The sequence below is a fragment of the Silicimonas algicola genome, from assembly GCF_003148765.1.
Classification (GTDB): Bacteria; Pseudomonadota; Alphaproteobacteria; order Rhodobacterales; family Rhodobacteraceae; genus Silicimonas; species Silicimonas algicola.
On sequence record NZ_QGGV01000003.1, the window covers coordinates 92,156 to 149,263 of the forward strand.

The window sequence follows — 57,108 nt, forward strand, 5'->3', positions numbered from 1 at the left end:
AAGGGTTATCCGCAGCATGATTCCGCGAGGTTTCGTCTCAACGCGGCTCCGGCGGTGGTATCCGCTCCATCGTTGCTAGAGCGCGCGGCCCACGTATCTGTCCGCTGACCGGCAGGGCATCACGAAGTGATGTCCCGAGGAGGTATCAATAGATGCAACGACCCGCTGGAGCCGTGGTAGGGGATGATGACGGCCAGGGTCTTCTGGCAGCGGCTCTGCGTGCTGAAGTCGGGCGCGATCCAGTCCAGGCCGACTAGGCGCAGCAGGCTCTCGACGAAACCGGTCGTCTGCCCCAGCGCCATGCCAAACAGCCCGGGGGCTTCGCCCGTCAGTGCTGAAAACGGTCCGCGAATCGTTTTCCGCGCGCCCTTCACCTTCATCGTCAGGCAGGTCTCCATCGCGGCATCGCTGTAGATCTGCTGCCGACCGCGCCTACCTGTAGTTTAGGCGTCCCGGTTCATCTCGGGATCGATCCCAGACCGTCAGCGACCCCCGGCGCCTGAGCGCTTCGCTATAGGCCCGCCAGTTCCCGGTCTTGTAGGTGGGGAAGGACGGGCTGCTCATTCCCGCTATCACGCTGGATACACAACATGAATCCCTCACGGGATTTCTGCAACAGAGCCCCGTAAATGGCTAAGCGACACCCCTAGCGCTCTCTTCGATCGGAGTCTTGCGCCTTGAACGGGTGATCTGGCCAGAAAGCAGAAATGCCCTAGCTACCCGAACAGAACTTCGTGACCGGAGTTATACCGCATTGACCATGGGTAAGACTAACGTACTAAAGATCAGCTTAGGATGTGAGGGGTAGACGTCTGGTGAGTAGGGCTGTAGTTACCGGGGGAGCTGGCTTCCTAGGCAGCGCCTTGTGCGACGCGCTCATTGTGCGCGACATGCATGTAACGTGCATAGATAACCTGTCGAGCGGTCGCATGAGCAACGTGGCTCATTTGCTTAATCGGCAGAATTTCACCTTCGTGAAGCACGATGTCGTAGAACCCTTTCCGGAGATCGAGGCCGATCTCGTCTTCAACCTGGCGTGCCCTGCCTCGCCCGTCTTTTATCAATCCGATCCGATCAAGACGGCCAAGACGGCGGCGTTCGGTACGTTGAACGGACTTGAATTCGCTAAGCGTAGTGCTGCCCAGTTTTTTCAGGCCTCCACCTCGGAAATTTACGGCGACCCCGAGGTACACCCGCAGCCCGAAACCTATCAAGGCAATGTGTCCACGACGGGTCCCCGTGCCTGCTACGACGAAGGCAAGCGGTTCGGCGAGAGCCTGTGCTTCGACTTCCACAGGATGAGTGGGCTCGAGATCAAGGTAGTTCGCATCTTCAACACCTACGGACCTCGGATGCAGGTTGCTGACGGGCGTGTTGTGTCGAACTTCATCGTTCAGGCGCTCCGCGGCGATCCGATTACGATCTACGGTGATGGGTCGCAAACGCGCTCGTTCTGCTACGTCTCGGACCTGATCGACGCGTTCCTGGCGGTGAGCGAAACCCCTAAAGGCGAAACTGGACCCTTTAACATTGGGAACCCGGAGGAAATTACCGTTCTCGAACTGGCGACGCACATTCTCGACACCATCGGAGAGCCCGAGAAACTGGTGTTCGTGGATGCGGCCAAGGACGACCCGCAGCGCCGAAAGCCCGACATCTCGAAGGTCACGGCGACCACCGGATGGCAGCCCCAAGTTGGACTTCGCGCCGGATTGGACGCCACGATCGAGTATTTCCGCACCGCGATCATGCTTTCGGAAAGGCCCACTCCTATAGCGAGGCCGAGTTGGACAGTCGCATGACACACGGCGTAAGCGAGGACATCGGCCACACGGTCGTCATTGGCGGCGGTCCAGCGGGTCTTTCGTCAGCCTATGAACTGAAGCGTCTGGCACCGAACGCCCGCGTCACCGTTTTCGAGGCGAGCAATCACCTCGGTGGTATCGCACGCACGGAAAGATATAAGGGGTTTCGTTTCGACATCGGCGGCCATCGGTTCTTCACCAAGGTTCCGGAAGTCGAAGAGATGTGGCATGGCGTCCTTGGGAAGCATTTTCTTAGGCGGCCCCGTAGGTCGCGCATCTTCTACAGAAACAAGTACTTCGACTATCCGCTGAAGCCATTCAACGCACTGTCAAAGATCGGCATCTACGAGACTGCCCGCATCCTCTTGAGTTACATCAAGTGGCAGGTCCGCCCAAAACGCCATGAAGACACCTTCGAGGAATGGGTCATCAACCGTTTCGGCGGCCGGCTCTACATGCATTTCTTCGACAGCTACACCGAGAAGGTTTGGGGAATCTCGCCTAAGCTTATCCAGGCCGACTGGGCCGCACAGCGTATCAAGTCGCTGTCGCTTTCGAAGGCAGTCATCAACGCGTTTTCGGGCCGGAGCGACACCACCTCATTGATCGAGGAATTCCATTACCCGTCGAAGGGTCCCGGCATGATGTGGGAGATGACCGCCGAACTCATCGAAAGGAAGGGCGCGGAAGTTCGCATGAACGCTCCGGTAATCGGGATCGAGCGGAACGACAATCGTATCGAAGCCGTGATAGTCAATACGCCCGGCGGGCCAATTCGCGTGGCTGGCGACCATTTCATCAATTCGATGGACCTTCGGACGCTGATCGGCTGCATCTCTCCGCCGCCGCCGCAAGAGGTCCTCGATGCCGCCAGTGTACTCCGCTTCCGCGACTTCATTCTTGTTGCCCTCATCCTAGACAAACCCGACCCCTTCCCAGACAACTGGATATACATTCATTCACCAGATGTCAGGGTCGGGCGGATCCAGAATTTCCGCGCTTGGTCGCCGGAGATGATTCCGAACGACCAGCAGACCTCGATCGGAATGGAGTACTTCTGCTGGACCGATGACGATCTTTGGAGTTCGGCGGATAGCGAGCTTGTCGCCCTTGCCGCCCGCGAGCTGGAGCAACTCGGGCTGGCCCGGCGCGAGGATGTGGTTGACGGCACCGTAGTGCGGCAGCCTAAGGCGTATCCCGTATACGACACCGAGTACCGGGCCGCGGTCGATACCATCTTCGCGTGGCTCAAGAAGTTGGAGAATTTTCAGAGCATCGGGCGAAACGGCCAGCACCGCTATAACAATCAGGATCATTCGATGCTCACCGGCATGCTGGCGGCACGCAATATCCTTGGCGAGCGGCATGACGTCTGGAATGTCAATGTCGACCGTGCATATCACGAGCAATTTGAAAGGCCGCGAGACGACCGTCCGAAGAACAGCATGGAGCGAACGGAGCTTCGAAAGGAGCCCGCCTGATGGCGGACGTTTTCAATTCCGCTGGGGAAAGTGGCCGCGCTGCTCCGCTCTTCTCTCTCCGCGGTCTTCCCGTAGCGCTTCTGATGTCGCTCGTGATGTGCTGGCCCTTAGCTGCAACCGGCCATTTCATCGCCTTCCCGGACACAAACGCCTACATCGCCGGCGGCGATGCTATCTGGAACATCGTAGGCGATATGCTTTCCAGCAGCGATGGAGGCGACGCCGGGGCAGCTGGGCGCGGTGGCGTTGGCTCGCCCACAAGCCAACTCGGCGACACCTCCGCAGTTTACGGCCGCTCCATCACCTATGCAGCCCTTTTCGCCGCCGTGGTCCGCACCGCGGGACCCTACGCAATGACGTATCTCCAGGCGTTTCTGATCGTACTTTCGATCTTCGCGTGCATCGACCGCGTGGCGATGCAGCGCCCGGTCGTTCTGACAGCCGGGTTCGCCGCGCTCCTCGCCGTCAGCCAGGTCGCATGGATGACCACTTACCTGATGCCGGACATCTTCGGTGCGGTCGTCCTAGTTTTCGCGGCGTTGCTGGTCCGGCGCTTCGACGAATTCAGCGTCGGTCAGAGACTGGCGTTGACAGTGCTGGCCGCTTTTGCAGTTTCGACGCATTACGGAAACATGCCGTTGGCCTTTGCAGTGGTTGCGGCCGCACTTCTGCTCCGTCTGATACGGAGAGCGCCGCCGACGATCCCAACCAGACACGGCCTTGCTCCCCTCGTTGCCGGTCTGATCGTAGTCGCCGTCGCGCCGACCCTGAATCTTGGCGCCAGCATGGCGATTCTCGGCGAAGTAAGCTTCGCGCCGCTCCGTCCCCCCGTCACGCTGGCCCGCTCGCTCGAAGATGGGCCGGCGCGTTGGTATATCGAGAAACAGTGCGCTGAGGGCGGCGAGTTGTGCGACGTCTTCGACGGGCGTGTGCCGGACTCGCATTACGCATTTCTTTGGGGCGAGAACGGTCTCGAAACACGGGACAAGGCTGCGCGGGAGCAGATCCGGGACCGTGAATGGGAGATCGTGGCGGCGGCCGCCATGGAGTATCCGCTCCAACAGTCCATCGCGGCCGCCCGCAACGCCGCCTATCAGTTCATTCGGGTCGCGGAGGCTGGTAAGGCTTTCGTCTGGACCGGTCAAGAGTTCGAGCGCGGCACGCCTTCCCTCATCATGGGTCTTTCGGAGCTCGCGATGTATGCCGCCACCTTCCTTTCAGCGCTTGTGCTGGGAGCTCTTCTGATTGCCGGACGCCTGACCCGGTCGCAGATCGAGATCCTTGCCGTCATCGTCTTCGGCCTTGTTGTCAACGCGTGCGTCTTTGGCGTGCTTTCTGCCCCGGCACCACGCTATCAGGCTCGCGTGGAATGGCTCCTGCCACTCTTATCGTTGCTTTTCGTGGCCGAGGGCGCACTGCGCCGCCGGGCCGCATAGTGACTAGGGTGTCGGTCGTCATCCCGGCGCTCAATGCTGCGAGTACGCTCGACCGCACGCTTGACTCCGTGCGGGCGCAGACGCATCCCGACATCGAAATCATCCTTGTCGATGACGGCTCCACCGACGACACCTTTGGTCACGCAGAGACCCACGCCAAGGCGGACCCGCGCGTCCGGATCATCCGTCAGGCGAACGCGGGTGTCGCGGCCGCGCGAAACCGGGGCATAGCCGAGGCAAGTAGCGATTGGTTCGCCGCGCTCGACGCGGACGATCTCTGGCACCCGGAGACGGTGACGCGCTTTCTCGCCGCCGCCGATGCCGCGCTGCGCCAGCCGGTCATGGTCTACACCTGGTCGCGCCGGATCGACGCCGACGACCGGCTCCTGGCCGATCTCGGTAGGCCGGACTATGCGGGCGATGTCCTGACACGACTTTTGACCGTCAACTTTATTCGGAACGCCAGCGCCACCATGATGGACCGGGCAACGGTGCAGAGGATCGGCGGCTACGACGAGGGCTTCCAGAAGGCGGGAGCGCAGGGAGCTGAGGATATTGACCTCTATCTCCGGCTGGCCAGGATCGGGCCGGTCGTTGTAGCGCCCGGCTATCATGTCGGTTACCGCGAGACCCGGGGTACGATGTCGCGCGACGCGGACCGGATGCGCAATTCGGTCGACATGGCGCTGGAGAAACTGGAACGCGAGGACCCTTCTCTGCCGCCAAAGCTGCTCCAACTTGCGCGCGCAAACTACGACCTCTACGCCGCTGGTCTGTCTCTTTCGGCCGGCTTTCCGGGCGGCTTTGCACGATATACAGGTCGCGCATTACGAAAAGCACTGCTTTCGTCGACAGCGCATCTTGCGGCCTTCGGCCTCTACACGCTATTCGCTCGGCTGAAGTCGAGTCCGGGACCTGTCTTTGAAACGCTGGACCCCATGGCGCGAGGTGCGTTCCCGGTTTTTGAGCGTTACATGCCGGTTCAGGAATGGTTCATGCGGCTGGCGGCCCGGCCGCCAGAACTGGACAAGACATGACTGCGGTGGCGCGTCAGACTGGCGCCTGTACGGCCGAGCGAAGGGAGCCACTCATGCGGGGAACTGTCCTCGTCACCGGAGGCGCCGGCTACATCGGAAGCCACACTTGTAAGGCGCTAGCGCATTCCGGCTTCACCCCTGTCACCTTCGACAACCTCTCCATCGGCAACCGCTGGGCCGTCCGCTGGGGCCCCATAGAGATCGGCGACATTTCGGATATCGCGCGGTTGGGGGAGGTCATGCGACGCCATAACCCGGTGGGCATCGTACACTTCGCAGCGCTTGCACTCGTAGGCGAATCGATGACCGAACCCGCGCTCTACTACCGCCAGAACGTCGCAGGGACCCTTGCCGTACTGGAAGCCGCGCGCGCCGCCGGGTTACCGCCCTTCGTCTTTTCCTCGACCTGCGCAGTCTACGGAACGTCCTCCGAAGGCTGCATCGACGAGAGCCTGCCCACGGCGCCAATCAATCCTTACGGCGCGTCGAAACTCATGGTCGAGCGCGTCCTCGAGGATTATGGCAGGGCGTACGGCCTCCGCTCCGCTACACTCCGCTACTTCAATGCAGCAGGTGCCGATCCCGATGGTGAGATTGGCGAGTTCCGAGCCAATGAGACCCACCTCATTCCCAATGCGGTTGAAGCGCTCTTGGGCCGGAAGCAGGCGTTGCAGGTCTTCGGGCGCGACTATCCGACCGAGGACGGCACCGCCATTCGGGATTACATTCATGTCTCCGACCTCGCGCTTGCCCATGTTCGCGCGCTCGAACGGCTGATCGGAGGGGGCGATCGGTTCGTCTGCAACCTCGGCACCGGCTCAGGGGCCTCGGTCGCCCATATTGTTGCCATGCTGGAGCGCCTTGCGAACCGAAAGCTCCCGCTCGAGGACGCCCCCCGACGTCCGGGCGATCCGCCAGAGCTTGTCGCCAATCCTTCGCTGTCGAAAAAGCTTCTTGGGCCCGACCTCACGACGCGTTCTGATATCGAGACGATCCTCAGAACTGCACTCGTCTGGCATCAGGGCGAGCGCTTGGCCGCTCTTGCACCATCGCTGCAGGCGTGAATGGCGCCAGTGTTGGATCGCGAAGCCCGGCCTCGGGCAGGAGCCGCGACCTAACGCTGGACGTGGTGGTTCCGGCACACGAGGCCGAGACCACCATCGGCGCGTGTCTTGACGCGCTCGTGGCGGCTGGATTTCCTCCTGAGCGTATCGTGGTTGTCGATGACGGATCGGCGGATCGAACCGGCGACATCGCCAAGTCTCGCGGCACGCAGGTCCTGAGAAACGACACGCCGGCACGTCCAGCGAACGCCCGCAATCAAGGTGCAGCGGCCGCGTCCGGAGATGGCATCCTGTTCGTCGATGCCGACGTCTTAGTGCATTGCGACGTGCGGGCGCGCATCCTGCATTGTCTCGGTGATCCTTCCATCGATGGCGTCATCGGAGCCTATGACGATGCGCCAGGCTCGGAAACTGTCGTCGGGCGTTATCGCAACCTACTGCATTGTCATACGCACCGGCAGGCTGCTGGGCAGGTGCCGACGTTCTGGACCGGCCTGGGCGCAATTCGCAAAGCGGCCTTCGACCACGCAGGAGGATTTCTCAAGGAGTGGGAAAATATCGAGGATGTTGAGTTCGGGCTGAAGGTCACGGCGGAGGGCGGGACGATCGTTCTCGATCCGGGGATCATGGGCAAACATCTGAAGGACTGGACGCTGTTCACGATGTTCCGGACAGACATGAACGGGCGTGCGGTGCCGTGGACAAAGCTTCTGATCTCCGGCCGGATGCCCCGGGGGGTCTTGTCGACGACGTGGGACAAACGTGTTTCGGCCGCAGCCGTTGCGCTGGCCGTTCTGTCCCTGCCGCTGGCTCTTGTCTGGCCAGCCGCATTGCTGCTCACCGCAATCTGTGGCGCGGTCTTCACAGCCGCCAATGCCGACCTGATCCGCTTTCTGGCTACTCAAGGCGGTCGCAGCTTCGCCGTACAGGCAGTGATTCTGCACGCTCTCCATCACCTCGCGGCCGTGTTGGGATACCTTAAGGCGCGGCTGCGCATTGGGTGAAGACACGTCTGCATAAATGGACTTGGTCCGAAGTGTTCCGCCTTGGTGTGGCCGTATATCCTCTCACGCGGCGTCAGATTGTTGTTGCCGTCTTAAAGACAGACAGTCTCAACACTCTCGGCAAGCGCGTAACCCGACAATTCACCGACCGCGTCGACCTCGTCCTGCGCGCCCTGGTAAAATTAGAGCCGTTACGCTCAGGTTCAGAAGGTGTTGGGACGATTTTTTTGGATAAATCTCGCTGGCCGAGGTTCCGTTGTCCGCGGACAAACCTACCCCACGGCTTCTGTGACGGGTATGCCGAGCGCCCGTGTAGCCGTTGAGGACGGCGAAGCGGACTGAAGCTCGGCGAGCTGGCGGTAGAAACCCCTCGCCATTCGCCGCTGCCAGCAGTTTCATGCCGTGCATTCACTGACCCGCAGGGTTATCCGCAGCATGATTCCGCGAGGTTTCGTCTCAACGCGGCTCCGGCGGTGGTATCCGCTCCATCGTTGCTAGAGCGCGCGGCCCACGTATCTGTCCGCTGACCGGCAGGGCATCACGAAGTGATGTCCCGAGGAGGTATCAATAGATGCAACGACCCGCTGGAGCCGTGGTAGGGGATGTTGACGGCCATGGTCTTCTGGCAGCGGCTCAGCGTGCTGACGTCGGGCGCGATCCAGTCTAGGCCGACCAGGCGCAGCAGGCTCTCGACGAAGCCAGTCGTCTGCCCCAGCGCCATGCCAAACAGCCCGGGGGCTTCGCCTGTCAGTGCTGAAAACGGTCCGCGAACCGTGTTCCGGGCGCCCTTCACCCTTCATCGTCAGGCAGGTCTCGATCGCGGCTTCGCTGTAGGTCAGCTGCCGACCGCGCCTGCCTGTAGTGTGGGCGTCCCAGTCCATCTGGGGAACGTCCAGACCGTCAGCGACCCCCGGCGCTTGAGCGCCTCGTTATAGCCGCACCAGTTCCTGGTCTTGTAGGTGGGGAAGGATGGGCTGTTCATTCCAGCTATCACGCTGGATACACAACATGAATCCGTCACGGGATTTCTGCATCAGAGCTCGCTTCCGCGACGATTCATCGCTGCGCAACCGTCGGATGGACGATATGGTGATGCCAACATCAGCATACTCAATCGCAGTGCGATCGGCCGCTGGGGTTTAGTAGAACGAGCAAACTTATCGAGCCCTTCGGAACGCCCCGAATTTTGGACGAGACATAACGGTAAGACATGGCGACCAAAATCTTTGATGTTAGCCTTGGTGACGCCGGGCAAGATCGTAGCGGAATTGAAGGCTATGACCGCGCCCTGTTACTCTTGCGCGAAGGGCGACGACCGGTTGGCCAGGTCACCGTTCCAATTCGCAATGGCACGGTGTCGGGGGCTGAGGTCACCCGCGCAATTCCCGCCTTTACATTGGAGCTTGCGGCGGCTTGTTCCGCCGAGGCAAAACTGTGTAGCCCCGTTGCTGCGCCTGAGTTACTGGCGACGGTTGCGATCTGTACTCGCGAGAGGCCGGACGATCTGCGTCGCGCCCTTGCAGCTCTTATGCGGCTTGAGACGCCCGCGTCGATCCTCGTCATCGACAATTGCAGCACTGAGACGTTGACGCGCCAAGTGGTCGAAAGCTTTCCGGGCGTTAAGTACGTGATGGAGCCGAACAAGGGTCTCGACAATGCGCGCAACCGTGCGCTGCGTGAGTCGGAAACCGACATCGTGGCCTTCATCGACGACGATGCGGTGGCGGACCGCTACTGGCTCGATGCCATCCTGACCGCCTTCGCTGACCCCGAAGTTGGCTGCGTTGCTGGCCTGACGATGCCTTACGAGTTGGAAAATGATGCGCAAGAGCAGTTCGAGCGGCTGGCGGGTTTTTCCAAGCGCGGATTCGTCCGGCGCATCTTCCGGATGCCGGGCACCCATCCTCTGGCCACTGGCCAGATAGGTGCCGGTGCAAACATGGGGATCCGTCGCTCGGTTGTCGAAAAGATCGGCTACTTCGATCCTGCTCTCGACGCCGGGACGGCTACACAATCGGGCGGTGATCACGAGTACTTTACCCGCCTTCTGCGTGGCGGCTACACCATCGTCTATGAGCCGGCCGCATTAAACTGGCATCGCCATCGGCGGACTCCGGACGAGATATTGAAAGCCGTTCACGGCTATGGCGTCGGCGTTTACGCCTCATGGACGCGGTCGCTGCTCGTTGACCGAGAGTTCGGCGTGCTGCGGCGTGCTGTCGAGTGGTTTCTGTACGAACAACTTCCCTCGCTCATACGCAGTTTCATCCGCCCGGCGTCGGTTGCACCCCGCGCTGTCATCATGGCTGAACTGCGGGGCTGCATGAAGGGTCCCTTTGCCTACCTGAAAGCGCGTCGGATCGCGCGCGAGTCCGGACATGTCTGACGGCTCCCCCTATCAGCTTTCGGTCGTGATCCCGACACACAACCGGTGCGCGGCTCTGCTACGCACGTTGGACGCACTCTGCGTGCAAACCACTGGCCCCGATGCGTTTGAGGTCATTGTTGTGATCGATGCTGGCACCGACGACACTCTGGCGGCGCTCGATGGACGGCGTTGGCCTTTCAGACTGGTTCACCGTCCAGCGGTCGGCCGCGGGGCGGCGTCAGCGCGCAACACCGGCGCAGCGATTGCCCAATGCGACAGGATCGTGTTCCTCGACGATGATATTGTCGCAGATCCCGGCTTTCTAGCGGCGCATCTCGCTGCTGGCGAGCGTCATGTAGGCTCAGTCGTCGTCGGCCAGTCGGCGCCCTTTCTAGCCGCGGGCGGCTGGTTCGGCGCAACCGTCACCGAGTGGTGGATCGGCCGTTTTCGCGAAATGGCCAAACCCGGCTATCGCTTCGGCTTCACCGATGTGATGAGCGGCAACATGTCGCTCCCGCAGGCGGACTTCATCTCAATTGGAGGATTCGATGCGTCGCTGAAGTGCCGCGAGGATTACGAATTGGGCTTTCGTCTGATTTCCTCCGGCGTGCGGGTGATCTATGCGCCGAACGCCCGCGGTCTGCACCATGATGCCAGCACGCCCAAGCGCAACCTTGTGCGGGCGCAAAACGAAGGGGCGGCCGACTATCAGATCGCCGAGAAGCACCCCGCTCTGTTTCCGTGGCTGCGGTGTGCAAACATGACTGCTAACACCCACGGAGCCAAACTCTTGGGTCTGGTTTGCTTCCGGGTGCCTTCAGTCGCCCATATTCTGCTGTCCCTCGCCGCGGCACTTCTTTCCATTTTTGAAGGTTCGCGCCTTTTCGCTCCGTGGCAAAGGTTGAACATCCTGTCGCGTGCGCTTGCCTATCAGTTGGGCGTCGCCTCGGCAGCTAAGAACTTCGCTGCGCTAGAAGCGTTGCGGAACGCCGCGCCTGCCGTCAAGGTGCTCAGTGAGGCCGAGATAGACCTGCTCGACGGCATGTCCCGCGCCCGCGAAAGACTGGCAATAGGTTCCGTCGCCGGGTTGAACATTCGGATCGGCCCTGAATTGATAGCGCGAATGCACGCAGCACCTGGGCTCGAACCAATTAACACGCGGCATCTCGACGCGCTGCTTTGCGCCAAGGTCTCGCAGTGGGCACTCACCGACGAAGCAGCGGTGCTGCTGTCGCCCGTTCCCGCGGAGGAGCCAGATTGGCTGTCGGAACCGGGCACAACCCTACCGATGCGAGGAAAAGGTGTGGCGGAGCTTGATCTGGCGGACTGGTCGGTCGTCGCGCGGTCCGACGTGATCGGTTTTCCGCTTCGTGTGCTCGTTCGGTTTGCGCAACAACCGCTCGGCTGGGTCAGATTTGACGGCAAGCCCGCGGCGGGCATGTTCTGGTCCGCGCTGCGCCTCGCCGTCCTGACTGACCACGACATATGCGGGAGGCTGGTCCGCATACATCGAATCGCGCGGCCACACAGGCCGGAGCGGCCGCCGATCTCGGTGGTCGTCTGCACTCGCGACCGGACCGAAACCCTCCGCCGCTGCCTCGCTGCGCTGCTTGAGATCGATTATCCGGACTACGAGATACTAATCGTCGACAATGCGCCCAGCTCTCCGGCGACTGAGCGGCTGTTAACCGAGAGCACCGGCCTTCGCTACGTGAGGGAGGATCGCCCTGGTCTCAATTGGGCTCGAAACCGCGGCATCGCAGCCGCGCGGCACGACATCATTGCATTCACCGACGATGACACTCAGGTAGATCGGCATTGGCTGAGCGGCATTGCTTCGGCCTTTGCAGACCGCGAAGTGGATTTCATCACCGGCCTCGTGGTGCCAATGAAACTTGACACCGCCGCGCGACTTTATTTCGAGGATGTCTATGGTGGCATGGGCAAGGGGTTTGACGCCGTGACCCACGATCCGATCGGGATGTGGCCGCATGACCTTCTCTGGGCCAGCGCCCTTGGCGTCGGCGCCAACATGGCGTTCCGTCGTCGGACGTTCGAGACCGCCGGGCACTTCGATCCGGCGCTTGACGTGGGCACCGCGACACGTGGCGGAGGCGACATCGAGATGTTTCACCGGGCACTGTCGAGGGGAAGTCTACATGTCTACGAACCTGGCGCTTTCGTCTGGCACGAGCACCGCGCCGAATTCGATGGCCTCCGTCAACAATTAACCGACAACGGATCGGGCTTTGCATCCTATTTGCTGGCCTGCCTGCGCAACCGAACGGTCTCGTCATCGGCCGTCTTCCGGTTCGCGATCCGAGCTTGGCTGTGGGACCAGCAGATCAAGCGCCTGATCCGCCCCCGACGACACCGCCGCGATTTTGTCTGGGCGGAAATTGTTGGCCTGATCCGCGCGCCGCGCCGTTGGCGCGACGCGCAGGCTAAGGCGCGCGCACTCGAACCGCTAGAGGCCACCGCCGTTTCGGCTGAGGGAATATGAGGAGGTTTTCGGGCCGGTCGCTCCGGCACATGCGCGACACTATTTCGGTGCTTGTGATGCGCGATCAGAAATCGCGCTTCAAGAGCACCGTGATGGGGGTCTTCTGGGCCGTGGCGAGCCCGATGCTATTTCTTCTGACCTTCTACCTTCTATTCAAAGTGATCCTACCGCTCCAGATTCCTAATTATGCCGCGCATCTCTTCATCGGCATCGTGGTCTGGTCTTGGTTTCAGGGCGCCACGTCTGAAAGCGTGACAAGCATCGTGGCGAATTCCGCCTTGATTGCACAGCCCGGCTTCCCGGCCGTCGCCCTGCCGCTTTCCGTCACCACCTCTCATCTGTTGACACTCATACTGACGCTGCCGGTGCTGGTCGTCATTCTGCTTTTCAGCGGCACGAGCATCGGCCTGTCGCTGATAGCGCTGCCGGTGGTGATGGCCGCGATGTTCATTTTCGTGCTTGCCGTGTCGTACCTCGTCGCCGGCCTGAACGTCTCATTCCGCGACATGCAGTATATCGTACCGATCGTCCTGCAACTCGGCTACTTCACGACTCCGATCTTTTACGACGCAACTAATCTCCCCGACCGCACGCGCGCCGTCCTGGGGCTGAACCCCATGCTTCACATCATCGAGGCGTTTCGCGCCATCTTGATGCGCGATAGCTGGCCGGATTGGGGCCCGCTTTCCTTGGTTCTAGGAGGTTCGCTCTGTTTTCTCTGGCTTTCACAGATGTTCTTCCGCCGTGCCAGCCTGCGATTTCTGGAGGAATTGTAGTGCGGCACGCGTTGATTGCTGAAACCATCGGAAAGAGCTTCCGTCACCGCAACTCGGATATTGCCCCGACCTTTCGCGCATGGCTGGAATCCGGCTTGTTCCGAAATCGGTCGGAGAAGCGGTTCTGGGCCCTGCGCGATGTCAGCCTCAGAGTCGCGCCGGGTGAAATGGTCGGCGTCATCGGACGCAACGGATCTGGCAAATCCACGTTGTTGCGCCTCCTTGGCGGTGTCATGCAGCCTGATCGCGGCAGCGTTGCCGCCAGCGATCCAGTGCGCGGGCTGCTTCAGTTGAACACTGGGATGCATCCCGATCTGTCGGGGCGCGAGAATGTCTTGATCAACGGGGTGCTTTGCGGCCTTCTGAAATCAGAAGTGCAGGAGCGGATGAGCGATATCATCGCTTTTGCCGATCTGCACGACCACATCGAGCAACCGGTGCGGACTTACAGCAGCGGAATGAGACTGCGCCTTGGCTTTGCTATCGCCGTTCATGTCGATCCGAAGATCCTGCTCATCGATGAAGTTCTGGCGGTCGGCGACCTAGCCTTTCAAGGAAAATGCCTTGCCCGTATTTCGGCGTTCAAGAAAGCCGGCTGCGCGATCGTCCTCATCAGCCACGACATGCACCAGATCCGTGAGTTCTGTGATCGCGCGATCTGGTTAGACGCAGGACATGTTTGCGCCGAGGGTTTGCCTGACGCGGTTGTCGAGGCGTATGAGACCGCCGCCCACAGCGCGGCGGCGAACGAGGCGGCGAAGGCGGAGCCGCTCGAAGGACCGAACCGCTTCGGTACGAAGGAAGTCGTCATCGGCGACGTCAGGCTGATGGACGCGTCCGGAGCTGCGATCGGTACCATTGCTCAAGGAGATGCAATGACCGTTCGGTTCCGACTGACTCCTGCCGAGCCGACGCAAGTGCAGATCAGCGTCAGTATCGCCGATGCATCCCGGCGCCTCTGCTTTGACGCCAATTCCGAGACTGATCAAATAGAGATCCCTGAAGTTGCGAGCGGCTTGTCGCTTTCGATCAGCTTTGCGCGGCTCGATCTTTCCCCCGGCACCTACTTCGTTTCGGTCGGCGTATGGCACAGAGACTGGTCGAAAGCCTATGACATGCATATGGATGCCTACTCCTTCGAAATCACGGGAGGTCCCAAGCTCCTGGGCGTCCTAGCCCCGCCGAGACGCTGGCGGGCCACCCCGGACTGACACGTCAGTCGACCACACACTCAAGGGATGTTCGGTCAGTCTGCAAGACGCAAGTGGTTTGCGATTCTGCATGAAGCTCAGCAGCTTCTGCACATGAATGGCTCTGTTACATAAATCGGTCGATGACCGAGGTTCCCTTTCCTCGGACGGACTTACTCCAGAGCTTCTGTGACGGGTATTCCGAGCGCAGTGTAGCCGTTGAGGACGGCGATGCGGCCCTGAAGCTCGGCGAGCTGGCGGTCGAAGTCCATCGCCATGAACTGCTGACCCGGCAGTTTCACGCAATTGACCTGAGGCCTGACTTCCTCCAGACACTGCACCCAACCTGTATGCCCTTATTCAGCCCGAGCTGCGCCGGCAGTATCGCTCATGGATGGCGCCGGCTGGACCGATGCGACGCGAGTTCTCTACCCGGAGGACACGCTGTACCCCTTTTGGGATTACTGTCGAAGCAGATGGGAACGGAACGCAGACGTGCGGTTGGATCATGTGTTGCTGTCCGACAGAATGAGGACCCAGCTTTTATCCGGTGGCGTAGATCGGGACATTCGGAGTCAAGTCGGCGCCATTGACCATCGTCTCCGTCCGCGGTTGTCTACTCTAGCATTTCTCCCCGCCGAACCTTTATTCAGACCGGGGCCGTCATGCACTAATGCGTCATTCATTCAGAATCACAAAGATCATATCATACTGCTCTTCAGACTTTGACCGCATAGTGCGAGTTTGCTCAGTTGCTGACGACCTTGTCTCCAGGTTTTGAAATGACGACACTCCATGGACCACTTCGCAAAGCATGCCCGCGCGTAGGTCTCGGGGCGATCAGATTTCTTCTATGATCTCTCGCGTGCGCTGAACAAACGCGCGTATTAGGAGACGCGTCTCCTTGGAGTGCGCAGTATGACGCCCATGCTTCAACGCGTTCTGATTGCCCTTGGGCGCTCCCGAACCCTTGGCTCCGCCATGCATGCGGCAGCGTCGCTTGCCCGCCACCGCCGGCGCCTGACACGGCGTGCCCCGCCGTGTTTTGGCGCCGCAGCGGGGGCTATCTCGCATCGGCTTGGTGTTGCGCGGATGATATGACGTCATGTCCGCCGCAGCTTGGAAGGCTCAAATTCCGGCATCGGCACTGATTTCTGTTCCTCCAGCACAGCGGGAGAGGCCTTGTTGTGCTTTCCGGCTCCAGAATCCACATTGCCAACTATGGCTTGCGCACCGGCTTCGATGTGGACGTGTTCGACGGTGACCTTCTGTTGACCCTTGCCGCGGTGCTTGTTCAAGGCCGCGACCTGCTGGGTATAGAGGGCCATGAGCTTCTGCGCATGCTTCAAGTTCTGCTCACGATCGGCAAATCGCTCTCGCGAATGAGCGGCCCGTCTCAAGCACTCGAGGGCGGCGGCATGCGTTCCTATCATCTGCGCGGCCAACATCCCCTCGATCCCATCCCTCGGCGCGAGGCTTTCATATTGTTCCAGAGCCCGGCGGAACCAGGCCTGCTGCTCGTCGTGACCGACGTTCAGTGGGATAAAAAGAAGGTCCACAATCTCGTGGAGCTTCCGCATTTCCACGTCCGCGATGTTAGCCACCACTTCCTTCGAGGGCATGATTGAATGCGACGCAAATCGTTCGTCCTCAACCGCGTCTGGTGATTTCTTCTTGGTCATGGCCCGCAAGTGGGCATAGCCGATCGATTTTGCAAGCCGACGTTACTGTGCATGGGGTTGAATTCGACTTTCTTGCTGCAGACCCCCTCCCCCTACTAAGCCACATTCATTCGGCCGGGCTCTACGCTCAGAGCAAATGATTGGGGCGCCTAACATCGAGACAGGTTCGGACGCACCAACAGGATGCTCGAGCTTCTGTACATGCTCCTGTCGCCCGTCACCGAGACGGCCGCCGAACAGCGCCGCGCCTTCGCGGGCTGACGCTCAAAGATCGATGTCCACGATCCCGTCCGGCTTCGCTGCGCGCGAGCGGCAGAGGATCATCGACACTTTGCGGTCGGCAGCGGACAGCACGAAATCGCGATGCTCGACCTCGCCCGCGACGACGCCGCAGCGGCAGACGCCGCACAGACCGTCGGAACACTTCAGATCGACCCGCACCCCTGCTTCAAGCAGGGCGTCAGCTGCCGAGCGGTCCGCCGGAACCTCGACCTCACGCTGCGACCGGGCGAGGCGGAGGGTGAACGGATGGTTCTCATACTCCGGTTCCTCGGGAAGGGCGAAGTACTCGACATGCAGCGCCTCCTCCGGCCAGCCCGAAGTGCGGGCCGCCGCCGTGACGGCGGTGATATAGCGGTCTGGGCCGCAGACATAGGCGTGGGCGCCCTCCGCCGGCCCCGAGAAAAGCGCCTCCATATCGGCGCGCGTGCCCTCGTCGCTGACATGGAGCGTCACGTTGTCGGCCCAGGGCATCCCGGCGAGGTCGGGCAGAAAGGCGGCGGCGCCCCGGGACGGCACCGAATAGTGCAGCCGGAAGTCGCGCCCGAGCGCGTGTAGCCGGTGCGCCATTGAGATCATGGGGGTCACGCCGATCCCGCCGCCGAAGAGAAGCGTCACGGGCGCATCCTCCACCAGCGGGAAGTGGTTCACGGGCTTCGACAGGAACACCCGCCGCCCCTCGCCGAAGATGCGGTGCATCAGGCTGGACCCGCCGCGCCCGGCATCCTCGCGCAGGACCGCCACCTGATAGACCGAGCGGTCGGCGGGATCGCCCGACAGCGAGTATTGCCGCAGGAACTCGGGCGCCACGACGACGTCGAGATGGGCGCCGGCGGTCCAGGCGGGCAGGTCGCTGCCGTCGGCGGCGCGCAGCTCGTACTTCGCGATGGCAGGCGTCATCCGCTCGACCTTCGAGACGACCGCCTCGACCACGGGGCTGTCGGCGAAATCGGGCACCCGGTGCGCCACGTCCTCGCCGCGTGCGACGGCGGCGCGATGGTCGTCGGGTGATAGGAGGTCGCCGTAGGCGAGGATGCCCGCCTCGCGATCCATCGGATAGGGATAGGGCCAGGGCGGCGGCGTCAGCGGGGCAGGATAGACGGCAAGCGTCTGGTCCTCGGGCCGGATCTTCAGATCGGGCTGAAGGTCGCGCGCGTTCCCCGGGTGGCGCGTCGGGCGATAGCCGCCGTCCTCTTCCAGTTCCAGATCCCACCACCACTTCTTGACCGGGTTCAGCCCGCCGCGCCCCAGGCGGTCGTCGAGCGCGGCCAGCGCGGGGGCAAGCGACGGCACGTTCGAGGCCATCCAGCGGAAAGGGCGTTCGGCAAACAGGCCCTCCAGGTTCCACGGGCAGGTCTTCATGCAGCGCCCGCACATGGCGCCGCCCTTCGTCGTGATGCGGTAAGTGGCGCACTTCTGGCTGTCGGACTTCCAGATCTCGTAGCCGTTGAACATCTTCTTCGGTCCGGCGGTGATGGCACCCGAGGGGCATTCGCGGGCGCACTTGTTGCAGGCCTCGCAAAAGGACTGGAGGCCGAAGTCTATGGGCCTGTCGAAAGCGAGCGGCATGTCGGTCGTCACCACGCCCGATTTCAGGCGGGGGCCGAGGAAGGGGTTCAGGATGACCTCGCCGATGCGCGAGACCTCTCCCAGCCCGGACAGAAGGAGCAGCGGCGGCTGCACGACCTCGCCGTCGAGCACGGTGTGCGCCTTGGCCGAATATCCCAACTGCCGGATGTGCGCCGCGATCACGCCTCCCAGAAGGGAGAACCGCAGGTAGGCGCGCATCGACTGGGCAACGCTGATCCAGTCGTCTCCGCTGGCGCCTTCCATCGTCTCGAAGCCCTGATCGACGATCATGCTGATGGCGGTCGGGTGGGGTGGGTCGATGGGATGGCCCGCCGCGTCGTGGCTGTACCACGCCCAGTCCGGGCAACGGCTGATGCCGACCGCGTCGATCCCAAGGAAATAGGCGGCGGCCTTGATGGCGTCGGCGTTCTCCTGCGGATCAGCAGGGTGTAGACCCTCGCTTGGCGGGCCGTCCTGCAACAGCACGAAAGCCCCCAGCATGCGACGCTCGGCCGCCGCTGTCGGGGCCTTCTTCGCGTAGTGCCCGCCCTTTGCGCCATCCTGCACGGCCTTGCCCAGATCGCCGAACTGGGCGCGGGCGAACATGTCCGTTCGCTTGGGGACGCGCGGGACACGCGGCTCGTCGATATAGGTCGTGGGTGCGTCGACGCGTTTCAGCGTCTCGAAAGGGTGCGGGCCATCGGCGAAGCGGCGTCGCGCGAAGGGATCGCGGTTCAAGGCACTATTCGCCGTCCCCCAGCCGAGCCACCAGCGCGGTCCAAGCGAGGGCTGGTAACGGGCGAGGGGGCGGTCAGGCGTCATGGCGAAGGTGGTGGTGAGTGCGGCGACACCGAAATGCAGGCCAAGGAAGGGGGCCGACACCTCGCCGTGTTCGGCGACCGCGAGCCCCGCTTCGACCGCAAGGCGGTTCAGGTCGACATCGGACGAGGTCTCCGTGTGCGCCTTTGCGTCGAAGCCCAGAAGCCTGAGGTAGTTCGCCAGCACGACCGCGGTTTCCGACGCGCGCAACGCGGCGGCGGCGGGGCCAGCGCCCTCAAGCCACTCGGTGCTCGCTTCGTCCGGCCAGGGGTCGCGGGGGCGGGCCGAGAGGAAGATGACCGCGTGGGTGTGTCCGTCGATTGTCGATGGCGGAGCTTCCATCGAGTCCTTGAGGTCGGCCATGATCATGTCGATGCCCGACGCGAGCGTCTTCGTCTGCTTCGTCTTCAGGTCGTTGGCGAGACGGTCGATGCCCGGGTTGCGCCACGGCTGCGGCAGGTGCGCAGCGGGCGGCAGGCGGCAGATGCCGACCATGTGGGTGTCGTTGAAATAGCCGAATGCCTTCAGGTGGCGCGCACGTTCGCCTTCGTCGTCCGGACAGGCGGCGCGGGCGCGGTTCACGAGGCCGTCTCGGATCGCGTCCATCATCGCCTGGTGGTCTGCCATCGCAGCGGCCAAACCCTGCGTCGGCACCGCGAGCGGCCGCGCGTCCGGCAGGCCCCGCAGGTCGGGCGTGTCCTGCCGCCGGAGACGCTCCAGCGGGTAGGGACCCAGGTGGACGGGCCGGTTGCGGTCGGAGAAGAAGCGAAGCGCCATCGTCGGCGAAGCTATGTCCGCGCGCGGTCGGCGGCAAGGGACGGCGCCACGCGCATGGCGCGAACTTCGCCTCTGAAAACGCGTCGTTTTCGCGTCATGCGCGTGCTACGCTCCCTCGACAGACCGGAGGTCCCGATGCGTTCGACCCTATTCGCCTTTCTCGCCCTTCTTGCCCTGGCCCTTCCTGCCGCGGCGCAGGACACGACGGTCAGCCACGGAATATCCGCGTTCGGCGAGCTGAAGTATCCGCCCGACTTCGCGCATTTCGACTACGTCAACCCGAGCGCGCCGCGCGGCGGGACGATGAGCTTTCGCGGAACGCTCGCCAGCCAGACCTTCGACAGCCTGAACAAGTTCATCCTCGCTGGCGAGGCGGCGCAGGGGCTGGAGCTGATCTACGACCAGCTCATGGTGCGGGCCTGGGACGAACCCGACGCGCTTTACGGTCTTCTGGCCGAGACGATCGAATATCCGGCAGACAGGTCCTGGGTGATCTTCAAGCTCCGGGCCGACGCGCGCTTCTCGGACGGGATGCCCGTCACGGCGGACGACGTGGCTTGGACCATCGAGACGCTCAAGACGAAGGCCAATCCGCTTTACCGCCTCGCCATCGAGGACGTCGAGGGCGCCGAGGTGCTGTCCCCCCGTGAGGTGAAGGTGACGTTCCGCGCGGGCGCGCAGACCCGTGACCTGATCTCGACCGTGGCCGAGCTCGAGGTCCTGCCGAAGCACTACTATCAGGCGAACGATTTCGAGCGCTCGACGATGGTCCCGCCCGTGGGGTCCGGACCCTATGTGGTGTCGAGCGCCGACCCGGGGCGCCGCATCACCTATTGCCGCAATCCTCAGTATTGGGGGGCGAGCCTTCCGGTGAACCGGGGCACCAACAACTTCGATTGCTACCGCTATGAATATTTTTCGGATTCCACCGCTGCCTTCGAAGCGTTGAAGGCGGGGGTCTATCTCTTCCACGAAGAGAACTTCTCGGCTCTCTGGGCGACCGGCTATGACTTCCCCTCGCTGACGCGGGGCTGGGTCAAGCGCGAGACGCTTCCGGACGGTCGGTCCTCGGGCGCGCAGGGGTTCTGGTTCAACCTGCGCAATCCCAAGTTCCAGGATCGCCGGGTCCGAGAGGCGTTGGGGATGATGTTCAACTTCGAATGGTCGAACGAAACGTTGTTCTACGGACTCTATGAGCGCACCGACAGCTTCTGGGAGAACTCGCACCTCCAGGCCGCAGGCGCGCTGGAGGGCGAAGAGCTTGCCTTCCTCGAGGCGTGGCGCGACAGGCTGCCCGAGACGGTCTTCAGCGAACCCGCCTTCGTGCCGCCCGTGTCGCAGCCGAACAAGACCGACCGCGCGATGGTCCGGCGGGCGAACGCGCTTCTCGAGGAGGCGGGCTGGGTCGTGGGCTCGGACGGTGTCCGGCGGAACGAAGCGGGGGAGGTTCTGAGCGTCGAATTTCTCAACGATAGCCCGGCCTTCGAGCGCATCATCCTGCCCTTCATCGAGAACCTGAAGGCCGTTGGCATCGACGCCACGCTGAACATGGTCGACCCGGCCGAATACGAGGAGCGGCAGGAGCGTTTCGACTATGACATCGTGTCGGGCCGCTATGTGCTGCCGGTGTCGCCTTCGGTCGAATTGAACGTGCTTTTCGGGAGCAACAGTGCGAACGATCCGGGTTCGGCGAACCTGTCGGGCATCGCCGATCCGGTGATCGACGAGATCATCCAGCAGGTGCTGGCCGCAGAGGACCGCGAGACGCTCGATGTGCGCGTCAGGGCGCTGGACCGCGTGCTGCGCGACCGGATGATCTGGATCCCGAACTGGTTCAAGGGCGAACACTGGGTCGCCTATTGGGACGTCTTCGATCATCCGGCGACGAAGCCGCCCTATACCCGTGGCGTTGATTTCTGGTGGTGGAACGAGGAGAAGTTCCGCGCCCTGAAATCGGCCGGCGCGCTGCGTTAGCTTCGGGCGAGGAGGGCGTCGATCTCGGCGCGCGCCGGCATCGAGGCGGCGGCACCCGCGCGCGTGACAGACAGGCCCGCGACGGCGCATCCGAAGCGCACGGCATCCTCACCCGACATGCCTTCCGAGAGCGCCACGGCGAAGCCGCCGTTGAAGGCGTCGCCTGCGCCCGTCGTCTCGACCACGCGCTCGGCCAGGAAGGCGGGGACATGGATCTCGCCGTCTCTCGTCACCAGAAGCGCGCCGTTGCCGCCGAGTGTCAGAAGTGCGGCGCCCACGCCCTTTTCCAGAAGCGCCTCGGCGGCGCGGCGGGCCGAAGGCAGGTCGCTGACGGGAACCCCGGTCAGAAGCTCGGCCTCGCTCTCGTTCGGAGTGACGAAGTCGCAGAGCGGGAAGATCGCGTCGGGGAGGGTGGCGGCGGGGGCCGGGTTCAGGATCGTCACCGCGCCGCCGTCGCGGGCGATTTCGAGCCCGCGCATCGCTGCGTCGACGGGCTGTTCCAGTTGCGTGACGAAAACGCCGGCGCGTCGGATCAGGTCGGTCTTCGTATCGATATCGGAAGGCGTGATGCCGCCCGCAGCACCCGGGCAGACGATGATCGCGTTGTCGCCCGTCTCCTCCTCGACGAAAATACAGGCCGCACCCGTGGCCTCGCGCTCGACCTGGATCACCGCCGGATGGACGCCGGCGTCGGCCCATGTCGCGAAGGCGAGGTCGGCGAAGGTGTCGCGTCCCAGCCGGGCGATGAAGTGGACGTCGCCGCCTGCGCGCGCCGCTGCGACGGACTGGTTCGACCCCTTGCCGCCGGGCCCGAGGGTGAAGCGGTGGCCGAGGATCGTCTCGCCGATCTTCGGCAGCCGGTCGGCACGGTAGGTGGTATCGGCGACGAAGATGCCGAGGATGACGATGGGGCCGGTCACGGCGTCATTCTTCCGGAGTGATGACGCCGAGGCGGAAGATGACGTTGCCGTAGAACCGCCGCTCGCCGGTCTGGATGATCGCGAAGGCCTCCCGGGCGAGGTCATAGAAGGCGAAGCGCTCGACCGAGACCATCGGGCGCGGGCGGCCCTCGGCGGCGTCGATGGCCTTCTGCGTCTCGGCGATGACCGGGGCGATCTTCGCCGGGTCGCCGTCGATCTCCATCCGCATCGCGAAGTCGTCGACGAAGGTGTCCAGCGGCAGGACCGACAGGACCGCCTCGGTCGCCTCGGCCAGCGTCAGGTTCTCGAGCCTGAGAAGCTCACCCAGGACCGTGTCGCGGGCGCAGGCCTCGGACGGGAAATTGGTGTCGGTCAGCACCACCGTGTCGCCATGCCCCATCGAGCGGAGCGCGTAGAGCACGTCAGCGTTCAGTCTGGGGTCGATGCCCTTCAGCATTCCCTGCCTCCCTGTTTCGGCCCGACCTGAGCACGATCGGGAAGGAAAGGGCAAGTCTCAGGCGGTGCCGTCGGTGCGATCGTTCATCACGCGGGCGAAGTCCTCGAAGAACTTCGCCGACAGCTTCTTGGCCGTCGCGACGATCAGGCGGCTGCCGAGCTGTGCGATCTTGCCGCCGATGTCCGCCTTCGCGGTATAGGACAGCACCGTCTCGTTGCCGTCCTCGGTCAGGGTCACGTCGGCGCCGCCTTTGGCGAAGCCCGCCGCGCCGCCCTTGCCTTCGCCTGTGAGGCTGAAGGCGTCGGGGGCGCCGCTCTGGTCGAGGTGGACGAACCCCGCGAAGGTGGCCTTCACCGGTCCGATCTTCAGGACGACCTTCGCCTCGAGGTCATCCGGCGACGTGCGGGTCAGCTCCTCGCAGCCGGGGATGCACAGCTTCAACACTTCGGGGTCGTTGAGCGCGGTATAGACCTCGGCCTTAGGCGCCCTGATGCGGACCTCGTCGTTCAGTTCCATGCGTCGTGCTCCTTGCGGCCTCGTGACTGCTGTGGCGGCGGGCGGCGTCCGGGTCAAGCCTGTCTTGCGTCAGGGAGGGGGCAGGCCCACCATCGCGTGAACTTCTGCCGCCCGAACGCCGCCTGGCCCCGAGCCCTTGCGCACCAGCCGCGCGGCGAGGCGGCACATGGCTTCGTTGGCAGGGGCGGGGACGCCGTGGAGGCGGGCGAGAAGGACGATCTCGCCGTTCAGGTAGTCCGTCTCGATCGAGCCAGCCCCGCGGGCGAGGCTTTGGGTCGAGGACGTGCCGCTTCGGGTGACGCCCTCGACTTCAGCTGGACGCATGAGGTCGCGGCGGGGATCGTCCTGACCCACATCCCGCCAGGCGATGCCTGCGGCCGCGAGGACCTGTTTGGCCTCCTCGCGCAGGATCTCGGCCACAGGCCCCGTCTTGGCGCCCCGGCCCACGGCAGCCTCGACCACGTTGCCGAGGTTCAGGATCAGCTTGCCGTACTTGCTTACCATCACCGCGGGATCGACATAGCCGCGGATTCCGCCCGGTGTCAGCGCCTCGGCGAGCGCCCGGTCGTCGTCGTCCGCCCCGGACGGCGCGCGGCCGATGTCGAAGACGCCGAACTCGGGCGCGCAGCAGGCCACCGCCTCGTCCAGCGCGTCGAACTGCGCGGGCAGCATGACCGTCACGCCGTGGACGTTCGGGAAGAGCCGCAGCGCGGTCCGTTCGTTGGCGATGCCGTTCTGGCAGCAATAGATCGGCTGTTCGTCGACGCCCGCATCGCGGAGCGCGGCGAGGGCGTCAGCGGTGTGCTGGCTCTTGACCAGGAGGAGGATCGCGTCGTCGGGTCGGAACTCGATCTCGGACGGCGCTTCGCGCAGGTCGAGCCGATAGCGCCGGCTGCCGTTCGCCGAGCGGAAGGCGAGACCATTTGCCTGAAGCGCCTCGAGCCGGGCCCCGCGCGCAATGCCCAGCACCTCGTGCCCGGCCTCGGTGAGCGCCGCCGCCACCACGCCGCCGACCGCGCCCACGCCGTAAAGGATGTATCGCATCGCTCGTCCCCCGTTCGCCGCTCCCTTGTCCGACGAGGGCGGCGCCCTTGTCAAACCGGCCTTGCCGGCTGGCGGCGGGACAGTCGTGACGCCAGATTAGCGCAAGCTAGTCCGGAAGAACCGCCGCGTTTCGTGCGACGCCGTTGCGCTCGAGAATGTCTGCGATGGCGCGGCTGCGTGCGAGGTTGGCCAGCATGTCGGTCAGGTGGCGCGCGGCCCGGGGCCGGCCCTTGACGATGGCCATGGCCTGCCGGATTTCCATGAAAGGGGGGGACAGGACGCGTGATCCGGGCCGCAGTGCCGCCTCCGCCGCCATGACGTCGCCGATGCCCGCCCCGGCGGCGACCGTGCCCACGTCGAGTGCGGCGAGCATGGCGCGGATGTCGGGGAAGCGGACCAGGTGGTCCGCCCCCGCCTGACGTTCGAGCGTCAGCGTGTAGGCCGACCCCTCGACGGTGCCGACCGGCGCGCCCGAGGCGACCAGCGCTGCCGCATCCGCCGCATCGCATCCCGGCCCGGCGAGGTAGCGTCCCTCGATCGCGACGTAGGGCAGGGTGAAGTCGAGGGTCTCGGCCCGCTTCGGGTCGACGGCGAGAAAGCACAGGTCCCAGACTCCCTCCGTCGCCGAGCCCGAGACATCGGCGGCGCGCTCGTACTCCACGAATTGCAACGGAAGGTTGAGCGTGCCGGCAACAAGCCTCGCGAGATCGACCGAGATGCCGCAAGGAGCTCCCGTCTCGTCCCGCCCGACCAGGATACGGTTCCCGTGGTTCAGCGCCACACGCAAAACGCCCTCCGGCGCGTACTCCGACAGGAGTTGTCGAGAGGGTGGAAGCGCCATGAGTCTTCTCGCAGCAGGGGTCGCAGGCGATAAGAACAGGGATCGTCCTGAAGGTCACGGTCTGAACGACGGGCGCGTGGGATCGGATCAATGAGGAAGATTGGCTCCGACGGTAGAGATCCAACGTACGACCAATTGACAAACGCCCATCTACCTAGAGCTTTTCCGTCGCTTCAGCTCACTTTATCGGATGGCGGCGCGGTCCTTTTCTTGTTGACGATACTAAAAAATGAACGTCACTGAAAGGTTCAAGGGATGGCAGCGCCTGTCAGCCGTTTTTGTTACCCCAGGCGTTACCCGATCGTCGTGGGTCGGTCGGGACCATCCACTTAAGTGGTCGAGTCGCGTGGAATCGAGACCCGACTGGGGTCACAGGGGGTAGCCAGCATTTGGTAAAAGCCTTCACTTCGAAGACGATTGGCGCTCTTAGATCGGATCCCGACAAGCGGCTCGAGATCCCCGACCCTGCTCTCTCCGGGCTCTACTTGGTGGTACAGCCTAGCGGGGCAAAATCCTGGGCGTTTCGCTATCGCCACGACGGGCGACCTTGCAAGTTGACTCTTGGCAGGTGGCCGGCCCTGGGCCTTGCCGCGGCAAGGGCGGCCGCGACGATGGCCGTCGACGCGACCCAACACGGGCGGGATCCGTGCGCCGAGAAGCGCGAGGCAAGGGCGGAAGCAGCGGAGCGCGCCGATCGCGATCTCTTCGACACTCTCCTCTCCGACTTTAAGCGGCGCCACGTCGCCAAGCTGAAGTCCGCGCGGACCGTCTCGAGAGAGCTCGACCGTTTTGCCCTCAAGGCCTGGCACGGTCGGAACATCCACGCAATCACACGTCGCGATGTGGTCGACTTGTTGGACGAAATCGCAGAGAGCGGGCGCGGCGTCACAGCAAACCGGATCCGGCAGTACCTTGCTCGGTTTTTTTCCTGGCTTCTCGAGCGCGAGGTCATCGCGTCGAGCACCATGACCGGCGTCAGGCCGCCGGCGCCGGAGGTTAGCCGGGATCGGGTGCTTACTGACGAGGAGATAAGGTGGCTCTGGCGCGCCTGCGAAGAAGTGGCGCACCCTTGGGGGCACCCCTGACAGAAGCGCGTGATGCAGCCTCCGGAGACGGGCGCCGGGATCGGTGGTCATCTCTCTCGCGGGTCACACTGCGAAGCCCTAGAATTTCTCGGAACATCAACGAAAGACCGACAATGCTGTCAGAGACCGGTGCGGGTGGTGGAGACTTTCAGCAGCGCGACCATTTAGTATGTCCCTCGCCACGTACCTGCTTGACGACGAAGAAGAACCGATCGCGCCAACGCTTCGTTGTGTTCGGCTGAGTTCTCTGCGGAAGTCACGGCGGGCGTTACCCCATACGTTACCCGGCCGCTCACTCGCAAGCCGATAGATCTAATCGGCTCTCTCAAATCACCGATATTGCGGGGTTTTTGGCTCCGGCGGTAGGGATCGAACCTACGACCAATTGATTAACAGTCAACTGCTCTACCGCTGAGCTACGCCGGAACACAGGGCGGGGATATAGCAACGGTCCGGGGAAGCGTCCAGAGGCTTCGGGCAGAAATATGGGCCGGGCGTCAGCGTCGGAGAAAGCGGGCTACGGGTGAAATGTCGGGTTCGGCTGTGGCGAGATTTCTATGAACCAGATCAATGAGGTGGGCGAAGACGTTGCGGGCGGCCGCCGGCAGCATTGCGACGGGGATGTCGGTGTAGACCGACGCCGTCAGCTCCTCGAGGGACACGGGGCTCGGCCCAAGTGCTGCGAGGATCTGGGCCTCGCGCGTCCGGCGGTGAGAGATGAGCCAGTCGAGGCGGTCGGCGGGATCGCGGATGACGCCGCCGTGGGCGGGCAGAAGTTCGACCGCGCCCAGGTCGCGCAAACGGGCGGAGGTCGCCATGAAGTCGGCGATGTCGCCGTCCGGGGGCGAGACCAGAGACGACGACCAGTCCATGACGTGATCGCCCGAGATCACGCGGTCGCCCCAGGCGAAGGCCAGGTGACCCGCGAAGTGGCCGGGGGTGTGAAGCACGTCGAGCGCCCAGCCTTCGCCCTCGATCCTGTCGCCCTCGGTCAGGGTCTCGTCGGGACGAAAGGCGTGATCGATGCCCTCGCCACCGCCGGTCATCCCTTCGGCGACGAGGCGGGTCATCAGCGGGCTGCGTCCCGCTTCGGGTGGTCCAAAGGCCAGGACGGGCGCGCCGGTCAGTTCCGCCAGCCGACGGGACAGGGGGCTGTGATCGCGATGCGCGTGAGTGACGAGGATGTGCGTCACCGTCTCGCCCGCGGTCGCTTTGAGGAGTGCGGCAAGGTGATCCGCGTCCTCCGGACCAGGATCGATCACGGCAACGCGGCCCTCGCCCAGGATGAAGCTGTTCGTGCCCCAGTGCGTCATCGGCGAAGGATTGGGCGCCAGCACCCGCCGCAGGCCGTCGGCGAGGGTCACTGATACGCCCGGCTCGGGTCTCGTCATTGGGGCCTTCCTCTTGCCGGTCGCCGCTTCTAGGCTCATCGCATGATCGGGCGGGTTCTCAAAGGCTGGATGCCAAGGTCGCTCTACGGGCGCTCGACCCTGATCCTCCTGGTGCCCGTAACAGCCATCCTTCTCGTGGTCACGATCGCCTCGATCCAGCGGATCTACGACGGCGTGTCACGGCAGATGTCGGAAGCTGTGGCGAACGAGGTCCGGCTGATCCTCGGCCAGGTCGAGGCGGCGCCGGACGCAGGCCGCGCGATGGAGGCGGCGCTCGAGGTCGCGACGCCGCTCGGCATCGAGATCAACACGGTCGATGAGCCCGTCGTGACGCAGCACGAATGGATCGACCTCTCGGGACGTACGGTGATCGAAACGCTGACGGCCGAGGTGCCCGGAGTGTCGGCTGTGGATCTTTTGACGCGCGACGCCTTTGCGCGCCTCGCCGTCGACACGCGTTTCGGTCCCGTCGCGCTCGACGTGCCGAGGCGGCGGCTCACCATCCGCAATCCGCACCAGTTTCCGGTCCTGATCGGGGTGACGGCCATCTTGATGTCGGTGATCGCGCTGATCTACCTCCGCAATCAGATGCGGCCGATCCGCAGGCTGGCCTGGGCGGCCGAAGCCTTCGGAAAGGGACGATCCGTGCCCTACCGGCCCGCGGGTGCCACCGAAGTGCGCTCGGCGGGCGCGGCCTTCCTCGACATGCGCGACCGGATCGAGAGGCAGATCGAGCAGCGGACCATGATGCTGTCGGGCGTGAGCCACGACCTGAGGACACCGCTGACGCGGATGAAGCTGGGGCTGTCGCTGATCGAGGACGACGAAGAGGCGCGCGCCATGAGCCGCGACGTCGAGGACATGGAACGGATGCTCGAGGCCTTCCTGTCCTTCGCGCGCGGAGATGCGCTGGAGGATCCGGTGCGCACCGATCCGCGCGAGATGGTGCGAGATCTGGTGGCACGGGCCGCCCGGGCGGATCCGGTTCACCTGGGGCCGATGATCGGCGAGGGAACCGCCATGCTTCGTCCCGACGCGCTGCGCCGCGCCGTCGGCAACCTGATCGGGAATGCGGTTCGATACGGGCACGAGGCAAGGGTGGGCGTCGAGATTTCAGACCGCGACATCCGTTTCATCGTCGAGGACAGCGGTCCGGGTATTCCCGTCGAGCAGCGGGATTTCGTCCGCAAGGCGTTCACGCGCATGGACGCGGCGCGGAACCAGAACCGCGGATCGGGTGTGGGGCTGGGGCTTGCCATCGCCTCGGACGTCGCGCGTCAGCACGGCGGGCGACTGGTCCTCGAAAAAAGCGCCGACCTGGGCGGCCTGCGTGCGGAACTTCATATCCCGCGCTAGGCGCGCGGCCACCTGAGGGGCCGCGCGCAAAGACCGTCAGACCTCTAGGCTTTCGGGTTTCGTGCCAGAGGCGAGAGCGTTCTTGAACCAGGCCGGCTGACGACCCCGGCCGGACCACGTATCACCGGGCTTTTCCGGATTGCGGTATTTCGCGGGCGCTTTCGGCTTGCGTGCTTTCTTGCCGACAAGCTCCTCCACGGACATCCCGTGTTCGCGCGCGATTGCTTCGACCTTTTTCAGCGCCTCTGCGCGCTGGCGGTCCTGGTAGCCTGAAATTGCCTTGTCCACGTCCTTCTTGAGGGAACGCAATTCCTCCAGGGACATCGCGCCCAAATCCATCTTGGTTGCCATTCGGCACTCCTGTGAGTTGTGCGGCGGAACCGACCGCAATTACCGTGAGATTTCCGATGCGTTTAATATAGAGGCAATTAATCTGTGACAATTATTTTTTTATGTGTCGCTGTCACCCTTGCGTGTTTTGGGGCACCGACCGGCTTTCGGCGACGCCTCAATTTGCAGCAGGGGGCGCTTCGGTGCGGGCAGTTTGGGGAGGAGCACGAGAAAGGGTTTGGCGTTTCGCGGCGTGGCGCGAGATTGTGCAGAAGCCGTGCAGATCTCGAACGCGGGTCCTGACACGCTAATCCATCGCGCGCCCCGGCAAAACGATTGACGTTAACAAACGTTAATGATGGTAGGCCCGGAGGGACTCGAACCCCCAACCAAAGCGTTATGAGCGCTCTGCTCTAACCAATTGAGCTACAGGCCCGACCTGCGCGGCGTTCTAGCAGGTTCGCATTTCGGGTCAAGCGCGGCATCAGTTCCAGCGGGGGGCGCGCCATCCGGCGGCGACGGCCTCGGCTTCGGAGCAGAACCATCTTTCGCCTTCCGACAGGTTGATGCGCGTCTTCGCATACCAGGGCGACCACGGCGGGTGATAGATGTGGCCGTTCTTCGAGATGTTGCCCTTGATCGGACATCCTTCAGGGGCGTCGTCCTCATCCGCCAGCGCTGCGGTCCAGCGCAGGGAGCGGTAGTCCCAGGGTGCGGTGTAGTCGCCCGAGAAGACGCCGCGACGGCGTTCCCGCGCGGCGGTCTCGACGTCGACGTAGGCATCAGAATAGCGCACGAAGGCCCAGGCCATGCCCTTGTCGATCATCGACGCCCCGATGTCCGTTCCGTCGGCGTAACATGTCGCTATGGTCCGGTCGAAACCGTCCTGACCAAGCGCGTCGCAAGTGATGTCGTGCTCCTTCACGATCTCGACCAACTCGGCGGTAGCATCGCTTCCGCAAGCCCAGGAGCCGTAGAGCTGACCATGCTCGGGCGCGTCGATGCCGTTCAGGCGATAGATGGTGCCGTCGATTTCCAGCGTGTCACCGTCGACGACGCGGGGTTCCGACAAGGCTGGTCCGCACAACGCGATGAAGACCACAACTGAAACTGCCTTCACGTCTGTCTCCCTCGTCCGCTCTTAACGAAGGTTAACACGTCACCTCGGCCCGGAGCAAAGCCATGCCGTGCCTCGTGGACTTCGGTTCGCGCTTCCGCTAGGTCCGCGGGCGCGACACGGAGGGTGCCCATGACGAACGATGCCGCCAAGACCGGCCTGACCTATTCCGAAGCGGGCGTCGACATCGACGCGGGCAACGCCCTTGTCGAGCGGATCAAGCCCGCGGCGAAACGGACCGCCCGCCCCGGCACCATGTCGGGGCTCGGAGGGTTCGGCGCGCTCTTCGACTTGAAGGCGGCCGGCTACAGCGACCCCGTCCTCGTCGCCGCGACGGACGGCGTGGGCACCAAGCTCAAGATCGCGATCGAGACGGGCGAGGTCTCGGGCGTTGGCATCGACCTCGTCGCCATGTGCGTGAACGACCTCGTGTGCCAGGGGGCCGAGCCGCTTTTCTTCCTCGACTATTTCGCAACCGGAAAGCTGGTCGTCGACCACGCCGCTGCGGTCATCGAAGGGATCGCCACCGGCTGCGAGCGCGCGGGCTGTGCGCTGATCGGGGGCGAAACGGCCGAGATGCCGGGGATGTATTCGGGCGAGGATTTCGACCTCGCGGGCTTCGCCGTCGGCGCGATGGAGCGCGGGCAGAGTTTGCCTGAAGGTGTCGAGGAGGGTGATTTCCTTCTCGGGCTCGCGTCGAACGGCGTCCATTCCAACGGATACTCGCTGGTCCGGAAGATCGTCGAAGTCTCCGGCCTATCCTGGGACGCAGACTGCCCCTGGGGCGAGGGCACGCTCGGGCAGGCGCTTCTCGCGCCGACGCGGCTCTATGTCCGGCCCGCGCTCGAAGCGATCCGTCTGGGCGGCGTCCACGCGCTGGCACATATCACCGGCGGCGGTCTGACCGAGAACCTGCCGCGCGTCCTGCCCGAAGGTCTCGGCGCCTCCATCGACCTTGGAGCTTGGAGCCTGCCGCCCGTGTTCCGCTGGCTGGCCGAGACCGGCGGCATCTCGACGCCGGAGCTTCTCAAGACCTTCAACTGCGGCATCGGCATGGTCGTCGTGGTGGACAAGGACCGCGCGCCCGACCTGATCGCGCTGTTCCAGAAAGCGGGCGAGCGGGTCGAGGTTCTGGGCCAGGTCGTGGCGGGCAGGGGCGTCGACTACACCGGCAGCCTCGGGTGAAGCGCGTCGCCATCCTGATTTCGGGCGGCGGCTCGAACATGGTGGCGCTCGCCGACAGCATGACGGGCGACCATCCGGCCCGTCCCGTCCTCGTCCTGTCGAACGTGGCGGAGGCAGGCGGCATCGCCAAGGCCGAGGCGCGGGGGATCGACGCCGACGTCGTAGACCATCGGCCCTTCGGCCGTGACCGCGCGGCCTTCGAAGCCGCTCTGAACGATCGGCTGGCCGAGGCGCTGCCCGACATCCTCTGCCTTGCCGGGTTCATGCGCATCCTGACGCCGGCCTTTACCGAGGCCTGGGCGGGCAGGATGCTGAACATCCATCCCTCGCTTCTTCCGAAGTATCCCGGGCTCCACACCCATGACCGTGCGCTGGCGGCGGGCGACGCCGAGGCGGGCTGCACCGTCCACGAGGTGACGTCCGATCTGGACCAGGGACCGATCCTGGGGCAGGCGCGCGTGCCCGTCCTGCCGGGCGACGATGCGGACCAGCTTGCCGCCCGCGTGTTGACGGCAGAGCACCAACTCTACCCCCGCGTCCTGAGGCGTTTCGCGGAGGGCAACCGGTCGCCGCTTTACTTGCTCGAGGGGGGAGAAGCGCCTAATACATCCGGACGTTGCGATTGAAAGGCGCTGTATGATCAAGATCACGTCGACCGAGGGCCTGGCCGCCTTCTGCGCCCGGGCCGCCGACGCGCCTTATGTGACCGTCGATACCGAATTTCTCAGGGAACGGACCTACTACTCCAAGCTGTGCCTTTTGCAACTCGCCATCCCGGGCGAGGCCGAGGAGGACGCGGTGCTGGTCGATCCGCTGGCCAAGGGCCTGTCTCTCGATCCGCTCTACGACCTCTTCCGGAACGAGGCGGTGGTGAAGGTGTTTCACGCCGCAAGGCAGGACGTCGAGATCTTCTATGTCGAAGGCGGCGTGATCCCGAAGCCTCTCTTCGACACGCAGGTCGCGGCGATGGTCGCCGGTTTCGGTGAGCAGGTCGGCTACGAGACGCTGGTGCGCAAGATCGCCAAGGCGAACCTCGACAAGTCGTCGCGCTTCACCGACTGGTCCCGTCGCCCGCTGACCGAGGCTCAGGAGAAATACGCCCTCGCCGACGTGACGCACCTGCGCGTGATCTATGAATTCCTGGAAGCCGAGCTGGAGAAGTCGGGCCGCCTTCCCTGGGTGGAGGAGGAGCTTGCGACGCTCACCGAGCCCTCGACCTATGTCATTCATCCCGACGAGGCCTGGCTGCGGATCAAGACGCGGACCAATTCGGGCAAGTTCCTTGCCGTCGTGCGCGAGCTTGCGCGCTTTCGCGAGACCTATGCCCAGTCGCGCAACGTGCCGCGCAGCCGGGTGATGAAGGACGACGCCCTGCTCGAGATCGCTTCCACGAAGCCCAAGACGCACAACGACCTCAGCCGCTCGCGCCTTCTCCTGCGCGATGCCCGGAAAGGGGAAATCGCGGACGGCATTCTCGCCGCTGTCGAGACCGGGCTGAACGTGCCCCCCGAGGATCAGCCGAAGCCCGACCGGTCGCGCGACGCGCTTCAGGTGAATCCGGCTCTCGCCGATCTTCTGCGGGTGCTTCTGAAAGCCAAGTCCGAGGAACTGGGCGTGGCGCAGAAGCTGATCGCCACGTCGTCGGACCTCGACGAGATCGCGGCAGGCCTGCGCGATGCGGCCGCCCTCAAGGGGTGGCGGCGCGAGGCTTTCGGCGAGGATGCGCTGCGGCTCTGCGACGGCAAGCTTGCGCTTCGCGCGCAGGGTCAGTCGGTCGTCGTTTTCGAGGTCTGATCAGCGCTTGCCGAACAGTCGGAAGACGATCGGCGCCATTGCGATCACGATGGTGATGCGAATGATGTGCATGGTCGCGACATAGGCCACGTCGGCATCGAGCGAGAGAGCTAGCAGGCTCATCTCGGGCAGACCGCCGGGCGAGAAGGCGAGGAAGGCGGCGTCGGCCTCGGTGTTCGTCAAAGCCTGGATCGCGAAGGCCGACACCAGCGCCACCGACAGCATCGCCGTCGACGCGCCAAGTGCGAGGGCCAGGTCGTGGACCACCTCGCGCAGGGCGGCGCCGGCGAACCGGCAGCCCACCACCGTTCCGATGACGAGTTGCGCGGCGTTGACGGCTGGCGTCGGCGGCGGCGTCTGGGAGAAGCCCGTGAGGTGGACGAGTGCCGAAAGGATCATGGGGCCGAGGATCTGCGGGGCGGGCAGCCGCAGTCTGGGCGCAAGCGTCGCGCCCACGACGGCGCAGGCGAGGAGGATCCCGAGGTCCCTGAGGCTGACCGCCGAGAATCCGAGGTAAGGCCGAGACGATCCCGTCGTGCGGACGTCGAGCACGAAGGCGTAGAAGAACACGACGCCCGTCACCACGATGAAGATGCGGCTGGCGTGGGCAAGGGCGATGCGGCGCTCGTCGCCCCCGGCTTCGCCCCCTAGGATCATCATGTCGTTCAGCCCGCCAGGCGCCGAGGCGAAATAGGCCGTCACCATGTCGTACTTGCCGACGAAGCGGTAGAACGCGAAAGCCCCTGCAAAGGCGGTGCCGACGAAGAACGGCAGCACGGCGAAGGTCAGGAGCCAGTCGTTCACATGATCGAAGAGGCCGGGATGAAAACCCGACCCCAGCATGACGCCCAGGATCGGGACCATGATCTTGCGCAGGGTGGCCGGCGCCTCGACCGGCACGCGGATCATCGCGGCGATAGTGACGAAGACCATCGCTCCCAGCATGAAGGGCAGGGGCATCCCGATGCGATAGGCGGCGAGGCCTCCGACCAGACCGATCGCAAGTGCGACGAGCTGGCCCCTCAGGGTGACGAGGCGAGGCGTCAGGGCCGGATGGTCCGGACGTTCCGGGCCCCCGCCACGCGAACGGCCGACAGACCGGCAAGCGCGCTGTCGGTCAGGTAGAGCGCCACGGTCACCTCGCGCGACCAGCGCGTCGAGGCGCGGGTGGGTGCGGGCGGCGGCGAGGCGCGCAGGACGAAGTCGAGCGTGCCATCGAATGCCGTTTCCCTCGTGGCTGGGACGAGGGCGGCGTCGTACCAGCCCTGCTCGGTCGTGAGGCCCGTGACGCGCAGGATCGCTCCGCCGGTCGCGCGTTCGAGCGATATGTCGGTGATCTCGGCGACCGGAGGACGGGGATCCTCCCGCCGGGCCGGGACCGACATCGCGGTGCCGCCGTCGCTAGCGCCTCCGCCTCCGCCCCCGAACCAGTTGAACGGGTTCAGCCGGCTTTCGCCAAGGCCGCAGCCCGAAAGCGTCAGGGCGGCAGCGGTGGTCAGGATCAATGTGCGTGGCGTCATCTCGGCCCCCCTTCGCTTGCGACTCCTGTTAGCTTCTTCGGAGGGGCAAGGAAAGCGTCTGGACCTTCGTTCCTGCCGGGCCTATCCGGGTCGTATGGCACAGGACGCTTTCGAAGAGATCGCCGAAACCTTTGAGTTCCTCGACGACTGGGAGGATCGCTATCGCCACGTCATCGACATGGGCAAGGCGATGGCACCGCTCGAGGACGCGCTGAAGGTGCCCGCAACCAAGGTCGACGGCTGCGCCAGCCAGGTCTGGCTCGTGCCGCGGATCGAGGGCGAAGGGCCCGGCGCGGTCTTCACCTTCCGGGGCGAAAGCGATGCGATGATCGTGCGCGGGCTGATAGCCATTCTGGTCGCGCTTTACGACGGGCTGACGGTGGCGGAAGTGCTCGACGTAGATGCCGGAGCGGAATTCAAGCGCCTCGGTCTCGACGCCCATCTCTCGGCGCAGCGGTCGAACGGCTTGCGCGCGATGATCCAGAGGATCCGCCAGACGGCGGCGACGGCACGCGGGGCGTAAGGCGTCCGGCGGCGGGGCAGGACCAGGGCGACGCCGAGCGAAAGCGCCGCAAGAGCCGACAGCTTGACCGCGACGCGCGGCATGTCGAGCGGGGCGTCTCCGGGCGGGGCATGGTAACTCAGGACCCATCCCATCACCAGCTCCGGAAATATCTCGAGCGGCGGCTCCGACCCGATTTCGATCCGATCGCCCGACGCCGGATGAAGCGTGGCCGCGCCAAGAGGTGCAGCGGTGGCCAGGGTGAGGAGAAGGGCGAGAACGAGGGACACTGGGCAAGGGACCGGATCAGGCGCGGCACGTCCTCATGCGCCTGACATGGTTTACGCACGGTTAACCCCAGGCTTGCGGCGCGGTCGTCACTGCCGGTCCAAGGTCTCCAGCGCCGTCGCCAGCTCACCGTAGCCGGTGAACCGGCGCTCGAACGCCAGACCCAGTCGGCGGGCGCAGTCGCGGGCGCGTTCGGTCAGGGCGGGATCGTCCGTCTGCGCTTCGTAGACCAGCGTCCTGTAATTCCCAAAATAGGCCTCGCGCAGTTCGGGATGACGGTCGAGTCCGAGGGGCTTCCACACGAAGGCGTCGAATTGCCGGGCGAGGAAGTCGGTCAGGTAGAAGGCGTCGATCTCGTCTCGGGCAAGGAAGTCCGGCGTGCCCTCATAGAAGGCATAGCAGTGTGGTCCGGCCAGCATCTCGACGCCCAGCTCGGCCGCCGCAGCCTCCAGAAGTCCTCCCGTCCCGCAGTCGGCGTAGGCGAGGAAGATGCGGTCGTACCCATCCGCCTCGGCCACTGCGGTCCGGACGGCGGGCACGATGCGGTCCGGGTGATTGTGCAGGATCGCCGGCAGGCACCTGAGGTCGACATGCGACAGCCCGTTCCGGTCGAGGATCGCGAGGATCTCGCGCGCCAGCGCCCCGCAGCCGATGACGAGGATACGGCCTGCGCCCTTCGGAGCGAGACCCTTTTCCGTCAGCCGGTCGTCATCGAGGTGCGGGGGCGTCGTCATCGGGGAAACATGCGTGCCGGGCCGCGAAACCGCAAGGGGTCAGGACCGCGCCGCCAGAACGGCCTCGCCCCGCCGCGAAAGACGGTAGCCGACCCTCAGGCTTTCGGTCAGGCCCATTTCCTTGAGCTGACGGACCTGCCGCTTGAACACCTTCGTCTCGAGTCCGAGACCGGCGGCGAGATCGGGTGCACGGGTCGCCGGGTGGTCGCCGATTAGCCGGAGATAGGCGAAGGGGTCGAAATCGGCGCGGGACGCCTTGGCGTCGAGCGCGGCGAGGATATCGTCCATCTCGGTTTGCGACGGCACACTATTGCGAAGCTTGACGCGAGGATCCTCGTGCAGCGTGAAAGCGATGCGCCAGAGCGGGTCGTCCCCGTCGAAAACAGGCTCGGCGAACATCGCGTCGGTCGAGGCGTATCCGGCCTTCCGCGCCTCGGCATCGGTCACATCGGAGGGCGACACCTCGCGCACGTCGTCGATGTGCAACTCGCCCACGCCGGTCCTCTGCCGACCGCCGGGTTTCGCGCGCGAAACCGGCCAGCGCCGGAAGGCCAGCGTGACCTCTCCTGCCGCAATCCGCTTCAGCGTCTCGACGCGGAAGCGCATCGCCTCAGGCGGACATCTGGTTGTGCTTGCGCGCCATGAACGTCTTCGCCGTCTCGACCGCCACGGCCGCGTCGCGGCAATAGGCGTCGGCGCCGATGGCCTTGCCGAATTCCTCGTTCAGAGGGGCGCCTCCCACGAGGACGATGTAGTCGTCGCGGATGCCCATCTGAACCATCGTGTCGATGACGACCTTCATGTAGGGCATCGTCGTGGTCAGAAGTGCCGACATGCCGAGGATGTCGGCGTCGAATTCCTTCATCGCGTCCAGGTATTTGTCGACCGGGTTGTTGATGCCGATGTTCAGCACCTCGAAGCCGGCACCTTCCATCATCATGGTGACGAGGTTCTGGCCGATGTCGTGGATGTCGCCCTTGACCGTTCCGATGACCATCTTGCCGATGGTCGGCGCGCCGGTCTCGGCCAGAAGGGGCTTCAGGATCGCCATGCCGGCCTTCATCGAGTTCGCGGCGAGAAGCACCTCGGGCACGAAGAGGATGCCGTCCCGGAAGTCCTCGCCCACGATCTTCATGCCGCCGACGAGCGCCTCGGTCAGGACGCGGTAGGGCGCCCAACCCCGGTCGAGGAGGATGTGAGTCGCTTCCTCGATCTCGGGCCTCATGCCGTCGTAGAGGTCGTCGTGCATCTGCTGGACGAGTTCTTCGTCGTCGAGCTCGCTGAGAACGATATCGTCTTCGTCGGACATGGGTCGGCTCCACAGGGTGACGATCCCGGTTTACGGTTAAACGCCTTGGAATGAAACGCCGGATTGCGACGGAACACGTCGCGGCGGCGACGTGGAAGCGGTTTCGCGACAGCCGTTGCACTTGCGCATGTTCTTTGTTTGTTCCATTCTCGTGGCATGGCCCGCTCGTCCCATAACGCAGACCCTGCCGCCCGTGGTCGCGCGGCGCGCTCGAACCGTCCGGGCCGGTTCGAGTCCGAGGATCGCAACGTCTTCCATGACGGCTGGGACCTGGAGGAGGAGCTGCCGCCGCTCCGGACCGAGGTCAGCGTCGAGAGGCCGCGAAAGGTCATCACGCGCAACACCTCGCCCGATATCGGGTTCGACCGCTCGATCAACCCCTATCGCGGCTGCGAGCATGGCTGCATCTATTGCTTCGCGCGGCCCTCGCACGCCTACCTCGGCCTGTCGCCCGGTCTCGATTTCGAGACGCGGCTCGTCGCGCGGCCCGGCGCGGCCGAGGTGCTGGATAGAGAGCTGAGAGCTAAAACCTATCGTCCCGCCGTGATCGCCATCGGCACGAACACGGACCCCTACCAGCCGATCGAGCGCGAGTATCGCGCCATGCGGCAGATTCTCGAGGTGCTTCACGCCTTCCGTCACCCTGTCGCAGTCGTGACGAAGGGCACGCTGATCGAGCGCGACGCGGACATTCTGGGCGAGATGGGACGCATGGGCCTTGCGCGGGTCGGCATCAGCGTGACGACGCTCGACCCCGTCGTCTCCCGAGCGATGGAGCCGCGTGTGCCCGCGCCGGAGCGGCGGTTGCGCACCATCGAGCGGCTGACGGCAGCCGGCTGCCCGGTGCGGATCATGGTCTCGCCGGTCGTGCCGGCGCTGACCGATCACGAGGCGGAAGCGATCCTCGCGCGGGGCGCCGAGGCCGGCGCGGTCGCTGCGAGCTGGATCATGCTCCGGCTGCCGCGCGAGGTGTCGCCGCTGTTCCGCGAGTGGGTCGAGGCAGAGTTTCCCGATCGAGCGAAACGGATCATGGGGCGGGTGCGTGAGTTGCATGGCGGCCAGGACTATGACCCCGAGTGGGGCAAGCGGATGACGGGGGAGGGGCCCTTCGCCGAGCTTTTCGCGCATCGCTTCGCCATCGCGACCAAACGTCTGGGGCTGGCGCGAGATCTGCCGCCCCTGCGCACCGATCTGTTCCGCCCGCCTCCTCGCGCCGGGGATCAACTCTCGCTGTTCTGAGGTTCTGGCGCGGACGTGCGACACCGGACGCGTATTTGAAGCAAGATGAAACGCCTGCCGCATTGCTGCCGAATTCCCCGACTACGGCGGGAGGCATGAGCCATCCGATGATCCTGGCACTTCTTTGGCTGGTGGTGACCAACCTGACCGGCATGGTGCCGTCGAAGCACCGTCACTGGCCGCAGGCCTATGCGCTGATCGCGGTCGGATTGCCCGTCCTCGTAGCGGTCTTCGTCGTGGACGGGGTCTTCGCGGGTCTGATTGTGCTGCTCATGGCGGCCTCTGTCCTGCGCTGGCCCCTCAGGTTCTTCCTGCGCTGGCTCGCGGCGCTGTTCCGGCGCGGCGAAGGCGAGCCGTCGTGACGGCGACGACGGTGACCCTCGTCGTCATGGGGGCCTGGGCGCTGATGCTGTTCGTGCCGTCGATGTTTCCCGCCCTTCTGATGTCGGCCGGCTTCGGCGTGGGCATCGCCTACATGATGTTCCTCCGGCAAGGGGGCGAGGGCGATCTTGCGGCGGCGCTTATCGCAGTCGCTCCGATTGCGGCGGGGGCTGTCTTCGTGGCCTGGCCCGTCGGCGCGATCTTCCGGTGGGTCCTCCGGTCCAAGCGGCTGCGCTGAGGCGATCCGGGCTGGCGCGGGCCCCTTCGGGACGCTAGACCGGCCGGAATGGGTGAAATAGGCGATATCGCGACACGAGGACGGCTGACGCCGGACTATGACCTTTCGGGCCTGACCTGGCTTCGGGTCGGCGGTCCGGCCGACTGGCTTTACCTGCCGCGCGACGTCGAGGATTTGTCCGACTTCCTTGGCGCGCTGCCACCTGACGTCGCGGTCTTTCCCATGGGCGTCGGCTCGAACCTGATCGTGCGCGACGGCGGTTTGCGGGCGGTGGTGATCCGCCTGTCCCGCGCCTTCGCCGAGGTCGAGGTCGAGGACGACCTCGTCATCGCCGGGGCGGCGGCACTGGATTCGCAGGTCGCGCGGGTTGCGGCGGAGGCGGGGCGCGACCTGACTTTCCTGCGCACCATCCCCGGCTCGATCGGTGGCGCGGTGCGGATGAACGCCGGATGCTACGGCTCCTATGTGGCGGACCAACTCGTCTCGGCGAAGGCCGTGCTGCGAGACGGCGCCCGCGTGACGCTGACGCCCTCGGACCTCGACTTCCGCTACCGGCAGGCGACGGTGCCAGAGGGCGCGATGATCGTCTCGGCGACTTTCCGCGCAAATCCGGGCGATCCGGCCGAGCTTGCGGCGAAGATGGAGGCGCAGATGGCGCGGCGCGACGAGACGCAGCCGACGAAGGACCTCTCCGCCGGCTCGACCTTCCGCAATCCGGCGGGCTTCAGCTCGACGGGTCAGGCGGGCGACAGCCATGAACTGAAGGCCTGGAAGGTCATCGACGACGCGGGATTGCGCGGGGCGACCCGCGGTGGGGCGCAGATGTCCGAGATGCATCCGAATTTCCTCATCAATACCGGGACGGCGACGGCGGCCGATCTCGAGGGGCTGGGCGAGGAGGTGCGCGAGAAGGTTTTCCAACACTCCGGAATCAGGCTAGAGTGGGAAATCATGAGGGTCGGCGAACCGGCTCCCGAGGCAGAGACAGAATAACCGGGGCGCGAAGACGCCCCATATATGGGCAGTGGCGGGTATGTCGAGCAGGACGACCCCCAAGGTGACGGTACTGATGGGCGGACCCTCGGCCGAGCGCGAGGTGTCCCTGTCATCGGGGCGCGAATGCGCCGCCGCGCTGAGGGAAGCGGGATACGAGGTAAGCGAACTGGATGCGGGCGCCGATGTCGCCGAGCGCCTGTCCGCGTCGCGTCCCGATGTGGTCTTCAACGCGCTGCACGGGCGATGGGGCGAGGACGGCTGCGTCCAGGGCATCCTGGAATGGCTCCGCATCCCCTACACTCATTCGGGCGTCCTGGCCTCGGCGCTGGCGATGGACAAGACGCGGACCAAGGCGGTCTTTGCCGAGGCGGGCATTCCGGTCGTCGAGAGCCTGATCCGCTGCAAGGCCGAGATCATGGCGCATCACGTCATGGCGCCGCCCTACGTGGTCAAGCCGAACAACGAAGGCTCGTCCGTCGGCGTCTACATCGTCCAGGAAAGCGCGAACGGCCCGCCGCTTATCGCCGACGAGATGCCCGAGCACCTGATGGTCGAGGCCTATGTCGCAGGTCGCGAGCTGACCGTTTCGGTGAGGGAGGACCGCGCGTTCTGCGTGACGGAAATCCTCTCGGATGGCTGGTACGACTATCATGCCAAGTACTCCCCCGGCGGGTCGCGGCATGAACTGCCCGCCAACATCCCGGCCGAAGTGACCGAGGCCTGCCTTGCGCATGCCGTGACGGCGCATCGGGTGCTGGGTTGCCGGGGCGTCAGCCGCACCGACTTCAGGTGGGACGACGCCAAGGGGCTCGCAGGCCTCGTGGCGCTTGAGACCAATACGCAGCCCGGTATGACCCCCACGTCGCTCGTTCCCGAGCAGGCGGCCCATGTCGGCATTTCGTTCCCGGACTTGTGCGACTGGCTGGTCAGGGACGCCTCATGCGGCCGGTGAAGGGCGACATGCGCCTGGCGGCGGCGGAAGCGCGCGAGACCCGCCGCGACCCGGCGCCGTCGCGCCTCGCCTACCGGATGAATCGCCTGATGCTGCGGCCGGGGTTCCGGCGCTTTCTGCGCTACGGGCTGCCGATCCTTTGCGTGGCGACGGTGGCGCTGATCTGGGCCTCCGACGCGGCGCGCGTCGACGCCGCCTTCGACCGCGTCGGAGAGTTGCGGCGCCAGTTGGAGGAGCGGCCCGAGTTCATGGTTCACATGATGGCCGTGGAGCACGCGTCCGATGAGACCGCGGCGCAGGTGCGCTCGGTGCTCTCCATGGACTTCCCGATGTCGTCTTTCGACATGGAGCTGTCCGAGTTGCGCCGGCGCGTCAGGACGCTCGACGCCGTGGCCGAGGCCTCGGTCCGCATCCGCACCGGGGGTGTGCTCGAGATCGACGTGACCGAGCGGCAGCCCGCCGCGATCTGGCGCACCGCCGAGGGGCTGACCCTTATCGACGAGACCGGGCACAGGGTCACGACGCTCGATGCGCGCGCGGACCGGCCTGATCTGCCGTTGCTGGCGGGCCCGGCCGCGGACAAGGGCGTGGCGGAGGCGCTGGAACTGATCGCGGCGATGGAGCCGCTCGAGGGCCGGTTGCGGGGCCTTCTGCGGGTCGGCGCGCGACGGTGGGACGTCATCCTCGACCGCGATCAGCGCATCCTTCTGCCGGAAGTCGACCCGCTGACCGCGCTTCAGAAGGCCATCGCTCTCGACGCGGCGCAGGACCTGTTCGCGCGCGACATCGCGGCCGTCGATTTCCGCAACCCGCGCCGACCCGCGATACGGCTGGGGCAGGGCGCGGCCGAGGATTTGTACGACACCGATTTCACCCCCGACGGAGAGCAGTCGAGATGAGCGACCTGTACCAGAGCCAGCGTTCCATGCGCGCGATGCGGCGCGCCGCGATCCAGCGGGGTGTGATCGCGATCCTGGACGTCGGTACATCCAAGATCGCCTGCCTCGTGCTTCGCTTCGATGGTCGTGACCGGGTGCCCGAGGGAGAAGGCATCGGCCACATGGCGGGGCAGACGCAGTTTCGCGTGATCGGCGCCGCCACCACGCGGTCGCGCGGGATCGAACTGGGCGAGACCTGCGCCGTGCAGGAGACCGAACGCGCGATCCGCACCGCGGTGCAGGCGGCGCAGAAGATGGCCAACACGCGGGTCGACCATGTCATCGCCTGCCTGTCGGGCGGGCAACCCCGGTCCTATGGCCTCGCCGGGATCGTGCGCGTCGAAGGCAACGTCGTGGGCGAACATGACGTGGCGCGCGTGCTTCAGGCCTGCGATGTGCCGGACTATGGCCCCGACCGCGAGATCCTCCATGCGCAGCCGGTGAACTTTGCCCTCGACCACCGCACGGGGCTGATCGATCCGCGGGACCAGATCGGGCAGCGGCTGTCCTGCGACATGCACATGCTGACCGTCGACCGCGCGGTGATCGAGAACCTGATCTACTGCCTCAAGCGCTGCGACCTCGAACTCGCCGGCGTGGCGTCCTCCGCGTATGTCTCGGGCATCGCGGCTCTGGTCGAGGACGAGCAGGAACTGGGTGCCGCCTGCATTGACATGGGCGGCGGGACGACCGGCATCTCGATCTTCATCAAGAAGCACATGATCTATGCCGACACCGTGCGTCTGGGCGGCGCGCATGTGACGAGCGACATCTCGAAGGGTCTCCAGGTCTCGCTTGCCGTCGCCGAGCGGATCAAGACCTTCCACGGCGGCGTCCTCGCCACCGGCATGGACGACCGCGAAATGATCGAGATCGGCGGCGAGACCGGCGACTGGGAGCACGACCGCCGCACCGTCAGCCGGGCCGAGCTGATCGGCATCATGCGTCCCCGTGTCGAGGAAATCCTCGAGGAGGTGCGCGGACGCCTCGATGCCGCGGGCTTCGAGCATCTTCCCTCACAGCAGATCGTGCTGACGGGCGGCGCTTCGCAGATCCCGGGGCTGGATACGCTGGCGCCCAAGATCCTCGGCCAGCAGGTCAGGGTAGGCCGTCCCCTGCGCGTTCACGGCCTGCCTCAGGCAGCGACCGGCGCGGCCTTCGCGTCGTCGGTCGGATTATCCCTGTTTGCGGCGCACCCGCAGGACGAGTGGTGGGATTTCGAGATGCCCTCCGATCGGGGCGCGCCCCGGTCGCTGAAACGCGCGGTGAAGTGGTTCAAGGAAAACTGGTAGGATGCGGAGCCTCGCGGTTGCCCTCTGTCTGTCCACGACGCCCTCCGTCGCGCAGGACTACCTGAGCCCGGACGCTTTCCTCGATTTCGCTGAGGGCAAGACGCTGACGTTCCGCAACTACGAATTCGGCGTCGACGTGGGCGTCGAGGAGTATCTCAGCCGCGAGCTGTCGGTCTGGCGCGACGAGAGCGGGCGCTGTGTCTATGGACGCATCACCACGACGAACGGTCAGCTTTGCTTCTATTACGATGGCGACACGGACGGACCGGCGTGCTGGTGGCCGTTCCGGAAGGGGGAAAGGCTGTTCGTCCGCCTGGCGCGCTTCGGCGCGGGCGAGATCCAGGAGGTCGTCGCGGTCACGGAGGAGACCTTGTCCTGCCCGACGGCTCCGGCCGTCTGAGAGGAGAGAGTGGAAATCCGCCGCAAGGGGCCGTATCGGCCCGAATTGACGGGACGGACCATTTCGAATCTGCTAAACTTATCCACAACTCCGGCATGAGACCGGCGGGCGGCACGAGCAGTGTCCTCCGACTAGATGAAACAACCACCGGATGTGCATTTTGCATGTCTCCCAGAGCCTCTTTCGTGAAGAGACGGGCGTAAGTCCGTGACTGACCACAGGATATTGAGGTTACCCCCAGATGCTGAGGGCAGGAGACAAAAAAATGCCATATTTCGTGGTTTTCGGCTCGAATCGGGGTGACCGCTTACCTGACTTTCGGTAAGGTCCATCCACCCAGCAGGCGGTCGATTGATGACCGTGAAAAAACGGCGGCGCCTCGGCCCGGTGGCGCGACAAGAATAGACAGGCGGAAGCATCATGACGTTGAATTTGACGATCCCCACCCACGAAGAGCTTAAGCCGCGCATTACCGTGTTCGGAGTGGGCGGTGCTGGCGGCAACGCCGTGAACAACATGATCGAAAAGCGCCTAGAAGGCGTCGAGTTCGTCGTGGCGAACACCGATGCGCAGGCGCTTCAGCAATCGAACGCCGCCACCAAGATCCAGATGGGCGTCAAGGTGACCGAAGGGCTAGGCGCAGGCGCCAGGCCCTCAGTCGGCGCCGCCGCCGCCGAGGAGACGATCGAGGAGATCGTCGACCACCTGGCCGGCGCGCACATGTGCTTCATCACCGCTGGCATGGGCGGCGGGACCGGGACGGGGGCCGCGCCCATCATCGCGCAGGCCGCGCGCGAGCTGGGTGTGCTGACCGTCGGCGTCGTGACGAAGCCCTTCCAGTTCGAGGGCGCCAAGCGGATGAAGCAGGCCGAGGAGGGTGTCGAAGCCCTCCAGAAGATGGTCGACACGCTGATCATCATCCCGAACCAGAACCTGTTCCGGCTGGCAAACGAGAAGACGACCTTTACCGAGGCCTTCTCGATGGCCGACGACGTGCTCTACCAGGGCGTCAAGGGCGTGACCGACCTGATGGTCCGTCCGGGTCTCATCAACCTCGACTTCGCCGACGTCCGCGCGGTGATGGACGAGATGGGCAAGGCGATGATGGGCACGGGAGAGGCCGAGGGCGAGGACCGCGCGGTCCAGGCCGCCGAGAAGGCGATCGCGAACCCGCTGCTGGACGAGATCAGCCTCAAGGGCGCGAAGGGCGTTCTCATCAACATCACCGGCGCGCATGATCTTACGCTGTTCGAGCTGGACGAAGCGGCGAACCGCATCCGCGAGGAAGTGGACGCCGATGCCAACATCATCGTGGGCTCGACCCTCGACGAGAGCATGGAAGGCCGGATGCGCGTCAGCGTCGTGGCCACGGGCATCGACGCCGACATTTCGGCCCGCGTGCCCGAGCATCGGACCGAGCGCCGGACCGAGGAGCGTGCGCCCCAGCGTGCCACCGCCGCGCCGGCACCTGCCGAACCTGCTGTGGCCGAAGAGGTCTATGCCCGCGCGCCGTCGCGCCGCGAGCCCGAGCCGAGCCTGTTCGAGGAGATGGAACAGCGCGGCCAGCATGTTGCGCAGAGCGACGACGGTCTGCCTCCCCCGGCCTATCGCCACGAGGCCGAGGAATACCACGCCGAGCCCGCGCCCCAGCCTCAGCCGCAGGCCCGCACGCCGGGCACGCCATCCCCCGAGGCGCTGGCGCGTCTCGAGCGGGTCACGGGGCGCGCGCCGGGGTCGCTTCAGAACCGGGTCCCCGGCGGAGCGCGCTATACCGCGCCGTCGTCACCCGCACCGCGCGAGCGCACCATCGAGGCCGAGCGTCCGCGCTTCGGCATCAACACCCTCATCAACCGCATGTCGGGCGGTGCCGCGCCGGGCCATGCCCCCGCCGAGCAGCCCGTGCGTCATCAGCCTCCGGTCAGCCGCGCGGTCGACGAGCAGCCCTACGATCCCGACCAGGAGCGGATCGAGATTCCGGCCTTCCTGCGGCGCCAGGCCAACTGACGCGCTTCCGGGCGTACCGGCCCGGACCAGTTCACTCCCTCAGGGTCGACGAAAGTCGGCCCTTTTCTTTGCGCCAGAAGCTAGTCGCGCAGGTTCCGTGCAGGGACGGCGGCGTCAATGAGCCGTGGAACACAGTGTTTCCGTAAACAAAACCCTCAGCCATATCAATGGTTTAGATAGCGTATACTGACGTCTCTTCACATTTTGGGCGTCAGTCTCGCCGCATTTTCGCCAATGTTCTCACGGATGTTCCGCCAAATACCTGCATTTCGTCACACCAGTTAATTATTGCCTGAGGGGAAAAGACATGCTGCCGACGACACCTCGCAGCGCCTTTCGCGAAACACTCGATCTTGCCCGGACCTTTCGGCGTGACGAGGATGGCTCGCTGATCGCTTTCTCGCTGTTCATCTTCTTCTGCATGATCCTGTTCGGCGGCATCGCCGTGGATCTGATGATCTACGAGAACGAGCGCACGCACGTTCAGAACTCGACGGACCGCGCCGTTCTGGCCGCGGCCAACCTGAACCAGACGGTCGATCCAAAGGAGGTCGTGAAGGACTACCTTGCCAAGGTGAACATCACCGTCACTGACGACGACATCGACGTCTTCGAGGTCGGTGCGGCGCCCGTCATCACCGGACGCCAGGTGTCCGTGGACGTAAGCGGCGGATACCAGACGCTTTTGATGAGGCTCGTCGGGGTCGAGACGCTCCCCTTCGCGACCACGTCGCAGGCCGAGGAATCGGTGTCGGATGTCGAAGTTTCCCTCGTGCTCGACGTGTCGGGCTCCATGGGCGACAACAACAAGCTCGAGAACATGCAGGACGCCGCGACGGACTTCGTCGACAACATCCTCGCAGGCGCCGAGGACGACCGAGTTTCCCTGTCGCTCGTTCCGTATTCGACGCAGGTGAACGCCGGGCCGCTGCTGTTCTCGTCGCTGACGACGCACCACAACCACAACTATTCGCACTGCGTGAACTTCGCGCAGGAAGACTTCGCCCAGAACTCGCTCCAGCGCTCTCGCCAGGCGAGGGACCAATACGGCAACCTGCGGTACACCAACGCGGGCGAACCGATCATGGAACCGATCTCGCTGTCGCAGACGGCCCACTTCGATCCCTGGAGAAGCTATCAGAGCGGCATGAGCGTCTCGATGCCCGTGTGCCGCACCGAGAGTTTTTCCCAGATCACGCCGTGGTCCAACGACGCCGCTGCCCTGCGGACCCAGATCGAGTCCTTCACGGCCGAGGGCAACACCTCGATCGACGTAGCGGTCAAGTGGGGCGTCGCTCTCCTCGATCCCTCGACCAATGGAGCCCTGAACGACTTCACGGCTGCTGGTCGCGTCGACAACGCCTTCTCTGTGCGCCCGCATCCTTACGGACGGCAGGACTCGCTGAAGTTCATCGTCGTGATGACGGACGGCATCAACACCGACCAGTTCTACCTGCGTGACAGCTTCAAGGAGGGCAACAGCCCTTACTACAAGAACAACAGCAGCAATGATATCTACTGGGAGCGCGAAGAGCCGAGCGACCGCGACCGCGACAGCCGCTACCGCGAAGACTGGTACAACATCACCGACAAGAACTGGACCAACAGCCCCGGCACCCTGACGCGCCTGTCCTGGCTCGATGCCTGGGCGAACATGACGCTCCAGCGCCGCGCCTATGCCTATTACCACTTCACAGGCAACAACAGCGACTTCTACGACAACTACTACGACCCCTATCGCACGGTGCCGGCGCGCAGCAACAATGCGTCCACCGACACCAAGGACCGTCGTCTGTCGCAGATCTGCTCGGCCGCCAAGGCGCAGAACATCGTGATCTTCACGATCGGCTTCGAAGTCACCGACGAGTCCGCCGAAATCATGCGCGACTGCGCCTCGACGCCGCAGCACTTCTACCGCGTGGAAGGGCTCGACATCGAATACGCCTTCTCGTCGATCGCCAACCAGATCAACCAGTTGAAGCTGACACAATGAGACAGCTAGCCCTCAAATTCCGCCGCGCGCTGAGGCATCTCGGCCTCAGCGAGGACGGCGTCGCATCGGTTGAACTGGTCATCGTCTTCCCGTTCTTCGTGGGCGTGTTCCTCTCTGGCTACGAAGTGGCCATCATGAACACGCGGGCGGTGATGCTGGAACGCGCGACCGACATGGTCGTCCGCAACATCCGCCTTAGCTCGGGCGCCAACCTCAATTACGACGTCGTACTGAACGACATCTGCCGGCTTGCCGGCCTGATCCCGAACTGCCGGAATGTCACCAAGATCGAGCTTCAGCCGGTCGACATGACAACCTGGACCGGGATGACAAGCGCCATCGACTGCATCAAGCGCGATCAGGTCATTCAGCCCGTCGTGCGCTTCCGGAACGGGCTTCAGAACGAGCTGATGCTCATCCGTGTCTGCGCGATCGTGGATCCGGTCTTCCCGAGCATCGGTGTCGGCCGCAGCATGCCGCGCGACAGCTCGGGCGGCTATCAGATCATCGCGTCGTCGGCCTTCGTCAACGAACCCACCTGAGGTCAGCATCATGACACCGTTTCACAAGTTCACGCGCCGGGCCATTCGAGACGAGAAGGGAAGCTTCTCGGTCGAAGCGATCCTGATGTTCCCGATGCTCGTCTGGGCCTTCATGGCGCTCTACGTCTTCTTCGAGGGCCTTCGCGAAAGCAACATCAACCTCAAGGCCACCTACACGATCAGCGACCTTCTCTCCCGTGAGACGGACCTGATCGACCAGAACTACCTCGACGGTCTGAACGACGTTTACGCCTGGCTCTCGCGGTCCTCGCACCCGGTGTCGATGCGCGTCACGGTCGTCCGCTACGACCAGGCTGCCGACAGGCACTTTCTGGTCTGGTCGCGTGGTGTGGCGGGCGAGCCGAACATGACGCAGGGCGACGTGGACGCGAAGCTTTCGCCCCATATCCCGATCATGGCGGATGCGGCCTCGGCCTTTATTGTCGAGACGTTCACGACCTACGACCCCATCATGGACATCGGCATGACAGACACCGACATCTCGAACCTCGTCGTCAACATGCCGCGCTTTACCGAGCAGCTGAACTTCGTGGGCCTGGGCGACGGAACCGGAACCGTGCATGATGACGGGACGGGCGACGGTGGCAGCGGACCCGGAGACACCACGTACGAAGACGGTGAAGGCAGCACCTGACGTCACGTTTCGAATCACGTTAAAGGCCGGGGTCAAGCCCGGTCTTTTTCGTTTGTAATCAGATATATATACGAGATTGACTGAAAATACGGCGGCAAATCGCCGATTTGTAACAGCCATGTTTCATGCTGTTGCAATGATTGTGTTGAGTGACAAGAGCGCGCCGCCTAGCTGTATGCCGAAGCCGGAGGGCAGGTCCGGCGCCAGCATATCGGGGTCAACCCTTGCAGACGACATTGAAATCAGCGGTGCAATTCACCGGAACCGGGCTCCATACGGGCCGGGTGACACGCGTCACCGTGCGCCCCGCTTCGGCCGAATACGGGATCTGGTTTCACCGCACGGACGTCGACGGCAAGGATCCGATGATCCCGGCCCGCTGGTACGCCGTGACGAACACCGATCTCAACACGCGGATCTCGAACGACGACGACGTCAGCGTCTCGACGATTGAACACCTGATGGCGGCCCTCGCCGGTTGCGGCGTTCACAACGCCCTTGTCGAGATCGACGGCCCCGAGGTCCCGCTTCTCGATGGTTCGGCCGCGCCCTTCGTCGCCGGCATCCTGTCGCGCGGCATCCGCAAGCTTGACGCGCCGGTCCGCGCGATCCGCGTCCTGAAGCCGGTCACGGTGCGCCACGGCGATGCCGAGGCGACTCTTCTTCCATCCGACGGGATGAGCATCGACTTCCGCATCGACTTTGCCGATGCGGCCATCGGCCAGCAGCACAAGAGCCTGAACATGGCCAACGGCGCCTTCGTGCGCGAGCTTTCCGACAGCCGGACGTTCTGCCGGAAGTCCGACATCGACGCGATGCGCGATCGCGGCCTGATCGTTGGCGGATCTGTCACCTCGGCCGTCGTGGTCGACGGCGACGCCATCGTGACGCCAGGCGGAATGCGGCACCGCGACGAACCCGTGCGCCACAAGATGCTCGACGCCCTGGGCGACCTGGCGCTTGCGGGGGCGCCGATCCTCGGTCGCTATATCGGCCAGCGTGCGGGCCACGGCGTCACCAACCGGCTGTTGAGGGCGCTTTTCGCGGACCCGACGGCCTTTCAGCTTGTCGAGTGCGATGCGTCGATGGCCTCCCGCCTGCCGGGCGCCGGGGTGAGCCGCGTCGACAGCGTTCGCGTGGCCGCCTGAGCTTCACCGTCCAAAAGCCGTTTTGCCCCGCTATCTTCTGTGTTACCAACCGGTTCGCAGAGGTGAGGGTTTCATGGCGATGACAGCGGGCGGAGCGGCATTGGCGCGGGCGACGGCAATCGTCGCGACCCTCGTTCTTCTGTCAGGATGCGGTGGTCTTTTCGGAGGCGGCGGGCCGGAGGATGTGCCTCTCGACAGCTTCTCGGCCGAGCAGCTTTACAACCGCGCCGAGTTCCTGCTGGACGAGGACGCGCCCGACGAGGCCGCGACAATGTTCGGTGAGGTCGAGCGCCTTTATCCCTATTCGGAATGGGCCAAGCGCGCTCTGGTGATGCAGGCCTATTCCTATCACCTCGACCGCGATTTCGAATCCGCGCGCGGCGCGGCGCAGCGGTACCTCGTGACCTATCCGGCGGACGAGGATGCGGCATGGGCGCAATACCTGCTGGCCCTGTCCTATTACGACCAGATCGACGACGTGGGCCGCGACCAGGGGCTGACGTTCCTTGCCCTGCAGGAACTGCGGACGGTCATCGAGACCTATCCGGACAGCGAATACGCCCAGTCCGCGATCCTGAAGTTCGACCTGGCCTTCGACCATCTCGCCGCGAAGGAGATGGAGGTCGGGCGCTATTACCTGAAGCGCGGCAACTACATCGCCGCGATCAACCGCTTCCGCGTGGTGGTTGAGAACTTCCAGACCACCAGCCAGACGCCCGAGGCGCTGCACCGCCTCGTCGAAGCCTACCTGTCGCTCGGCCTTCCTGCCGAGGCACAGACGGCGGGTGCGATATTGGGCCACAACTTCCAGTCCACCGATTGGTATCAGGACAGCTATGCTCTTCTCACCGGCCGAGGTCTGCGACCCGATGCGACGGGCGACGGCTGGCTGGCCGCAGTCTGGCGCCAGACCATTCGCGGCGAGTGGCTCTGACGCGCGCGTCATGCTGAGAAGTCTCGACATCCGGGACATGCTGATCATCGACCGGCTGGAACTGACGTTGTCGCCGGGCCTCAACGTGCTGACCGGAGAGACCGGCGCAGGAAAGTCGATCCTTCTCGACGCGCTCGGCTTCGTTCTCGGCTGGCGCGGGCGGGCCGAGCTGGTCCGAGAAGGCGCCGAGCAGGGCGAGGTGGTGGCGGAGTTCGACCTCGCGCCCGGACATCCGGCGTTCGCGGTTCTGGCCGAAGCCGGGCTTCCGCAGGACGACGTTCTGATCCTGCGCCGCGTCAATGCCCAGGACGGCAGGAAGACGGCCTGGGCCAACGACCGCCGCGTTTCCGGCGAAGTTCTTCGCCAGCTTTCGGACACGCTTGTCGAATTGCACGGTCAGCATGATGACCGCGGCCTTTTGAACCCGCGCGGGCACAGGCAGATGCTGGACGCTTTCGGCGGGCTCGAAGACCTGGTCGCACGGACCCGTGTTGCCTGGCGCGATCTTCAGGGCGCGCGGGCGGCCCTGGAAGAAGCCGAGGCAAGGCTGGCGGCGGTGCGCGAGGAAGAGGATTTCCTGCGCCATGCCGTCGCCGAGATGGACAAGGTCGCCCCCGAACCCGGTGAGGAAGAGACGCTCGACGCGTCGCGTCGGCTGATGCAGGCCGCCGGCCGGATCCGCGAGGACGTGGCGCGCGCACATGAAGCACTTGGGTCGTCGGGCGCCGAAGGGCTGCTGCGCGACGCCGCACGGTGGCTCGAGGACGCGGCCGGTCAGGCGGAAGGAACGCTCGATGTGGCGCTCGCCGCTCTGGATCGGGCGCTGGTCGAATTGGGCGATGCGGAGGACGGTGTCGCCCGGGCGCTCGACCGTCTGGACGTCGACCCGGGGGAGTTGGAGCGCGTGGAGGAGCGGCTGTTCGCAATCCGCGCTCTGTCGCGCAAACATGGGGTTCAGCCCGACGATCTTCCCGGCCTCGCCGATGATTTTCGCACAAAGCTGGCCGAGCTCGATGCGGGTGCGGGGGACCTGAAGTCCCTGCGCCGCGGGGTAGGCGAGGCCGAGGCGGCCTATGAGGATGCGGCGGACGCCCTGGGTCAGGCGCGCGCCGAGGCGGCTGGTGAACTCGACACGGCGATGGCGGCAGAGCTTGCGCCCTTGAAGATGGAGCGTGCGACCTTCGCCACCGAGATCTCGGAAGGCGACGCGGGGCCAGAGGGCCGCGATCACGTCGCGTTCACCGTTGCCACCAATCCGGGTGCGCCGGCCGGGCCGCTGAACCGGATCGCATCCGGGGGCGAGATGTCTCGCTTCCTTCTTGCGCTGAAGGTCTGTCTGACGTCGGATGCGGAGGGGCTGACCATGATCTTCGACGAGATCGACCGGGGCGTAGGCGGGGCAACCGCCGACGCCGTCGGCCGCAGGCTGGAGGCGCTGGCCGAGGACTCTCAGGTGCTTGTGGTGACGCACAGCCCGCAGGTCGCGGCGCGCGCAGGCCACCACTGGCGGGTCGAGAAGTCGGTCGAGGGCGGCATGACGCTGTCCCGCGTGACCTCTCTCTCTGAAGGGGAGCGCGTGGACGAGATCGCGCGGATGCTTGCGGGCGACACGGTGACGGACGAGGCCCGCGCGGCGGCGCGGGCGCTTCTGTCGGCCTGAAGCCTAGCCCCGCCGGCGTCGATTGCGGCGGACCGGACCTTCCGTGTCGTCGGTGCCGTCGCTGGCGGACGACAGTGGGCCGAGCTTCGCCACGATCACGTCAAGTGTCGGGCTTGCCCCCTTGGGCGCCGTCTCGAGCGCCTCGCGCATCCGCGCCAGATGCTCCGGCGTCGTGCCGCAGCACCCGCCGATGATCCGCGCGCCCAGATCGCGGGCGAGGACAGCGTAGTCGGCCATCAGCTCTGGCGTGCCGTCATAGTGGATGTGACCGTCGACGTACTTCGGGATGCCGGCGTTGCCCTTTGCGACGATCGGCGTTTCGGAGCCCTGCGCACAGAAGCCGAGCACGGTGCGCAGAAGGTCCGACGCGCCGACGCCGCAGTTGGCGCCGAAGGCGAGGGGCGGATGCGGCAGGGCGGCGACCATGTCGGCCATGCCTGCGCTCGTCAGGCCCATCATCGTCCGGCCGGCGGTGTCGAAGCTCATCGTCCCGACCCAGGGCATTCCTGCCAGTTCCGCGGCGCGGCCGGCGGCCTTGTATTCCTCGGGTGCGCTGATGGTCTCGACCCAGAGGACGTCGACGCCGCCTTCCTTCAGCCCTTCAGCCTGCTCGTGGAACATCTCGACGGCGCTCTCGTAGGACAGCGTGCCGAGCGGTTGCATGATCTCGCCCGTCGGCCCCATCGAGCCTGCGACGATGACGGGGCGATCCTGCCTGTCGGCCAGCTCGCGGCCGATCTCGGCGCCCGCGCGGTTCAACTCGCGCACGCGGTCCTGCGCATTGTGCAGCTTCATCCGCGCGGCGGTCCCGCCGAAGGTGTTGGTCAGGAAGAGGTCGCTGCCCGCATCGACTGCGCCCTTGTATAGCAAGCGGATATCCTCGGGACGCTCGACGTTCCACAACTCGGGCGCATCGCCTGCCGACAGGCCCATGTTGAACAGCGTGGTCCCCGTGGCGCCGTCGGCCAGGATCCAGTCGCGCGCCGCGAGGAGGTCGCTCAATCGGTCGGTCATGGAGATCGCCTCTGCCTTCTGGTCGCGCGCCACATGCCACGCCGGCCAGCCGGACGCAATTCGATTGTCCGATACCCCGTCGCGGTCGGAGCGGCACAAAAAAAGGCCGGGCACGAGGCCCGGCCAGTCCAACAGGGAGGTGAAGCGACGACAGGTCGTCGCGTTCGATGAGGGATTTATTGGCGTGTCGAACAAGATTCAAGCGCGGCCGGAAGCTGCGGCCGCAAAGCGGCTATGCACCTTGCGCAAAGCTCAGGTCTGCATCCGCTTGCGGTGCGCGATGATCTCTTCGGTGACGAAGTCCCGGAAGGCCGCGATGCGCCGCGACTGCCGCAATTCCTCGGGGTAGGCCAGGAAGACGGGGACGTCGTTCGACTCCACGTCCGGCAGGACGCGGCGGATGTTCGGGAAATCCTGGATGACGTAGTCGGGCAGCACTCCGATGCCGAGATCCGACCGCACGGCCTGAAGGACGCCGAAGTAGTTGTTGACCGTCAGGGTCGAAGGAATGTCGTAGGTCAGAAGCTCCTGCACCAGCTTCGCGCCCGCGCTGACCTGGGTGGTGGTCACGTTCTGGCAGATCAGCCGGTGCTTGGAGAGATCCTCGAGCGTCTCGGGGGTGCCGCGTGCCTCGAGGTAGGCGGGCGTCGCGTAGAGGCGCATGTTCACCGACATGAGCTTGCGCCGGATCAGGTCGGCCTGGCTTGGCTCCTTCATGCGGATCGCCACGTCGGCTTCGCGCATCGGCAGGTCGAGCACGCGCTCTTCCAGCATCAGGTCGATCTTCAACTCGGGGAACTTCTCGTAGAGCGCGGGCAGGCGAGGCGCGAGCCAGAGCGATCCGAACGCGGTCGTCGTGGTCACGCGCAACTCGCCGAAGACCTCTTCCTCGCTGTCGCGAATGCGCGCCTCGGCGGTATCGAGGCGGCGGGACATGGCCGACGTCGCATCGAACAGTAGCTCGCCCTGTTCGGTCAGGATCAGGCCGCGGGCGTGGCGGTGGAAGAGGGTCGTATTGAGGCTTTCCTCGAGCGCGCGAATCTGGCGGGATACGGCGGACTGGCTGAGGTGAAGCGACTCACCGGCGTGCGTGAGACTTCCCGCGTCCGCGACCGCGTGAAAGATCCTGAGTTTGTCCCAATCCATCCGTACCCGATCTCCATTTGCCCCGGCGGGTCTTGTTTTGCAGGAGCCTTACAGGCTTGACCCCCGCCCACGCAATCGCGGGTGTGAACAAGTTTGATTTTGTAGGTCAGCAAATTTGACCTATACTCAGTCATGGGGAGGCTATCATGAACACACGTACTGTCACCCTTCATGACAAGTTCGACCTGGAGCAGGGCACCGTCCTTCTGAACGGAACGCAGGCGCTTGTGCGCCTGATGCTCATGCAGAAGGCCCGCGACGCACAGGCAGGGTTGAACACCGCCGGATACGTCACCGGCTACAGGGGCTCGCCTCTTGGCGCGGTCGACCAGCAGATGGCGGCGGCCCGCAAGGACCTCGAGGCGTCGGACATCCGGTTTCTGCCCGGTCTCAACGAGGATCTGGCCGCGACCGCCGTGTGGGGGACGCAGCAGGCCGAACTGCGCGGCGAGGGACGCTTCGACGGTGTCTTCGCGCTCTGGTACGGCAAGGGCCCCGGCGTCGACCGCTCGGGCGACGTCATGCGGCACGCGAACATGGCGGGCACTTCGGCACGGGGCGGCGTCCTGATGGCCATGGGCGACGACCACACAGGCGAGAGCTCGACCACCTGCCACCAGTCGGACTGGGCCATGGTCGACACTTATATGCCGGTGCTGTCGCCTGCAGGCGTGCAGGAGATCCTGGACTTCGGGCTCTACGGCTATGCCCTGTCACGGTTCTCGGGCCTCTGGTGCGGGCTCAAGCTGATGAAGGACACGGTCGAGGTCACGAGCGTCGTGGACGGGCGGCCGGACCGCATGTCCTTCGTGACGCCCGACTTCCCGATGCCCGAGGGCGGGCTGAACATCCGGCTCGGCGATCACTGGATCCCGCAGGAATCCCGGATCATCGACCACAAGCGCTTCGCGGCCGAGGCGTTCAGCCATGCGAACCGGATGGACAAGCGCATCTGGGGCAAGCGTGGTGCAAGGATCGGCGTCGTGGCGGCGGGCAAGAACTGGCTCGACCTGACGCACGCGCTTGGCCTTCTCGGCATCGATGCGGAGGAAGCGGAACGGCTGGGGATCACGACCTACAAGGTGGGACAGACCTTCCCGCTGGACATGAAGGGGTTCCACGACTGGGCCGAGGGTCTGGAACTGATCGTCGTCGTCGAAGAGAAGCGCAAGCTGATCGAGGTGCAGATCAAGGAGGCCATCTTCGACGACCGGCAGGGCCGGCGCGTCTGGGGCTGGCGCAAGGGGGCGCCCGACGCCGAGGAGTTGTTCCCGGTGCGTTATGCGCTCGACCCCGCGCTGATCGCCGAAAAGATCGGCGGCATCCTGATCGACGAGGGGCGCGGCACCGACCGCATGCGCGCGGGCCTCGAGGCCGTGCGTTCGGCGAGGGTCGCGGACAACGCCCCCGACATCGCCGCGCG

At 64.8% G+C, this 57,108-nt stretch carries 51 protein-coding genes, 2 tRNA genes and 3 pseudogenes (1 of these 56 running past the window's edge); 33 read left to right on the top strand and 23 right to left on the bottom strand.

Features of this window, described 5'->3' with window-relative positions:
• Window positions 1–143 precede the first annotated feature (143 nt).
• Window positions 144–564, bottom strand: a pseudogene (locus tag C8D95_RS07855) (transposase); the annotation flags it as partial.
• A gap of 251 nt (window positions 565–815) precedes the next feature.
• Here C8D95_RS07855 and C8D95_RS07860 point away from each other — a divergent pair.
• The 6 genes from C8D95_RS07860 to C8D95_RS07885 all read left to right on the top strand — a co-directional run bounded on the left by C8D95_RS07860 (window position 816) and on the right by C8D95_RS07885 (window position 7,827).
• The gene (locus C8D95_RS07860; protein WP_109758629.1) at window positions 816–1,802 is read left to right on the top strand and encodes a UDP-glucuronic acid decarboxylase family protein; all 987 of its coding nucleotides are present in this window, start codon (window positions 816–818) and stop codon (window positions 1,800–1,802) included.
• A complete protein-coding gene (locus C8D95_RS07865; RefSeq protein ID WP_109758630.1) occupies window positions 1,799–3,286 on the top strand; it encodes an NAD(P)/FAD-dependent oxidoreductase in 1,488 nt (495 codons plus the stop codon). The genes C8D95_RS07860 and C8D95_RS07865 overlap by 4 nt, the downstream gene beginning before the upstream one ends.
• An 83-nt stretch (window positions 3,287–3,369) precedes the next feature.
• On the top strand, window positions 3,370–4,722 hold the full coding sequence (locus C8D95_RS07870) for a hypothetical protein (protein WP_126918543.1): 1,353 nt from the start codon (window positions 3,370–3,372) through the stop codon (window positions 4,720–4,722).
• Window positions 4,723–4,730: 8 nt separating this feature from the next.
• Window positions 4,731–5,759, top strand: a complete 1,029-nt coding sequence (locus tag C8D95_RS07875) for a glycosyltransferase family 2 protein (RefSeq protein ID WP_164721628.1) — start codon at window positions 4,731–4,733, stop codon at window positions 5,757–5,759.
• 53 nt (window positions 5,760–5,812) lie between these two features.
• Window positions 5,813–6,823: a UDP-glucose 4-epimerase GalE gene (galE, locus tag C8D95_RS07880; protein WP_109758633.1), complete on the top strand. Its 1,011-nt coding sequence runs from the start codon at window positions 5,813–5,815 to the stop codon at window positions 6,821–6,823.
• 62 nt (window positions 6,824–6,885) lie between these two features.
• Complete coding sequence (locus C8D95_RS07885) at window positions 6,886–7,827, top strand: glycosyltransferase family 2 protein (protein WP_211312617.1); 942 nt, start codon at window positions 6,886–6,888, stop codon at window positions 7,825–7,827.
• Between the two features lie 562 nt (window positions 7,828–8,389).
• Here the strand turns inward: C8D95_RS07885 and C8D95_RS22935 are convergent.
• A pseudogene (locus C8D95_RS22935) lies at window positions 8,390–8,809 on the bottom strand (transposase); the annotation flags it as partial.
• 228 nt (window positions 8,810–9,037) lie between these two features.
• Here C8D95_RS22935 and C8D95_RS07895 point away from each other — a divergent pair.
• The 4 genes from C8D95_RS07895 to C8D95_RS07910 are packed head-to-tail and all read left to right on the top strand — an operon-like array spanning window position 9,038 to window position 14,685.
• Window positions 9,038–10,213 carry a glycosyltransferase family 2 protein gene (locus C8D95_RS07895; protein WP_109758635.1) on the top strand — a complete coding sequence of 392 codons (1,176 nt, stop codon included), beginning with the start codon at window positions 9,038–9,040 and terminating at the stop codon, window positions 10,211–10,213.
• Window positions 10,206–12,698, top strand: a complete 2,493-nt coding sequence (locus C8D95_RS07900; protein ID WP_109758636.1) for a glycosyltransferase — start codon at window positions 10,206–10,208, stop codon at window positions 12,696–12,698. The genes C8D95_RS07895 and C8D95_RS07900 overlap by 8 nt, the downstream gene beginning before the upstream one ends.
• 29 nt (window positions 12,699–12,727) lie before the next feature.
• Window positions 12,728–13,474: an ABC transporter permease gene (locus C8D95_RS07905; protein ID WP_164721630.1), complete on the top strand. Its 747-nt coding sequence runs from the start codon at window positions 12,728–12,730 to the stop codon at window positions 13,472–13,474.
• Complete coding sequence (locus tag C8D95_RS07910) at window positions 13,474–14,685, top strand: ABC transporter ATP-binding protein (RefSeq protein WP_109758638.1); 1,212 nt, start codon at window positions 13,474–13,476, stop codon at window positions 14,683–14,685. Before C8D95_RS07905 ends, C8D95_RS07910 begins: the two co-directional genes overlap by 1 nt.
• A gap of 152 nt (window positions 14,686–14,837) precedes the next feature.
• Here C8D95_RS07910 and C8D95_RS07915 read toward each other — a convergent pair.
• The 4 genes and pseudogenes from C8D95_RS07915 to C8D95_RS07930 form a co-directional block, all read right to left on the bottom strand.
• Window positions 14,838–14,972, bottom strand: a pseudogene (locus C8D95_RS07915) (IS5/IS1182 family transposase); the annotation flags it as partial.
• 532 nt (window positions 14,973–15,504) lie between these two features.
• Entirely contained in the window at window positions 15,505–15,771 is a 267-nt protein-coding gene (locus tag C8D95_RS22740; RefSeq protein WP_109758639.1) for an HGGxSTG domain-containing protein, read from the bottom strand.
• Window positions 15,768–16,346 (bottom strand): hypothetical protein, encoded by a 579-nt coding sequence (locus C8D95_RS07925; RefSeq protein WP_126918544.1) that lies wholly within the window; start codon window positions 16,344–16,346, stop codon window positions 15,768–15,770. The genes C8D95_RS22740 and C8D95_RS07925 overlap by 4 nt, the downstream gene beginning before the upstream one ends.
• 264 nt (window positions 16,347–16,610) lie before the next feature.
• Entirely contained in the window at window positions 16,611–19,790 is a 3,180-nt protein-coding gene (locus C8D95_RS07930) for a 2Fe-2S iron-sulfur cluster-binding protein (RefSeq protein WP_109758641.1), read from the bottom strand.
• Between the two features lie 135 nt (window positions 19,791–19,925).
• On the opposite strand from C8D95_RS07930, the gene C8D95_RS07935 reads away from it, so the two are divergent.
• Window positions 19,926–21,764, top strand: coding sequence for an extracellular solute-binding protein (locus C8D95_RS07935; RefSeq protein ID WP_109758642.1), 1,839 nt, complete (start codon window positions 19,926–19,928; stop codon window positions 21,762–21,764).
• On the opposite strand, the gene rbsK is transcribed toward C8D95_RS07935, so the two are convergent.
• The 5 genes from rbsK to C8D95_RS07960 form a co-directional block, all read right to left on the bottom strand.
• A complete protein-coding gene (gene rbsK / locus C8D95_RS07940) occupies window positions 21,761–22,684 on the bottom strand; it encodes a ribokinase (RefSeq protein ID WP_241239853.1) in 924 nt (307 codons plus the stop codon). The genes C8D95_RS07935 and rbsK overlap by 4 nt on opposite strands.
• Window positions 22,685–22,688: 4 nt before the next feature.
• Window positions 22,689–23,141 carry an RbsD/FucU family protein gene (locus C8D95_RS07945; protein ID WP_109758644.1) on the bottom strand — a complete coding sequence of 151 codons (453 nt, stop codon included), beginning with the start codon at window positions 23,139–23,141 and terminating at the stop codon, window positions 22,689–22,691.
• 57 nt (window positions 23,142–23,198) lie between these two features.
• Entirely contained in the window at window positions 23,199–23,657 is a 459-nt protein-coding gene (locus tag C8D95_RS07950; RefSeq protein ID WP_109758645.1) for an SRPBCC family protein, read from the bottom strand.
• Window positions 23,658–23,726: 69 nt separating this feature from the next.
• Entirely contained in the window at window positions 23,727–24,701 is a 975-nt protein-coding gene (locus tag C8D95_RS07955; RefSeq protein ID WP_109758646.1) for a ketopantoate reductase family protein, read from the bottom strand.
• A gap of 106 nt (window positions 24,702–24,807) precedes the next feature.
• Complete coding sequence (locus C8D95_RS07960) at window positions 24,808–25,542, bottom strand: transporter substrate-binding domain-containing protein (protein ID WP_109758647.1); 735 nt, start codon at window positions 25,540–25,542, stop codon at window positions 24,808–24,810.
• Window positions 25,543–25,931: 389 nt separating this feature from the next.
• Between C8D95_RS07960 and C8D95_RS07965 the strand changes: the two genes are divergently transcribed.
• Window positions 25,932–26,627, top strand: a complete 696-nt coding sequence (locus tag C8D95_RS07965; protein ID WP_164721631.1) for an integrase arm-type DNA-binding domain-containing protein — start codon at window positions 25,932–25,934, stop codon at window positions 26,625–26,627.
• 351 nt (window positions 26,628–26,978) lie between these two features.
• On the opposite strand, the gene C8D95_RS07970 is transcribed toward C8D95_RS07965, so the two are convergent.
• Window positions 26,979–27,053 (bottom strand) — tRNA-Asn (locus C8D95_RS07970).
• A gap of 71 nt (window positions 27,054–27,124) precedes the next feature.
• Window positions 27,125–28,018: an MBL fold metallo-hydrolase gene (locus C8D95_RS07975; RefSeq protein ID WP_109758649.1), complete on the bottom strand. Its 894-nt coding sequence runs from the start codon at window positions 28,016–28,018 to the stop codon at window positions 27,125–27,127.
• A 42-nt stretch (window positions 28,019–28,060) separates the two neighbouring features.
• Here C8D95_RS07975 and C8D95_RS07980 point away from each other — a divergent pair, with 42 nt between their 5' ends.
• Window positions 28,061–29,374, top strand: coding sequence for an ATP-binding protein (locus tag C8D95_RS07980; RefSeq protein WP_109758650.1), 1,314 nt, complete (start codon window positions 28,061–28,063; stop codon window positions 29,372–29,374).
• Between the two features lie 36 nt (window positions 29,375–29,410).
• Here C8D95_RS07980 and C8D95_RS07985 read toward each other — a convergent pair whose 3' ends face one another.
• From C8D95_RS07985 to C8D95_RS07995, 3 genes are all read right to left on the bottom strand, one after another.
• The gene (locus C8D95_RS07985; RefSeq protein WP_241239855.1) at window positions 29,411–29,725 is read right to left on the bottom strand and encodes an H-NS histone family protein; all 315 of its coding nucleotides are present in this window, start codon (window positions 29,723–29,725) and stop codon (window positions 29,411–29,413) included.
• A gap of 338 nt (window positions 29,726–30,063) precedes the next feature.
• Window positions 30,064–30,140: transfer RNA gene (locus tag C8D95_RS07990), tRNA-Ile, on the bottom strand.
• 48 nt (window positions 30,141–30,188) lie between these two features.
• Window positions 30,189–30,824 (bottom strand): thermonuclease family protein, encoded by a 636-nt coding sequence (locus tag C8D95_RS07995; protein WP_109758651.1) that lies wholly within the window; start codon window positions 30,822–30,824, stop codon window positions 30,189–30,191.
• A 129-nt stretch (window positions 30,825–30,953) separates the two neighbouring features.
• On the opposite strand from C8D95_RS07995, the gene purM reads away from it, so the two are divergent.
• Genes purM through rnd form a run of 3 tightly spaced genes read left to right on the top strand, consistent with a single transcriptional unit; the run spans window position 30,954 to window position 33,800 of the window.
• A complete protein-coding gene (gene purM / locus C8D95_RS08000) occupies window positions 30,954–32,006 on the top strand; it encodes a phosphoribosylformylglycinamidine cyclo-ligase (protein WP_109758652.1) in 1,053 nt (350 codons plus the stop codon).
• Window positions 32,003–32,632 (top strand): phosphoribosylglycinamide formyltransferase, encoded by a 630-nt coding sequence (purN, locus tag C8D95_RS08005; RefSeq protein ID WP_109758653.1) that lies wholly within the window; start codon window positions 32,003–32,005, stop codon window positions 32,630–32,632. Before purM ends, purN begins: the two co-directional genes overlap by 4 nt.
• A 10-nt stretch (window positions 32,633–32,642) precedes the next feature.
• Window positions 32,643–33,800: a ribonuclease D gene (rnd, locus tag C8D95_RS08010; RefSeq protein WP_109758654.1), complete on the top strand. Its 1,158-nt coding sequence runs from the start codon at window positions 32,643–32,645 to the stop codon at window positions 33,798–33,800.
• On the opposite strand, the gene C8D95_RS08015 is transcribed toward rnd, so the two are convergent.
• A complete protein-coding gene (locus C8D95_RS08015; protein WP_346243136.1) occupies window positions 33,801–34,847 on the bottom strand; it encodes an AbrB family transcriptional regulator in 1,047 nt (348 codons plus the stop codon).
• Complete coding sequence (locus C8D95_RS08020; protein WP_109758656.1) at window positions 34,844–35,320, bottom strand: hypothetical protein; 477 nt, start codon at window positions 35,318–35,320, stop codon at window positions 34,844–34,846. The genes C8D95_RS08015 and C8D95_RS08020 overlap by 4 nt, the downstream gene beginning before the upstream one ends.
• Window positions 35,321–35,414: 94 nt before the next feature.
• Here C8D95_RS08020 and C8D95_RS08025 point away from each other — a divergent pair, with 94 nt between their 5' ends.
• A complete protein-coding gene (locus C8D95_RS08025) occupies window positions 35,415–35,843 on the top strand; it encodes a SufE family protein (protein ID WP_109758657.1) in 429 nt (142 codons plus the stop codon).
• Between the two features lie 356 nt (window positions 35,844–36,199).
• Here C8D95_RS08025 and C8D95_RS08030 read toward each other — a convergent pair whose 3' ends face one another.
• From C8D95_RS08030 to C8D95_RS08040, 3 genes are read right to left on the bottom strand one after another with little or no spacing between them, the layout of a single operon-like run.
• Complete coding sequence (locus C8D95_RS08030; protein WP_109758658.1) at window positions 36,200–36,844, bottom strand: DUF1638 domain-containing protein; 645 nt, start codon at window positions 36,842–36,844, stop codon at window positions 36,200–36,202.
• A 39-nt stretch (window positions 36,845–36,883) separates the two neighbouring features.
• Window positions 36,884–37,450 (bottom strand): ASCH domain-containing protein, encoded by a 567-nt coding sequence (locus C8D95_RS08035; RefSeq protein ID WP_109758659.1) that lies wholly within the window; start codon window positions 37,448–37,450, stop codon window positions 36,884–36,886.
• 4 nt (window positions 37,451–37,454) lie between these two features.
• Window positions 37,455–38,153, bottom strand: coding sequence for a corrinoid protein (locus tag C8D95_RS08040; RefSeq protein ID WP_109758660.1), 699 nt, complete (start codon window positions 38,151–38,153; stop codon window positions 37,455–37,457).
• 156 nt (window positions 38,154–38,309) lie between these two features.
• On the opposite strand from C8D95_RS08040, the gene C8D95_RS08045 reads away from it, so the two are divergent.
• From C8D95_RS08045 to recN, 15 genes are all read left to right on the top strand, one after another.
• Window positions 38,310–39,392: a PA0069 family radical SAM protein gene (locus tag C8D95_RS08045; protein ID WP_109758661.1), complete on the top strand. Its 1,083-nt coding sequence runs from the start codon at window positions 38,310–38,312 to the stop codon at window positions 39,390–39,392.
• 95 nt (window positions 39,393–39,487) lie between these two features.
• Window positions 39,488–39,754, top strand: coding sequence for a DUF2484 family protein (locus tag C8D95_RS08050; protein ID WP_109758662.1), 267 nt, complete (start codon window positions 39,488–39,490; stop codon window positions 39,752–39,754).
• A complete protein-coding gene (locus C8D95_RS08055) occupies window positions 39,751–40,011 on the top strand; it encodes a hypothetical protein (protein WP_109758663.1) in 261 nt (86 codons plus the stop codon). Before C8D95_RS08050 ends, C8D95_RS08055 begins: the two co-directional genes overlap by 4 nt.
• A 48-nt stretch (window positions 40,012–40,059) precedes the next feature.
• Window positions 40,060–41,004: a UDP-N-acetylmuramate dehydrogenase gene (gene murB, locus C8D95_RS08060; RefSeq protein ID WP_109758664.1), complete on the top strand. Its 945-nt coding sequence runs from the start codon at window positions 40,060–40,062 to the stop codon at window positions 41,002–41,004.
• Between the two features lie 31 nt (window positions 41,005–41,035).
• Window positions 41,036–41,959 (top strand): D-alanine--D-alanine ligase, encoded by a 924-nt coding sequence (locus C8D95_RS08065; protein ID WP_109758665.1) that lies wholly within the window; start codon window positions 41,036–41,038, stop codon window positions 41,957–41,959.
• On the top strand, window positions 41,947–42,858 hold the full coding sequence (locus C8D95_RS08070; protein WP_109758666.1) for a cell division protein FtsQ/DivIB: 912 nt from the start codon (window positions 41,947–41,949) through the stop codon (window positions 42,856–42,858). Before C8D95_RS08065 ends, C8D95_RS08070 begins: the two co-directional genes overlap by 13 nt.
• The gene (ftsA, locus tag C8D95_RS08075) at window positions 42,855–44,189 is read left to right on the top strand and encodes a cell division protein FtsA (RefSeq protein ID WP_109758667.1); all 1,335 of its coding nucleotides are present in this window, start codon (window positions 42,855–42,857) and stop codon (window positions 44,187–44,189) included. The genes C8D95_RS08070 and ftsA overlap by 4 nt, the downstream gene beginning before the upstream one ends.
• A gap of 1 nt (window position 44,190) precedes the next feature.
• Complete coding sequence (locus C8D95_RS08080; protein WP_109758668.1) at window positions 44,191–44,589, top strand: hypothetical protein; 399 nt, start codon at window positions 44,191–44,193, stop codon at window positions 44,587–44,589.
• A gap of 420 nt (window positions 44,590–45,009) precedes the next feature.
• A complete protein-coding gene (gene ftsZ, locus C8D95_RS08085) occupies window positions 45,010–46,593 on the top strand; it encodes a cell division protein FtsZ (RefSeq protein WP_109758669.1) in 1,584 nt (527 codons plus the stop codon).
• Between the two features lie 307 nt (window positions 46,594–46,900).
• On the top strand, window positions 46,901–48,586 hold the full coding sequence (locus C8D95_RS08090) for a TadE/TadG family type IV pilus assembly protein (RefSeq protein ID WP_109758670.1): 1,686 nt from the start codon (window positions 46,901–46,903) through the stop codon (window positions 48,584–48,586).
• Complete coding sequence (locus tag C8D95_RS08095) at window positions 48,583–49,128, top strand: TadE/TadG family type IV pilus assembly protein (protein WP_109758671.1); 546 nt, start codon at window positions 48,583–48,585, stop codon at window positions 49,126–49,128. The genes C8D95_RS08090 and C8D95_RS08095 overlap by 4 nt, the downstream gene beginning before the upstream one ends.
• Window positions 49,129–49,138: 10 nt before the next feature.
• Complete coding sequence (locus C8D95_RS08100; protein ID WP_109758672.1) at window positions 49,139–49,783, top strand: TadE/TadG family type IV pilus assembly protein; 645 nt, start codon at window positions 49,139–49,141, stop codon at window positions 49,781–49,783.
• A gap of 224 nt (window positions 49,784–50,007) precedes the next feature.
• Window positions 50,008–50,931 (top strand): UDP-3-O-acyl-N-acetylglucosamine deacetylase, encoded by a 924-nt coding sequence (lpxC, locus tag C8D95_RS08105; RefSeq protein ID WP_109758673.1) that lies wholly within the window; start codon window positions 50,008–50,010, stop codon window positions 50,929–50,931.
• A 79-nt stretch (window positions 50,932–51,010) separates the two neighbouring features.
• Complete coding sequence (locus C8D95_RS08110; RefSeq protein ID WP_109759008.1) at window positions 51,011–51,865, top strand: outer membrane protein assembly factor BamD; 855 nt, start codon at window positions 51,011–51,013, stop codon at window positions 51,863–51,865.
• Between the two features lie 10 nt (window positions 51,866–51,875).
• On the top strand, window positions 51,876–53,525 hold the full coding sequence (gene recN, locus C8D95_RS08115; RefSeq protein WP_109758674.1) for a DNA repair protein RecN: 1,650 nt from the start codon (window positions 51,876–51,878) through the stop codon (window positions 53,523–53,525).
• Between the two features lie 3 nt (window positions 53,526–53,528).
• Here the strand turns inward: recN and bmt are convergent, their stop codons facing one another.
• On the bottom strand, window positions 53,529–54,539 hold the full coding sequence (gene bmt / locus C8D95_RS08120) for a betaine--homocysteine S-methyltransferase (RefSeq protein WP_109759009.1): 1,011 nt from the start codon (window positions 54,537–54,539) through the stop codon (window positions 53,529–53,531).
• A gap of 252 nt (window positions 54,540–54,791) precedes the next feature.
• A complete protein-coding gene (locus C8D95_RS08125; protein WP_109758675.1) occupies window positions 54,792–55,685 on the bottom strand; it encodes a LysR family transcriptional regulator in 894 nt (297 codons plus the stop codon).
• Window positions 55,686–55,831: 146 nt separating this feature from the next.
• Between C8D95_RS08125 and C8D95_RS08130 the strand changes: the two genes are divergently transcribed.
• Window positions 55,832–57,108, top strand: the beginning of a protein-coding gene (locus tag C8D95_RS08130; protein WP_109758676.1) for an indolepyruvate ferredoxin oxidoreductase family protein. Its footprint extends 2,119 nt past the window's final position; the window shows 1,277 of its 3,396 coding nt (coding positions 1–1,277); its start codon is at window positions 55,832–55,834; its stop codon lies beyond the right edge, outside the window.

Bases quoted from the DNA above. Each gene is read 5' to 3' on its own strand.
- C8D95_RS07865 (WP_109758630.1), top strand. From the start codon at position 1,799: ATGACACACGGCGTAAGCGAGGACATCGGCCACACGGTCGTCATTGGC.
- C8D95_RS07870 (WP_126918543.1), top strand. From the start codon at position 3,370: ATGTCGCTCGTGATGTGCTGGCCCTTAGCTGCAACCGGCCATTTCATC.
- galE (WP_109758633.1), top strand. From the start codon at position 5,813: ATGCGGGGAACTGTCCTCGTCACCGGAGGCGCCGGCTACATCGGAAGC.
- C8D95_RS07895 (WP_109758635.1), top strand. From the start codon at position 9,038: ATGGCGACCAAAATCTTTGATGTTAGCCTTGGTGACGCCGGGCAAGAT.
- C8D95_RS07900 (WP_109758636.1), top strand. From the start codon at position 10,206: ATGTCTGACGGCTCCCCCTATCAGCTTTCGGTCGTGATCCCGACACAC.
- C8D95_RS07905 (WP_164721630.1), top strand. From the start codon at position 12,728: ATGCGCGACACTATTTCGGTGCTTGTGATGCGCGATCAGAAATCGCGC.
- C8D95_RS22740 (WP_109758639.1), bottom strand. From the start codon at position 15,771: ATGACGTCATATCATCCGCGCAACACCAAGCCGATGCGAGATAGCCCC.
- C8D95_RS07925 (WP_126918544.1), bottom strand. From the start codon at position 16,346: ATGACCAAGAAGAAATCACCAGACGCGGTTGAGGACGAACGATTTGCG.
- C8D95_RS07930 (WP_109758641.1), bottom strand. From the start codon at position 19,790: ATGGCGCTTCGCTTCTTCTCCGACCGCAACCGGCCCGTCCACCTGGGT.
- C8D95_RS07935 (WP_109758642.1), top strand. From the start codon at position 19,926: ATGCGTTCGACCCTATTCGCCTTTCTCGCCCTTCTTGCCCTGGCCCTT.
- C8D95_RS07945 (WP_109758644.1), bottom strand. From the start codon at position 23,141: ATGCTGAAGGGCATCGACCCCAGACTGAACGCTGACGTGCTCTACGCG.
- C8D95_RS07950 (WP_109758645.1), bottom strand. From the start codon at position 23,657: ATGGAACTGAACGACGAGGTCCGCATCAGGGCGCCTAAGGCCGAGGTC.
- C8D95_RS07955 (WP_109758646.1), bottom strand. From the start codon at position 24,701: ATGCGATACATCCTTTACGGCGTGGGCGCGGTCGGCGGCGTGGTGGCG.
- C8D95_RS07960 (WP_109758647.1), bottom strand. From the start codon at position 25,542: ATGGCGCTTCCACCCTCTCGACAACTCCTGTCGGAGTACGCGCCGGAG.
- C8D95_RS07975 (WP_109758649.1), bottom strand. From the start codon at position 28,018: ATGACGAGACCCGAGCCGGGCGTATCAGTGACCCTCGCCGACGGCCTG.
- C8D95_RS07980 (WP_109758650.1), top strand. From the start codon at position 28,061: ATGATCGGGCGGGTTCTCAAAGGCTGGATGCCAAGGTCGCTCTACGGG.
- C8D95_RS07985 (WP_241239855.1), bottom strand. From the start codon at position 29,725: ATGGCAACCAAGATGGATTTGGGCGCGATGTCCCTGGAGGAATTGCGT.
- purM (WP_109758652.1), top strand. From the start codon at position 30,954: ATGACGAACGATGCCGCCAAGACCGGCCTGACCTATTCCGAAGCGGGC.
- rnd (WP_109758654.1), top strand. From the start codon at position 32,643: ATGATCAAGATCACGTCGACCGAGGGCCTGGCCGCCTTCTGCGCCCGG.
- C8D95_RS08020 (WP_109758656.1), bottom strand. From the start codon at position 35,320: ATGACGCCACGCACATTGATCCTGACCACCGCTGCCGCCCTGACGCTT.
- C8D95_RS08025 (WP_109758657.1), top strand. From the start codon at position 35,415: ATGGCACAGGACGCTTTCGAAGAGATCGCCGAAACCTTTGAGTTCCTC.
- C8D95_RS08030 (WP_109758658.1), bottom strand. From the start codon at position 36,844: ATGACGACGCCCCCGCACCTCGATGACGACCGGCTGACGGAAAAGGGT.
- C8D95_RS08035 (WP_109758659.1), bottom strand. From the start codon at position 37,450: ATGCGCTTCCGCGTCGAGACGCTGAAGCGGATTGCGGCAGGAGAGGTC.
- C8D95_RS08040 (WP_109758660.1), bottom strand. From the start codon at position 38,153: ATGTCCGACGAAGACGATATCGTTCTCAGCGAGCTCGACGACGAAGAA.
- C8D95_RS08045 (WP_109758661.1), top strand. From the start codon at position 38,310: ATGGCCCGCTCGTCCCATAACGCAGACCCTGCCGCCCGTGGTCGCGCG.
- C8D95_RS08050 (WP_109758662.1), top strand. From the start codon at position 39,488: ATGAGCCATCCGATGATCCTGGCACTTCTTTGGCTGGTGGTGACCAAC.
- murB (WP_109758664.1), top strand. From the start codon at position 40,060: ATGGGTGAAATAGGCGATATCGCGACACGAGGACGGCTGACGCCGGAC.
- C8D95_RS08070 (WP_109758666.1), top strand. From the start codon at position 41,947: ATGCGGCCGGTGAAGGGCGACATGCGCCTGGCGGCGGCGGAAGCGCGC.
- ftsA (WP_109758667.1), top strand. From the start codon at position 42,855: ATGAGCGACCTGTACCAGAGCCAGCGTTCCATGCGCGCGATGCGGCGC.
- C8D95_RS08080 (WP_109758668.1), top strand. From the start codon at position 44,191: ATGCGGAGCCTCGCGGTTGCCCTCTGTCTGTCCACGACGCCCTCCGTC.
- ftsZ (WP_109758669.1), top strand. From the start codon at position 45,010: ATGACGTTGAATTTGACGATCCCCACCCACGAAGAGCTTAAGCCGCGC.
- C8D95_RS08090 (WP_109758670.1), top strand. From the start codon at position 46,901: ATGCTGCCGACGACACCTCGCAGCGCCTTTCGCGAAACACTCGATCTT.
- C8D95_RS08095 (WP_109758671.1), top strand. From the start codon at position 48,583: ATGAGACAGCTAGCCCTCAAATTCCGCCGCGCGCTGAGGCATCTCGGC.
- C8D95_RS08100 (WP_109758672.1), top strand. From the start codon at position 49,139: ATGACACCGTTTCACAAGTTCACGCGCCGGGCCATTCGAGACGAGAAG.
- C8D95_RS08110 (WP_109759008.1), top strand. From the start codon at position 51,011: ATGACAGCGGGCGGAGCGGCATTGGCGCGGGCGACGGCAATCGTCGCG.
- recN (WP_109758674.1), top strand. From the start codon at position 51,876: ATGCTGAGAAGTCTCGACATCCGGGACATGCTGATCATCGACCGGCTG.
- bmt (WP_109759009.1), bottom strand. From the start codon at position 54,539: ATGACCGACCGATTGAGCGACCTCCTCGCGGCGCGCGACTGGATCCTG.
- C8D95_RS08125 (WP_109758675.1), bottom strand. From the start codon at position 55,685: ATGGATTGGGACAAACTCAGGATCTTTCACGCGGTCGCGGACGCGGGA.